The 57,671-nt window shown below is 44.5% G+C and carries 43 protein-coding genes, 1 tRNA gene and 11 pseudogenes (2 of these 55 running past the window's edge); 25 read left to right on the top strand and 30 right to left on the bottom strand.

Annotated features, from left to right (window positions below):
- Positions 1 to 139: pseudogene (locus CCS41_RS06975) on the bottom strand (IS5 family transposase) (it extends 684 nt beyond the left edge of the window).
- A gap of 176 nt (positions 140 to 315) precedes the next feature.
- Positions 316 to 3,303: a Tn3 family transposase gene (locus CCS41_RS06970; protein ID WP_119797433.1), complete on the bottom strand. Its 2,988-nt coding sequence runs from the start codon at positions 3,301 to 3,303 to the stop codon at positions 316 to 318.
- Positions 3,304 to 3,471: 168 nt separating this feature from the next.
- Between CCS41_RS06970 and CCS41_RS06965 the strand changes: the two genes are divergently transcribed.
- On the top strand, positions 3,472 to 4,119 hold the full coding sequence (locus CCS41_RS06965) for a recombinase family protein (RefSeq protein WP_119797432.1): 648 nt from the start codon (positions 3,472 to 3,474) through the stop codon (positions 4,117 to 4,119).
- A 1-nt stretch (position 4,120) separates the two neighbouring features.
- Here the strand turns inward: CCS41_RS06965 and CCS41_RS16600 are convergent.
- The 6 genes and pseudogenes from CCS41_RS16600 to CCS41_RS16590 form a co-directional block, all read right to left on the bottom strand.
- Positions 4,121 to 4,326: pseudogene (locus tag CCS41_RS16600) on the bottom strand (DUF6500 family protein).
- 467 nt (positions 4,327 to 4,793) lie between these two features.
- Complete coding sequence (locus CCS41_RS06955; RefSeq protein WP_162860023.1) at positions 4,794 to 7,349, bottom strand: hypothetical protein; 2,556 nt, start codon at positions 7,347 to 7,349, stop codon at positions 4,794 to 4,796.
- A complete protein-coding gene (locus CCS41_RS06950) occupies positions 7,261 to 10,104 on the bottom strand; it encodes a C80 family cysteine peptidase (RefSeq protein WP_162860022.1) in 2,844 nt (947 codons plus the stop codon). Before CCS41_RS06950 ends, CCS41_RS06955 begins: the two co-directional genes overlap by 89 nt.
- On the bottom strand, positions 10,068 to 10,481 hold the full coding sequence (locus tag CCS41_RS06945) for a hypothetical protein (RefSeq protein WP_119797429.1): 414 nt from the start codon (positions 10,479 to 10,481) through the stop codon (positions 10,068 to 10,070). The genes CCS41_RS06950 and CCS41_RS06945 overlap by 37 nt, the downstream gene beginning before the upstream one ends.
- Before the next feature lie 41 nt (positions 10,482 to 10,522).
- Positions 10,523 to 10,774 (bottom strand): helix-turn-helix domain-containing protein, encoded by a 252-nt coding sequence (locus CCS41_RS16595; protein WP_240313900.1) that lies wholly within the window; start codon positions 10,772 to 10,774, stop codon positions 10,523 to 10,525.
- 24 nt (positions 10,775 to 10,798) lie between these two features.
- Positions 10,799 to 11,145: pseudogene (locus tag CCS41_RS16590) on the bottom strand (recombinase family protein); the annotation flags it as partial.
- Between the two features lie 198 nt (positions 11,146 to 11,343).
- On the opposite strand from CCS41_RS16590, the gene CCS41_RS06935 reads away from it, so the two are divergent.
- Both CCS41_RS06935 and CCS41_RS06930 read left to right on the top strand, forming a co-directional pair.
- Entirely contained in the window at positions 11,344 to 11,598 is a 255-nt protein-coding gene (locus CCS41_RS06935; RefSeq protein ID WP_119797428.1) for a type II toxin-antitoxin system RelB/DinJ family antitoxin, read from the top strand.
- On the top strand, positions 11,588 to 11,878 hold the full coding sequence (locus CCS41_RS06930; RefSeq protein WP_119797427.1) for a type II toxin-antitoxin system RelE family toxin: 291 nt from the start codon (positions 11,588 to 11,590) through the stop codon (positions 11,876 to 11,878). The genes CCS41_RS06935 and CCS41_RS06930 overlap by 11 nt, the downstream gene beginning before the upstream one ends.
- Before the next feature lie 635 nt (positions 11,879 to 12,513).
- Here CCS41_RS06930 and CCS41_RS06925 read toward each other — a convergent pair.
- Positions 12,514 to 13,092, bottom strand: a complete 579-nt coding sequence (locus CCS41_RS06925) for a DUF917 domain-containing protein (RefSeq protein WP_240313874.1) — start codon at positions 13,090 to 13,092, stop codon at positions 12,514 to 12,516.
- 262 nt (positions 13,093 to 13,354) lie between these two features.
- Here CCS41_RS06925 and CCS41_RS06920 point away from each other — a divergent pair, with 262 nt between their 5' ends.
- The 3 genes from CCS41_RS06920 to CCS41_RS17685 are packed head-to-tail and all read left to right on the top strand — an operon-like array spanning position 13,355 to position 15,328.
- The gene (locus CCS41_RS06920; RefSeq protein ID WP_119797426.1) at positions 13,355 to 14,482 is read left to right on the top strand and encodes a recombinase family protein; all 1,128 of its coding nucleotides are present in this window, start codon (positions 13,355 to 13,357) and stop codon (positions 14,480 to 14,482) included.
- On the top strand, positions 14,476 to 14,781 hold the full coding sequence (locus CCS41_RS06915; RefSeq protein ID WP_119797425.1) for a hypothetical protein: 306 nt from the start codon (positions 14,476 to 14,478) through the stop codon (positions 14,779 to 14,781). Before CCS41_RS06920 ends, CCS41_RS06915 begins: the two co-directional genes overlap by 7 nt.
- Entirely contained in the window at positions 14,711 to 15,328 is a 618-nt protein-coding gene (locus tag CCS41_RS17685; protein WP_119797424.1) for a reverse transcriptase domain-containing protein, read from the top strand. The genes CCS41_RS06915 and CCS41_RS17685 overlap by 71 nt, the downstream gene beginning before the upstream one ends.
- Positions 15,329 to 15,705: 377 nt before the next feature.
- On the opposite strand, the gene CCS41_RS06905 is transcribed toward CCS41_RS17685, so the two are convergent.
- The 8 genes and pseudogenes from CCS41_RS06905 to CCS41_RS06870 all read right to left on the bottom strand — a co-directional run bounded on the left by CCS41_RS06905 (position 15,706) and on the right by CCS41_RS06870 (position 21,719).
- Positions 15,706 to 16,529, bottom strand: a protein-coding gene (locus tag CCS41_RS06905; protein ID WP_240313873.1) for an IS5 family transposase whose coding sequence is annotated in 2 segments (ribosomal slippage) — positions 15,706 to 16,142 and positions 16,142 to 16,529 — 825 coding nt in all. Because the reading frame shifts where the segments join, the coding sequence is not laid out codon by codon here.
- 487 nt (positions 16,530 to 17,016) lie between these two features.
- The gene (locus CCS41_RS06900; protein ID WP_119797423.1) at positions 17,017 to 17,892 is read right to left on the bottom strand and encodes a hypothetical protein; all 876 of its coding nucleotides are present in this window, start codon (positions 17,890 to 17,892) and stop codon (positions 17,017 to 17,019) included.
- A 134-nt stretch (positions 17,893 to 18,026) separates the two neighbouring features.
- A complete protein-coding gene (locus CCS41_RS06895) occupies positions 18,027 to 18,218 on the bottom strand; it encodes a hypothetical protein (protein WP_162860021.1) in 192 nt (63 codons plus the stop codon).
- A 570-nt stretch (positions 18,219 to 18,788) separates the two neighbouring features.
- A pseudogene (locus CCS41_RS06890) lies at positions 18,789 to 19,532 on the bottom strand (integrase core domain-containing protein); the annotation flags it as partial.
- A gap of 17 nt (positions 19,533 to 19,549) precedes the next feature.
- Positions 19,550 to 20,509: an IS110 family RNA-guided transposase gene (locus tag CCS41_RS06885; protein WP_162860020.1), complete on the bottom strand. Its 960-nt coding sequence runs from the start codon at positions 20,507 to 20,509 to the stop codon at positions 19,550 to 19,552.
- 234 nt (positions 20,510 to 20,743) lie between these two features.
- Positions 20,744 to 20,869: pseudogene (locus CCS41_RS06880) on the bottom strand (IS481 family transposase); the annotation flags it as partial.
- A gap of 24 nt (positions 20,870 to 20,893) precedes the next feature.
- Positions 20,894 to 21,085, bottom strand: a complete 192-nt coding sequence (locus tag CCS41_RS17675; protein ID WP_240313882.1) for a transposase — start codon at positions 21,083 to 21,085, stop codon at positions 20,894 to 20,896.
- 265 nt (positions 21,086 to 21,350) lie between these two features.
- Positions 21,351 to 21,719, bottom strand: a complete 369-nt coding sequence (locus CCS41_RS06870) for an IS630 transposase-related protein (RefSeq protein WP_072549715.1) — start codon at positions 21,717 to 21,719, stop codon at positions 21,351 to 21,353.
- 91 nt (positions 21,720 to 21,810) lie between these two features.
- Between CCS41_RS06870 and CCS41_RS06865 the strand changes: the two genes are divergently transcribed.
- The gene (locus CCS41_RS06865) at positions 21,811 to 22,377 is read left to right on the top strand and encodes a hypothetical protein (RefSeq protein ID WP_072550817.1); all 567 of its coding nucleotides are present in this window, start codon (positions 21,811 to 21,813) and stop codon (positions 22,375 to 22,377) included.
- A 34-nt stretch (positions 22,378 to 22,411) separates the two neighbouring features.
- Here the strand turns inward: CCS41_RS06865 and recD are convergent, their stop codons facing one another.
- The 3 genes from recD to bolA all read right to left on the bottom strand — a co-directional run bounded on the left by recD (position 22,412) and on the right by bolA (position 28,423).
- Positions 22,412 to 24,439 (bottom strand): exodeoxyribonuclease V subunit alpha, encoded by a 2,028-nt coding sequence (gene recD, locus CCS41_RS06860; protein WP_072550818.1) that lies wholly within the window; start codon positions 24,437 to 24,439, stop codon positions 22,412 to 22,414.
- Positions 24,436 to 27,987 (bottom strand): exodeoxyribonuclease V subunit beta, encoded by a 3,552-nt coding sequence (gene recB, locus CCS41_RS06855; RefSeq protein ID WP_119797419.1) that lies wholly within the window; start codon positions 27,985 to 27,987, stop codon positions 24,436 to 24,438. The genes recD and recB overlap by 4 nt, the downstream gene beginning before the upstream one ends.
- Positions 27,988 to 28,084: 97 nt before the next feature.
- The gene (gene bolA / locus CCS41_RS06850; RefSeq protein ID WP_420836475.1) at positions 28,085 to 28,423 is read right to left on the bottom strand and encodes a transcriptional regulator BolA; all 339 of its coding nucleotides are present in this window, start codon (positions 28,421 to 28,423) and stop codon (positions 28,085 to 28,087) included.
- Between the two features lie 430 nt (positions 28,424 to 28,853).
- Between bolA and CCS41_RS06845 the strand changes: the two genes are divergently transcribed.
- The 6 genes and pseudogenes from CCS41_RS06845 (at position 28,854) to queF (ending at position 36,644) form a co-directional block, all read left to right on the top strand.
- The gene (locus CCS41_RS06845; RefSeq protein WP_072550821.1) at positions 28,854 to 29,441 is read left to right on the top strand and encodes a lipoprotein; all 588 of its coding nucleotides are present in this window, start codon (positions 28,854 to 28,856) and stop codon (positions 29,439 to 29,441) included.
- 20 nt (positions 29,442 to 29,461) lie between these two features.
- Entirely contained in the window at positions 29,462 to 30,253 is a 792-nt protein-coding gene (map, locus tag CCS41_RS06840; protein ID WP_072550822.1) for a type I methionyl aminopeptidase, read from the top strand.
- A 28-nt stretch (positions 30,254 to 30,281) separates the two neighbouring features.
- Positions 30,282 to 32,947, top strand: a pseudogene (gene glnD / locus CCS41_RS06835) (bifunctional uridylyltransferase/uridylyl-removing protein GlnD).
- 71 nt (positions 32,948 to 33,018) lie between these two features.
- A complete protein-coding gene (locus CCS41_RS06830) occupies positions 33,019 to 33,996 on the top strand; it encodes an alpha/beta hydrolase (protein WP_205411505.1) in 978 nt (325 codons plus the stop codon).
- A 235-nt stretch (positions 33,997 to 34,231) separates the two neighbouring features.
- A complete protein-coding gene (gene dapD, locus CCS41_RS06820) occupies positions 34,232 to 35,050 on the top strand; it encodes a 2,3,4,5-tetrahydropyridine-2,6-dicarboxylate N-succinyltransferase (protein ID WP_072550826.1) in 819 nt (272 codons plus the stop codon).
- A gap of 748 nt (positions 35,051 to 35,798) precedes the next feature.
- Positions 35,799 to 36,644, top strand: coding sequence for an NADPH-dependent 7-cyano-7-deazaguanine reductase QueF (queF, locus tag CCS41_RS06815; protein WP_072550827.1), 846 nt, complete (start codon positions 35,799 to 35,801; stop codon positions 36,642 to 36,644).
- Positions 36,645 to 36,734: 90 nt separating this feature from the next.
- On the opposite strand, the gene rlmM is transcribed toward queF, so the two are convergent.
- The 6 genes from rlmM to pepA form a co-directional block, all read right to left on the bottom strand.
- Positions 36,735 to 37,838: a 23S rRNA (cytidine(2498)-2'-O)-methyltransferase RlmM gene (gene rlmM / locus CCS41_RS06810; RefSeq protein ID WP_072550828.1), complete on the bottom strand. Its 1,104-nt coding sequence runs from the start codon at positions 37,836 to 37,838 to the stop codon at positions 36,735 to 36,737.
- Positions 37,839 to 38,034: 196 nt separating this feature from the next.
- Complete coding sequence (locus CCS41_RS06805) at positions 38,035 to 38,664, bottom strand: MBL fold metallo-hydrolase (protein WP_072550829.1); 630 nt, start codon at positions 38,662 to 38,664, stop codon at positions 38,035 to 38,037.
- A gap of 66 nt (positions 38,665 to 38,730) precedes the next feature.
- Positions 38,731 to 39,279 (bottom strand): peptidoglycan L,D-endopeptidase MepK, encoded by a 549-nt coding sequence (gene mepK / locus CCS41_RS06800; RefSeq protein ID WP_072550830.1) that lies wholly within the window; start codon positions 39,277 to 39,279, stop codon positions 38,731 to 38,733.
- Between the two features lie 554 nt (positions 39,280 to 39,833).
- Entirely contained in the window at positions 39,834 to 40,148 is a 315-nt protein-coding gene (locus CCS41_RS06795) for a hypothetical protein (protein ID WP_119797418.1), read from the bottom strand.
- Between the two features lie 194 nt (positions 40,149 to 40,342).
- The gene (gene ldtD / locus CCS41_RS06790) at positions 40,343 to 41,971 is read right to left on the bottom strand and encodes a L,D-transpeptidase (protein WP_477021201.1); all 1,629 of its coding nucleotides are present in this window, start codon (positions 41,969 to 41,971) and stop codon (positions 40,343 to 40,345) included.
- Positions 41,972 to 42,839: 868 nt separating this feature from the next.
- On the bottom strand, positions 42,840 to 44,363 hold the full coding sequence (pepA, locus tag CCS41_RS06785; protein WP_072550839.1) for a leucyl aminopeptidase: 1,524 nt from the start codon (positions 44,361 to 44,363) through the stop codon (positions 42,840 to 42,842).
- Positions 44,364 to 44,732: 369 nt separating this feature from the next.
- On the opposite strand from pepA, the gene lptF reads away from it, so the two are divergent.
- The 6 genes from lptF (at position 44,733) to CCS41_RS06755 (ending at position 49,798) form a co-directional block, all read left to right on the top strand.
- A complete protein-coding gene (gene lptF, locus CCS41_RS06780) occupies positions 44,733 to 45,839 on the top strand; it encodes an LPS export ABC transporter permease LptF (protein ID WP_072550833.1) in 1,107 nt (368 codons plus the stop codon).
- Positions 45,839 to 46,909 carry an LPS export ABC transporter permease LptG gene (lptG, locus tag CCS41_RS06775; protein WP_072550834.1) on the top strand — a complete coding sequence of 357 codons (1,071 nt, stop codon included), beginning with the start codon at positions 45,839 to 45,841 and terminating at the stop codon, positions 46,907 to 46,909. Before lptF ends, lptG begins: the two co-directional genes overlap by 1 nt.
- Before the next feature lie 101 nt (positions 46,910 to 47,010).
- A tRNA-Leu gene (locus CCS41_RS06770) sits at positions 47,011 to 47,096 on the top strand.
- 163 nt (positions 47,097 to 47,259) lie between these two features.
- On the top strand, positions 47,260 to 48,549 hold the full coding sequence (locus tag CCS41_RS06765) for a tyrosine-type recombinase/integrase (protein ID WP_072550835.1): 1,290 nt from the start codon (positions 47,260 to 47,262) through the stop codon (positions 48,547 to 48,549).
- Positions 48,550 to 48,665: 116 nt separating this feature from the next.
- A complete protein-coding gene (locus CCS41_RS06760; RefSeq protein WP_072550836.1) occupies positions 48,666 to 49,373 on the top strand; it encodes a hypothetical protein in 708 nt (235 codons plus the stop codon).
- A 227-nt stretch (positions 49,374 to 49,600) separates the two neighbouring features.
- Entirely contained in the window at positions 49,601 to 49,798 is a 198-nt protein-coding gene (locus CCS41_RS06755) for a helix-turn-helix transcriptional regulator (protein WP_072550837.1), read from the top strand.
- A gap of 31 nt (positions 49,799 to 49,829) precedes the next feature.
- Here CCS41_RS06755 and CCS41_RS06750 read toward each other — a convergent pair whose 3' ends face one another.
- Positions 49,830 to 49,991, bottom strand: a complete 162-nt coding sequence (locus CCS41_RS06750; RefSeq protein ID WP_162860018.1) for a hypothetical protein — start codon at positions 49,989 to 49,991, stop codon at positions 49,830 to 49,832.
- A gap of 160 nt (positions 49,992 to 50,151) precedes the next feature.
- On the opposite strand from CCS41_RS06750, the pseudogene CCS41_RS06745 reads away from it, so the two are divergent.
- Positions 50,152 to 50,250 (top strand): annotated as a pseudogene (locus tag CCS41_RS06745) (IS5/IS1182 family transposase); the annotation flags it as partial.
- Between the two features lie 164 nt (positions 50,251 to 50,414).
- Positions 50,415 to 51,238, top strand: a protein-coding gene (locus tag CCS41_RS06740) for an IS5 family transposase (protein WP_240313793.1) whose coding sequence is annotated in 2 segments (ribosomal slippage) — positions 50,415 to 50,802 and positions 50,802 to 51,238 — 825 coding nt in all. Because the reading frame shifts where the segments join, the coding sequence is not laid out codon by codon here.
- A gap of 22 nt (positions 51,239 to 51,260) precedes the next feature.
- Here CCS41_RS06740 and CCS41_RS16570 read toward each other — a convergent pair.
- Positions 51,261 to 51,371 (bottom strand): annotated as a pseudogene (locus CCS41_RS16570) (recombinase family protein); the annotation flags it as partial.
- A 966-nt stretch (positions 51,372 to 52,337) separates the two neighbouring features.
- Between CCS41_RS16570 and CCS41_RS06730 the strand changes: the two are divergent.
- The 4 genes and pseudogenes from CCS41_RS06730 to CCS41_RS16065 all read left to right on the top strand — a co-directional run.
- Positions 52,338 to 52,832 (top strand): helix-turn-helix transcriptional regulator, encoded by a 495-nt coding sequence (locus CCS41_RS06730; RefSeq protein ID WP_240313871.1) that lies wholly within the window; start codon positions 52,338 to 52,340, stop codon positions 52,830 to 52,832.
- Between the two features lie 91 nt (positions 52,833 to 52,923).
- Positions 52,924 to 53,520 (top strand): annotated as a pseudogene (locus CCS41_RS06725) (cytosine permease); the annotation flags it as partial.
- 336 nt (positions 53,521 to 53,856) lie between these two features.
- Positions 53,857 to 55,545, top strand: a complete 1,689-nt coding sequence (locus CCS41_RS06715; RefSeq protein ID WP_119797416.1) for a recombinase family protein — start codon at positions 53,857 to 53,859, stop codon at positions 55,543 to 55,545.
- A 126-nt stretch (positions 55,546 to 55,671) separates the two neighbouring features.
- Positions 55,672 to 56,113, top strand: a pseudogene (locus tag CCS41_RS16065) (recombinase family protein); the annotation flags it as partial.
- Between the two features lie 35 nt (positions 56,114 to 56,148).
- Here CCS41_RS16065 and CCS41_RS06705 read toward each other — a convergent pair.
- A pseudogene (locus CCS41_RS06705) lies at positions 56,149 to 56,892 on the bottom strand (integrase core domain-containing protein); the annotation flags it as partial.
- 17 nt (positions 56,893 to 56,909) lie between these two features.
- Positions 56,910 to 57,671, bottom strand: the 3' portion of a protein-coding gene (locus CCS41_RS06700; RefSeq protein WP_162859989.1) for an IS110 family RNA-guided transposase. The gene runs 198 nt beyond the window's last position; the window shows 762 of its 960 coding nt (coding positions 199–960); its start codon lies off the right edge, out of view — the gene reads right to left on this strand; the stop codon is at positions 56,910 to 56,912.

Here is a 57,671-nt window from a genome sequence, read left to right as displayed (position 1 = left end):
GTTTCCGACCTCCTTTCTCTTGCTTACATTTATCTGCTTCATTCAATATCTTTATCATCTTTTCAAATGTACTGCGTTTAACTCCGGTTAAGCGCCGAAATTTTTCCTCTTCCAATACCTTTATTTGTTCATATTTCATGGGGGCTCCTTGTTCAGGAGATTTTTAACAACATTCCTACATGAATGCTATAGCAGGCGCCGTATCAGTTGATTATGAAAATTAGAAATAACATATTGATATTAATTAATATTTATTAACAAAAGTGATCACGTTACATGGCGCCTGCTATAGTTTCCGAAGAGGTCTATTGTACGTTAAGATGATTTTTTGTACTGACTGACATCAACTGGCGGCAGAGGTCGATACTTGCCTGCTGCCAGCTTTTTATTGTTTCGCCAGATATAGTCTCCCGTCAGATTAATATGCTCCCAGCCCAGCGGTGACAGGTGTGTCAGCAATTGCTCGTTGAGCTGAACACCTTTTCGTTTCAGCAGATTAATGGCATTTTCTATATATACCGTATTCCACAACGTGATCGCGGCCGTAATCAACGTCAGTCCGCTGGCGCGGTAACTCTGGTTTTCCAGACCACGATCCCTTATTTCGCCAAGACGATGCATGAAGACTGCTCTGGCAAGCGCATTCCTGGCTTCTCCCTTGTTCAGTCCGGACTGAACCCTGCGGTGCAATGCAGGATCGCGGAACCAGTCCAGCATAAACAGTGTCCGCTCAATGCGCCCAATTTCCCTCAAAGCTTTGGCAAGCCCATTCTGCTTAGGATAACTGGCCAGTTTTTTCAACATTAACGAAGCGGTGACCGTTCCTTGTTTTATTGAGGTGGCCAGCCTCAGTATCTCGTGCCAGTGAGTTTTTATCTCTTTAATGTTCAGTGGTGTTGTGGAAATGATTGATTGTAGCGCAGGGTATTTTTCCGCCTTTCCCTGAATGAACAGTCGCTTGTCATGAAGATCCCGGATCCTTGGCGCAAAAGCGAACCTCAGCAGATGCATCAGTGCGAAAACATGCTCCGTGAAACCCGCCGTGTCAGTGTAATGCTCAGTAATTTCGAGATCACTTTCGTGATAGAGCAGGCCATCAAGTACGTGGGTGGAGTCACGCACGCGGCTGATCACTTTGGTGTAAAACGGGCTGTACTGGTCAGAAATATGTGTATAAAACTGTACGCCTGGCTCCTGGCCGTACTTCAGGTTGACCTGTCCCGCGTAGCGGCCATGACTGCCTACCCGAAAATTCTGGCCGTCAGAAGATGAGGTTGAGCCATCCCCCCATAATGCCGCAAGTGGACGTGCTTTCTGGGCATTAACCAGTTCGGCCAGCGCAGCAGAATAGGTTTCATCGCGGATATACCATGCCTGCATATTTTCAAGCGAAGAACGTGTGGTCCCCGGGCAGGATTCGGCCATTTTTGTGAGTCCCAGATTAATGCCGTCCGCCAGGATTGTGGTGAGAAGAAGGCGATTATCTTCCGGGTGGGTAAGAGGGTTCTTCAGATGCGTAAAATGGCGCGTGAAAGCTGTCCATCGCTCAACTTCATCCAGTATTTCTGTAATTTTTGGATGCGGTAACATGCTGTAAATCAGATCGGCAAGCGGTGATATTGTTGCGGGAACACAGTTATCCAGCGGCGTAATCTTTACGCCTTTATCAGAGATCTCAACATCAGGCAGATCGCCCGTAACAGCCATAGCGTTAACCTCCTCTAAGCAAGATGCCAGCAGCAGCATCCTGGACTTGAGATAAGCCCCACAGTCTGTTTCAAAAGGTATGCTTAACGGGTTATGATTTAATAACTTTTCAAAATCGTGAGTCGGAATAAGATAATCATCAAAGTTTTTGTAACGACGGGAGCCTCTGACCCAGATATCACCAGCCCGTAAAGCCCCTTTGAGTTCATTCATCGCACAGATTTCGTAATATTGGCGGTCAATACCAGTGGGGGTGATCACCATCTTTTTCCAGCTCTCAGGGATAAAATCTAGTGGCGCTGATGGGGGAACCTTCCGTAGCTGCTTTCGATACATTTCACGAATAGTATCGAGGGCATCACTGAGTGGTAAGGCTGCCGCAGTGGCTCTCAGTTGCAGGGCGGATAACAACCGGGGAGAATATTTGCGCAACGTACTGAATTTTTCGGTAATGAGATGAAGTGGTTCGAAATTATCTTTCCGGGCAAGGAGCCTGGTCTCCTCCAGGCTGGCGGCAAAATCCTCCCACGGTAATACATGTTCAATTGCAGACAGAGGATCTTCGCCTGCGTCACGTGCATCCAGAATAGCCTGACCGACAGAAACATACTGGCGTAATTTCTGCTGTATCAGTTTCCCAGTTTTCTGAAGGCGTTCGGCCTGTTGCCGTTTTGCTCGACTGAACATACTGCCCAGAATACGTTCATGCAGTTCTATAATTTCATCAATGATTGTTGCTTTGGCCTCCGTCAGCACACAAACCATCGTCGCATATCGACGTAATGAGGAAAAATCAGCTAAATCGCGGCTGCTCATTTTGCGCCCTTCCCGTGCCAGTTTCAGCAGCCGGTTCTGGTGAACATTCCTCTCAACGCCATCCGGTAGCGCCAGAGCGTCAATGGCGTTAAGGCGATCTATATGTTGCAGCACATTCTTACCGTTGATTTTCCCCGGAGGCTGCAGCAACCATGTCAGACGGGAAATTTGTTTTTCGGTGGTAACCAGTAGCGTATCAAGTGCTGATTTTTGCTGTGGGGTAAGCTGCGCATTCAGCGTGGTATAAACGGCTTTATCACCCAGCGTCATCGCTTCTGCACAGGTGCGTTCCACAACATCAATGCCAGGAACAATAATTCGCCGCTGATGCAAATGTCTCAACAGCGCTTCAGCAAGGAGTATGCCCCGATCCGTCATGGTTGCCTGAGGAAGCAGGTGCTGAATGCATTCTTTCTGGATCTGGCCATTAAAGGCGGTCAGTTTCAGATAACGATAAATTTCACTCAGGTGTTCACGCCGGGTGGTGGCGCGACCTGAAATATATTCCTGCCAGAATTCTGCTGAAAGTTTGAGGCGGGAGGTGATTATTTTCAACAGCGCTGCGGATGGTGACGATTTTTTGTCCGGAATAAATCCGATATTCTTCAGATAACAAAGAAGGACGGCGAAGCCAAATTGACTGGCAGGTTTTCGGTGTGCATTAACAAGCGCTAAATCCTGTTCGCTGAAATAAGCCATTCGGTTCAGTGTTAACTCATCTTCAGGCAACGCCAGTAATGATTCTCTTTCGGCCTGCGAAAGAATTTGTCTCCTTGGCATAGCGTTTCCTTTATAAATTATTTTAGCGCGGTTATTTTCATGTAAATGTTTATCGCATAAGGGTACACCCTGACACCATAACCAAAACGTGACGTCACACACTTAATGAAATAACCTCTATGCGATAGAATAAGTGCAATAACCTAAATGCGATAATGCGGTGAAAAAATGTTCATCAGAGCTTATTTGAGAGCATCGACGGAAGAGCAGTATGCCGATCGGGCAAAAGAGATGCTGGAGCAGTTCGTTCAGGAGCGGGGTCATAAAATCGCCAGCTACTATCGGGAGAACGTCAGCGGTACAAAACTCGACAGGCCGGAGCTGGGACGATTACTGATGGACAGTCACCACAATGATATTTTACTGGTCGAGCAGATAGACCGTCTGACTCGCCTGAGCAACAGCGACTGGATGACACTGAAAAAACAGATTGAGCAGCACGAGTTGCGGATTGTCAGCCTGGATGTTCCCACCTCATGGCATGCGCTATCAGATAAGGAATCCTCGCAGAACGACCCCATCACCCGTGCTGTTATTACCGCCATCAATAATATGTTGATCGACCTGATGGCTGCGATGTCACACAAGGACTGGCTGAGCCGTCGGCAGCGTCAGAAGCAAGGAATTGAGCGGGCACATACACTGGGTAAATATCGGGGCAAGCAAGCTGACGGCGAACGACATCAGAAAGTAATGTACTACCGGCAGGTAAAAAAATTGAGCATCCGTGAAACGACAGAAGCTACAGGCTACAGTGCTTCCCAGGTTTGTCGCATCCAGGCACTATACCGGCAGAATAAATCAGAAGTTGATTAAGTCATACAAGAGATATGATTTTTCTGGCTTTTTCAAAGTGATCTAGTTTCATCTCCATGATCCACCAATGGGCTACTTCCATGAGTAATTCCGGATCATCATTTTTGTTGGCAAAAAAAGCATAAAATGACACGCCAACATTATCCCTTTAGCTGCAATCTTGGCTTCGCATACTTTCACTATCTTTTCCCGAATGCTGGCTCTCATTACCTTATCCTGATGATTAACTAGGATTCTCATATTACCACTGCATGAAAAAGGTAAAAATATAGTCTTAACGTACAATATTTTCCGTTGCCCAAACGGAGCCCTATTTGACGATAGGGGTGTTATCCCCTCGGCAATGTCTCAGTCGTCTGCAAGTGGAGTGTCCCAATTTATTTGAAAACACGGATCCTTATATCTTGACGCAAACAGATCGGTCTCACACCCTGGCGGCAACGTGAAGGGCTGTGGGTATAAATGATGTCATTGCGTGAGCGATATTAAATAATTGCTCCATTTATTTTATGTTATCAAGCGGAAAAATATTTTTCATTTTTAATAATTAAATTTTTCAGCAGGTATTATAAATAAAATATAAGTAGAAATAGAGAACAATCATTTTTTATAAGAACAGAGTAAATAACATGACATAAAGTGTCTTTTTTTCGATGCGCGCCATGTCATTAACATCAAAAGTTTGCCAAGGCCACTGATCTGCCGGGGCCGCTGAGGATGCGCGGCGCGGGCAAGTGAGCCTCATTTCTTGCGCCTGGACTCTCTTCTCTTTCTCCTCCCTCGAAAGTGCTCATGGCCTCTCTCATGCCGGCGCTATCGTCCGGTATTTCACCGATCGCCGCGGCAGGTGTCTCTGAACTGACTAACCGCGGGGGTAACTCAAATACCCCCTCTGCCTCGCCGTCGGGATGGTTGCCTATCGACAAGGGAACAGCGGGATCCACTACCCAGGGAAAAACGGCGTTATTTGCGTGATGACGCAAGATACGCAGGATTTCTGCCCTGTTCTCCCCCTCTACTGCCGCGTTATCTTTTGCATATAACGACAGACCCCATCTAAGACACTGTTCATTGGACGGTGGCAAGCTGCTCAGCTTAAAGGTCACACCGGGTAGTTCAGTGCTGTGTAAAAAAAAGGTGCTGCCGGGCAGGGGATTGATGATTTTTGCCTCCACATTCGCAAACACGTTTATCGGGATCGCGGGAAAACCCCATAAATTAATCCTGGTGGTATTATCTTGCAGTAACAGGGTGATAGAAGATAATGCATTCCGGTACTTTACTGCAAAATCAGCGCCAAGGCGGTGAATAGCCCATTCCGTCGGCGACACCGAAGGATTGGCTATCACCATCAGTGTCGAGGGGCTGACACTGTCATGGCGTTCAGCAATAAAGTGATAGTTATCCTGCTCCCACGCTATTTTTTTGAAAAAGGGTTGACGGCCATCCCAGGCATACTCGGCGCCTAATGCTGCTGTGTGAGAATTGACGCGGATAATCGCTTGCGAGGTATGCGGATAGATCGCCCCGATGAGCTGTGTTAAGGGTTGTGTTTCCTGATCCGCGCTTTCATTGAAAGCGATCACCTCTATTTGCTGATAGCGCTGCCCGGCGGGCAAATGCGGGTAATAGCGGTAGGACACACTGGTTTTAAGGTTATCTCTGGGGTGTACGATAGCGGCCACATAGGGTTGTTTCAAGTCCTGATCATACTTGATACGCGCGATACAGCTGATGCCCAGTAATTCGATAGTGTCCACCGCGGTGCCGTTACTGCAATAAAGGTAGGGTTGCTCCACCTGGATCACTTGCCAACGCACGGTGGTTAAATTTAACCATCCTTTTGCCGGCAGCTGATCGGGGGTCAGTGGGAGCGTGACAGACACAGTGTCATCAACCACAAATCGCGTCCGATCGCTGAATTTTTCGCGGATAAACGTCACGGCGGTGGTGAGGTTATCACCCAATAACGCGTCCTTATTTTCCGCTTCCAGTCCGATAGAAAACTTAGGCGTTTCCTCTCCCTGTTTTTGGAGTGTGAAGGTCACTGTTACCCCCGGTAGCGCGGCGAGGCGCATCCGCAACCCCATATCGCCCGGCAGGTCACCGTCAATCCGCACCTTTTTATTATTCGTTAATTGTAGATCCCATCCCCCGTCCCGTTGTTCTAACCTGAGTTGCGCGATATGGCGCTGTTGTAACGTGGTACCCGTCGTCTGATCGCGATCGTTTAATTTTTGGATAAAGGGCGCGGCGACGGCCAATAAATCACTCAGATTTACTGGCGTCTTCGCGTCGCTTAACAGATCAGCTTGTGACTGGATCAATGTATAAACACCAAAACCCAATGGGAGTAGTGCCAATAGCGCCATTTCCTCCGCTGACATCTGTGCTTTACTTCGAATACGATCGACCAATTGATCGTGTATCTTTTTCACCTCCGCCTGATCAATCCCCATATTCAGTAATACCAGGAGAGCATCACCGTAGGCTATCGCGGTCCTTTCACGTAAAGCTAACCAGGCTTTTTCTCTGTTGACCCTCGCGTCAAGGGCATCCGGGGTGATATCGACTATCCAGTGTTCTTTTTTCCGTTGTACCGGGTCTTTATGGGGTTCAATGATGATCTGCCTTTGATCATCAAAAACATCAATCCGGGTCGTGCCCCCGGCGCCTTTAAATCGATAGGTCAAAAGGTGAGCGTGTTGCGCATCTATCATCGGCGTGGGTAATCTGCCACTGTGGAGCCCCTCATGATCATCGCCCTCAATATGAGTAAACTCCTGGGGAGATTGAAAAGCAAAAATACGTTCACCTTGATCCAGTTCTATCACGTATTCCGTGGCGAGCGGGTGGAAGACCACATGGTTGGGGGCATGGTCACCGCTGATCTCAAAAACACCGTTATCCGAGGCGTGATAATACGCGCCGAATCTATTAAAGATCGCCTTGCCTGCTAAGCGCCCGTCAGCCCCGGTATCATGCATAAAAGTGTAATGCCCCTTCAACGCGGCGGGCAAGAGCAAGTACTGTGTCGATTTCAGCTTCTCATGTTGTGGTGTCGGGGAAAGCGTAAAACCCAGCGCCCGATAGGCACTCAGCGACTCAGCGTAGGTTGTCGAATGCGCGCGAGTCGCCGCATTAAAGCGAGGAATGCCGATATCCGCCACCTGTACTGACAGGGTCTCCCCGTTTATCTGGATCGTATATGATCGGAACGTAAGGTTCAAAATAGACACCTTGCTTATCGTCACTCACTTGCGCAATACCCGTGGGCGTGATGTCGGTTTTGTTTTTTGAATGACGAAAAGGCGCCACAATATCATCCAATTCAACCTGGTAATGGGAATTATTAAACGCGATAGCCTCCAGCAACCCGTTGCTCCCCATCATCAGCCCCGCAAACACGACACTCAGCGGGCCCGCGACGCCGATGACACTGGTAATCGCCTGTGCCGTGGCAGGGGCAAGGGTCGCAATGACAGGCAATATCGCCAGCGACCCATCTACCGTCAATTGTGTGCTGGTTAATGCGACGCGCGCAAGCGCAAAATCTTTTTGCGCCCCGAGGGGGATGGCGTTGAGATCGTTAATGGCGTCAACAAAATTGAGGATATCCACGGCGACATTGACCGCACTGCCGGCATGGGTGAAAGGCGCACCACCGAGCAGCCGGGATAACAGGCCTTCGGCTTTGGTGCCGGCGCCCATTAAGGTATTGACTGTGTTAACCAGATGATTCACATCCTGCGCCATTCCATGCAGAATGACGCCTAAATTGGCGAGGTCGACGAACTTTTTCCAGGGTGATTGAGCTTGTTCTCCCTGGCGAGACAACAGGTTGAGCGCCAAAAAGGCCGCATTCATGGTGCTGACGCCCTCCACCTGTTCAATGTCGGGTTCGAGTTGCCGCATTTTATTTTGCATGCTAACGAACACCTCGCTCTCGCTAGAGAAGCGCTTTTCTTCTCCCGTGCGTTCAGCAACAAAAATAAGCTCAGGTTTACCCTCGACTGTTTCTCCAAATCCTTTAAATCGATACTCTATTCCCGCTACGCTTCTTATCTTTCCTATTTCTGAATTCACCTCGCGCTTGAGGCGAACGAGTGCTACTTGCTCCCGCGCCCCGTCCACGCGTTCAATTAACTTTTTATCCGCGGCTTCAACATCGAGATAACGCGTACCAGTTTCATCCAGCTGCAAGCCCACCCGCACCTGGCGCGCCGGTTCACCGGCAACACCCTGAGACACCTGGTGGCGATGGCCCATCCCCGCGTCACTCTCCGCCCCACTGATACCGATTTCAGCGGAATACCCAACCAGTTTACGGGGGCTAATCCTAAGCTTGAGTAATTCTTGCGCCATATCAAATAAAAAGCCGCCGGTTTGATCGTCGTTCACCAACGCACAGCCCGCTAAAATCAGTTTATCGATCGGGCCATGGACAACATGTTGTTCGCTCAGATCTTGATGTATTTGCTGAGTGACTGCCGCCAACTCGCTCGCACTGTAGCCTGCCAGGGTGGTATTATTGTGAGCATTATCGTTACCACCGCGCCCATGCCCCACCAATGACAAAACCAGCTCGCCGCTCAATGTGGCGGCCTCCCCGAAAATCTTACGCAGGGTGCCTTGCCGATCACGCTGATATACCCAGCATTCATTCGGATACTTCGCCGCCAGTGCCATGGCGGAGCGCAAGCTTTCAGCGTCATTTTCCAACACGATGATAATCCGACTTTTTCTCTCTGTGCTCACCACTGTCGTTGTTGCGTCAACAGGAAAAAGGTCAATGGCGGGCAAGCGCCAACGGTGAACATCCTCTCGTCTGACGACATCAAGGGTGCTTAAATGCCGAAAGTAGGTATTCAACGCCGCTGGATCAGGCGGCGTTATTCCATTCTGATAGGGCGCAAGGTGCTCTGTTGTTTTCAGGGTTGCCAGGGCAACACGCATAATCTCAGCGGCCAGAGTGGGATTATTCTCCAGGCTTTTTTCGATTCTCTCGATATCGACGTCTCTTTTAGCCATCAGGCGCGCTAGAGATTTGGTATAGGGGACGCTCATCAGCACCTGATTTTGGGAAAATGTGCGTTGTATGATGGGCAAGCAGTCATAAAAAAAGCGAATGTCTGTCGCTGATTTATAGGCATCGGTGCCCGCTTTAATGCCGCGACTGAAGAAATGCAATACGTCATTGGTGGTACTTCCCACGGGCAAAACCGCGATATCTTGCGGACGTTTTGCGCGCAAGGCATCAAGTGTTGCGCTAGCCACCTGCTCTCTTTGGCGATGACTCAAGGCCAAAAAAACATTTTGTAACCCAGAAAGGCGTTCGAGTACCTGCTGTTTTGTTGCATTTATCTGTTGTCCACGACCAAACAGGCAATGACCCTCAGCATCAAGCGCTGACGACTGCGTTTTCGCGGGCTTTTCTACGCGAACGAGATCCGCTTTATGTTGATTCTCATAGGCTTTAACCTGTTGATAGACTTGCTCATAGCCGTCATCCATCACAAACACGCGATCGCCATCAAAATCGCCACTCAGCCGGGTCTGTGCTTCAATCGGCATGGCGAGGGTTGAGCCGGGCGCATAGACATCAACCGCCACCAAGGCACCTCGGGTGATGAGCGGACGGTCTTGTTGAAATTCCGCCCTTTTTGTTTCTGTCCAGCCGGTGTGAGTTTTAATATCGGCAGCGGAAAGTACCATATCACTTTGTGAGTAGTGGTCTGGCCACGACTCATCGGGAATCACCGTGAACAACCCTTTAGCAAACCAGAGGGCACCGGGACCGCCTGATTCTGGCGGCCTGTTTTGGCCAACAAAACTGTATTGGATCACGCGGGCTTGCTGATCCAAAAAATGGGCGGTGGGGTCGTCAACCTGTATTGCTTCTTTGGCGACAGGGATGAGGTTAGCCTGGTCATAGGGGGCACGGCCGATCACCGTGCCATGCGACGTTCGGCGCCCGTTTTCCAATGTATTCTCCCATCAGAAGAGGGTAACCCCACCGGGCTACTCCCGCTAATCCCCCCACGGGTTAGCAAGTAAAACAGCGTCTCGCCCGGGATCTTTTCCTGGCCATAGCGTGCGATTTTCCGGTTTAATTGTGCGCTGATCTCTCTGTCTACTGCCGCTTGTGACCCTGCTGAGGAGGGGTAATGCTGTAGCGCCTGTGCGGGCAGATAACGTTGCGGTGTCATCGGCTGACCGCTCACCGCCGGGTTTTGCAGATGGCTTTCTGGCCTGACGGCGCTTCTGACACCGGCCATCCTCTCTGCCATACTGGCTTTAATGTGGGACATCTCTAACGCTTTTTCGTAAAGGGCATCGTCAATAGTGACAGTGGTTCTCATAAAAGACCTCCGATTCAAATATGATGACACCATGCATCATCTTAGACGTCTTTGCAAGCCGAATGATCTGAATCTGACAGCGCCGTCTTGACTTCAGGAGGCGTATCTGACTGTTTTACTGAACTTAATGCCCGATAGATGGTAGCCTCCCCAAGACTGAACGCCTTAGCCAGTTGACCGATGGTAGACCCCGCCAACCGCCGTGAGTAAATATCCTTCTTTTTGGCTTCCGTCAATTTGGCGGGTCTGCCGAACTTCACTCCATTCTCTTTAGCTTTCGCTATTCCTTCCATTTGCTGCTCCGTTCGCAGGTCATTCTCAAACTCAGCAATAGAAGCCAGCATATTGAACATCAGACGACCTGTAGAGGTGCGCGTATCAATATTCTGATCCAACACCAACAAATCGATTTTTTCACGCTCAAAACGCTTTGCAAGTTGTGCTAAATGAACCACTGAGCGTGCCAAACGATCAAGCCGGGAATAATCAACGTGTCCTTTTCGCGGAGATAATTCATACAGGCCTGAAATTCAGGGCGGGCTGCGGTGCGACCACTGTGTTTTTCCTGATAAATACGATTACATTTTGCCTGGGTTAATTTTTCTAATTGAATATCCAAACTCTGACCGGTGGAGCTGACGCGGGCGTAGCCAACTATCGACATAAGCTATCAAATCTCTTTAAAGGTTTTGATTAATTATTTATGATAGTATTTTTGATAGGTCTTTTACAAGGCTATCAAATGGTATACTTTATAATAGGTTGAAAATAGCGCATATTGACACAGATCTTGTAAAAACGATTGCTCTACAATTGTAATACTTTATACTGCATTACAAACATAACTACATGAGTTACTCCAATGAGTACCATTCAGATCCGTGTGGATGAAGAGCTGAAAAAAAATGCGTATCAGACATTTGAAAAACTGAATTTGTCACCGTCTGATGCCCTGCGCCTGTTTTTGCGCTATGTCGCAGAGAATGAAAAGCTGCCATTTTCTGAGGTATCCGTGATGGTAAGTGAAGAAGATGAAGACGCTGATATTCTGGAGGTAGTCCGTGAACGCCTGAAAAACCCCGCCAGACGTATCAGGGTAAACCTTGATGATCTTTAATATCGACTTTGACGAACGGGCGTTAAAGGAGTGGCTGAAGCTCGATAAAGCCATTTGTGAGCAGTTTAAAAAAAAGCTGCGGAAGCTACAGGAAAATCCTTACATTGAATCTGCATGTTTACACGGAGATCTGGCAGGTTGTTTTAAAATCAAGCTACGCTCCTCGGAATTTCGTCTAATTTATCAGGTGATTGATGAAGAGATTGTGATTTTGGTTCTTGCCGTTGGCAAGCGGGAAGACGAAAAAGTCTATGATGTAGCCCGTAAGCGGATTCAATAGGGAGAGCATAAAAAGGTTCGGTATAATCCTATTCAGCTGTAGTAGGACTGCGTTTGGGAACCCGAACCTCAGTGCTTGATGATGATTAGATATAACTTTTAGGCTTATTGCCAAAAATTAACGAATCCTTGCTGTCATCCCACCTGGCTGAAAATAGAGTGAGATCAGGCTGTTTAATACAGAAAACAAAATATGCAATGAAGGCCAGGAACCCCCTTTTGGCCTTTTGTTGCCAAATTTTGAGTATGTTATTTGTTTAAAGCGTGACGCGACGAACTTTGCGTTTTGCAGCTAACACCGTTTATAGTCCAAGTAAATGATGCTTGCAACTAGGGATTCTACGCCGGAGTCCCAGATTTTTCCGTTACCCCAGTTTAAGTCCCTCAATCATTGCATCCAGGTCGATTTCTTTCCCTTCACTGTGGAAAGTGTACTGGCCGTTCAACAGTGTATGCTGCCATGCCACCGGTGATACCTATCTAATCAAAGCCAGACCCTGGTTATTACCGTTTGCTTCATACCTTGCCAGCAACCGTGACAAAAGCACTGAGTTATTATCGCATACAAAGGCTTTGATACTGCGAACATTAGAGAGCATTTTTTTATGAGGGGTGAAGCTCTCAGCGCTAGAATCTCTAAAAGGGCGGATGAGAGGCGACCAGCTTTTCAACTGGGATGAAATCAGTATTGTAATTAAAGGCGCGTGGTCCAGCCAATTCTATCCCAGCTGACGTACGCCATTTTTTATTAGCTGGGACACCCAATGTTACGACGCGTGCCCCGTATCTTAACCATTCGGTGAGAATAGGCATCCCAGTCTCTTCATCCAACACAATAATTAGGTCGGGAGTGATACATAAGGGACACTCTTCACTTTGTACTAACAGATATTCGTTTCGAAAGGATATTTCGAATGTTTTTCCTTTGTCTGTTCCAACACCGGTAAAATAGGCAATGCCGCAAGTAAATCCCCCTTCAATGCGTTGATCCACTTTAGTAACTTTGCCATGAAATAACACCACGCCTTTTAACAATGTTACTAGCGCCTGAACAACGTTTACTTTGGCGGCCCGTGCCTGTTCTCGTGTTTCTCCAATTCTTTGCACAAAGCTAAGTGTACCTAAAATAGCTGATGCTACTCCGCAAACAATAGTGCAAACTTTCGCGTAAGCTGGGGCCTGCGTTTTCACCGGCGCTGCCTCAAGTCTGGTCATCCGGATGGGAGCATCACTGAGTTTTCCCTCGTTATTGAGACTGATAACGGCACACGGAGTGACCCTCAGCAATGAAACCGAAGCCATTTTCACAACACGTATGTATCACTTTCGAGCCCAGCCGGTTTTCTGACGACCAGCTGACGGATGTTTATGAACAGCTGACTCCCGTTAACCACCACGTGCTTACCCCTCACGACCAGGCCCAGGCCAAACCTCACCGGGCTCCTGCCCGCTCAACCGCTAGACGGAGCAAAATGTTATGAACAAGGCACTGGTCGCACTCTACGCCCGCGTTTCTTCCGGGCAACAGGTAAAAAATGGCACCATCGGCAGTCAGCTTGCAGCAATCAAGGACCGCATCCGTGAGGACGGCCACGTGTTGCCTGACGCCATGCTCTTTATCGATGATGGTGTCAGCGGTGCTACACTTATCCGCCCGCAACTAGAGCGCCTGAGGGACTACGCGGCGGCAGGCGATATTGAATGCCTGTACATCCTGTCGCCCGACAGGCTAGACCGTAAATACGCCTATCAGGCTCTGCTGATGGAAGAGTTCAGCGCCTACGGCGTGGAGGTTATCTTTATCTGTCACACCCCCGGCGACACGCCGGAAGACATGATGCTTCTGCAGATGCAGGGGATGTTTGCTGAATATGAGCGGGCAAAGATTATGGAGCGCAACCGGCGTGGTAAGCTTCACGGTGCACGCTGTGGTAATGTCGGTGTCCTTTCCGGTGCACCTTACGGTTATCGGTATATCCGCAGGCAGCCGGACGGGACACCCGCACAGTATATTGTCAACCTTCATGAAGCCTCCGTGGTCAGGAAGATATTTAGTTGGGCTGGCATAGAGCGCCTGAGTCTAGGCGGTGTGGTCAGACGTCTGGCTGAGAAAGGCATAGAAAGCGCCACCGGCAAACCCGGCTGGGACCGCAGTACGGTATGGGGCATGTTAAAGAACCCCGCTTACAAAGGACTTGCTGTGTTCGGAAAAACGAAAAACTGCGCCCCCCGTCCCCGGGTGAGAGCAGCGCGCAACAGTGCAGATATCCTCAAGAACGGTTATTCAGTAATACGAAGTAAGCCGGATGACGGCATCGGGATCCCTGTGCCTGCCATCATCAACAGCGCTCTTTTCTTGACGGTCAACGAACAGCTGGAAGAAAACCGCCGACATGCACGACAGGGGCGCCGGGAAGCCGCTTATCTCTTACAGGGGCTGACTGTGTGCGGCCACTGTCGCTATGCGTATTATGGCAAAAAAGTCAGTAAATCTGCGGCAAAAGGGGGGCGCAGTATTCTTATTACCACTGTACTGGGACGGATGCTTACCGCTTTGGGGGCATTCGGGTGTGTGACAATAAACAGGTCAGGACATCCATGCTGAATGAAACGGTCTGGGCACAGGTCATTGCGCTGCTGTCTGAGCCGGAACGGCTGAAAAAAGAATATGAGCAGCGTCTAACGCAGGCGTCAGAGCACAGTGGACAGACCGCAGATGCTGAGCGTCTGAAAAAGCAAGAAAATCAGCTAAACGTGGGGCGGTCCCGATTGATTGATAGTTTTGCCGAAGGGCTGATTGGCAAAACAGACTTTGAAACCACGGATCAGAGTGATGACGCTCAGGCTGGCGGAACTTGCGCGCCAGAGAGTGAAGGTGAAACAGGCCACAGAGAACCAGCATGAGTTGCTGCTACTGGTTAACCGGGTGGAGGATTTTGCTGCTGCGGTCACGGAACGCCTGAGTACGGACGATTTTCTGATGAAGCGAGAAATTCTGCGTGCGCTGGTGAAACGGATAGAAATTTATCGTGATGAAATTGTGGTGGTTTTTCGGGTGAATCCCGGGAATGATACCAGCCTGGAAGCAGGATCAGACAAAACATATGGCAGAAGTTTGCCAGATTGTTTGCGGAGTAATTTCTCCTTGTCTGGCCATGGTGTACTGGACGGTATGGAATCGATGCTGAAATCTATCACGAAACCCGCTGATAAGGTGCATATGATCAGGTACGCCGATGATTTTATTATTACCGGAAGCTCGAAAGAACAACTGGAAAATACCATCAAACCGGCAGTAACGGCATTCTTGTTCGAAAGAGGACTCACTTTATCGAAAGAAAAGACAGCGATCACCTCGATCACTCATGGGTTTGACTTTCTAGGATTTAATGTGCGCAATCACAAAACGGGTACGCAGGTATCCATCACTGCTAAAGATTGCCAGGTCTAATGAATTAGGCTGTATGAGAGCTTGAGCCGGGTGCATCGAAAGATGCATGCACGGATCTGAGGAGAGGGGGCAGCGGAAATGCTGCTCTCTTATCCGACTAACTGCCCATCGCTCATAAATATTCGGATAACCGTTCTGGGTATTCAATCATAAAGCGGTTTAGAGTCTGACGCCAGTTTTGTACTGGCATCGTCCACTTTTCTGATGCACATTCTATCGCCAGGTAAATCACTTTCAATGCTGACCTATCATGTGCAAATATTTTGCGCTTTAATGCTCTATTAAATATCGGGTTATTTGACGGCAATGTTTTTTATGCATGGCTAACTCAGCAGCTTTTGCCAATTTTTCCATTAGACCTCTTCGGAAACTCTGATTTATCTAATTTCCATGTTATAAATTGCTGCAATCAGATTAAATCGTAATCCAAACCGTTTTCGCCTGTTTCGATAACGATCTGATACGATTTTAAATCGTTTAATCATACCAATGACATTTTCGTTTAATACACGCTGGCTTGATAACTCACGATTGTTGCGTTTATCTTCTTGTGTTAAGGGATTTTTCTTTGTCTTTTTCTTAGGCAACGCCGAGTTTGAATGGATCTTGCCAAGCCCTTGGTAACCTGTATCTGTCACTGTTTTGATTTCAGGATGTATTCGCACGCCAGACTCTTTGAACAACCTAAAATCATGACGCCTCCCATGAGTAAAGCTTGTACAGATGACTGCTTTGCTTTTTTTATCGACGATCACTTGGGTTTTTAAGGTGGGTCGTTTCTTTTTTCCTGAGTAAAACTGCTTTTGTTTTTTTTGGGACGTTCAATCGGCGTTTCTGTGGCATCAATAAGAACGAGCTCATACTCCCTATCACTTTTTAATAAAGCTTTGCGTCCAGGGAGTGCAAAATCAGGATGCTTTATTAGCGTATTTTCTATCCATTTAATCGTTTCATAGCAGGTGCTCTCACTCACCCCATCGCTTCGGCTAACATGAAAATAAGTGCGATATTCCCGTAGATACTCAAGGGCCATTAATAAGCGATCTTCTAAACCCAGCTTGGGTTTCCGACCTCCTTTCCCTTGCTTACATTTATCTGCTTCATTCAATATCTTTATCATCTTTTCAAATGTACTGCGTTTAACTCCGGTTAAGCGCCGAAATTTTTCCTCTTCCAATACCTTTATTTGTTCATATTTCATGGGGGCTCCTTGTTCAGGAGATTTTTAACAACATTCCTACATGAATGCTATAGCAAGCGCCGTATCAGTTGATTATGAAAATCAGAAATAACATATTGATATTAATTAATATTTATTAACAAAAGTGATCACGTTACATGGCGCCTGCTATAGTTTCCGAAGAGGTCTATTGATGAGTGATGAGCAGTTACACAGAATCTAGTACAGGCCCGATGGTAAAATTATGATCTAGCCATTTATGCTGATACAGAATTATGAACACTCCTCATCACCATTCAAAACACTGAAAATTATATTATTAATATCCACAGAATATTATGGTTCTTTTAATAAAAACCAGCATTTCGAAATTAAATGAATATGTCGCACAGTATTATTTTCCTCCTCGTAGTGCACTTACTTTACTATATTTTTATCCGCTTTTCCTATCAGCTTGCTTATTGGATTTTTTCGAGTATCGAGAATCACAGTCTACATCATATTAACTTTAAGGATTTTCGGCATTTATCTTTGTTGTAAAAATTTCTTTTACAGTTTCTTCACGAAATATTTGATGTTGCTTTAATATTTCTTTAGCTGCACCCTGCTTACCATATACTTTTTCTTGATCCTCGACTTTATTAAAAAGACAAGCTGCAACGATGTTTATCACCGATGTTTTATTAAATTTATCACTGATATTTTCACTCGCCTGTTGATAACAATAAGCAAGGGTATCTAAGCAAAGCATGAATTCAGTTTTTTCTTGTTGATCCATTGCTTCTATCGACTGACAGAATAGCGTGTTAATTTCTTTGTAATAGTCTGGATCATGAGATTCTTTGAGGCTCAAAACACTATCTTTCATTTTATCAAAAACAGCATCGGTAATAGGAGAACATGATTTCAGTAATCCTTTCACGTATGAAGAATAGTCATGGACACTATAAGCACCAATCGCTAGCTCCTTTTTATCTATATTCAATTCCAATTTTTTTATATTAGTCGAATTCCCAGACTCTCTTATTAATCCTGAAGTTTTATCATTTGCCGCCTGTTTGAGTCTAGTGAATATTGTTGCTAGATTATCCATACGACGATCGATGTGTTCTACACTTGAATCACGAAATGAGGAAGGAAATAGCCTTTTTAAAAAGAATGATGATAATGTTGATGGCTGAAAGACCCTCACTTTCTTTCCTGCCGAGGGCGTCGCTACGTTTTGCTTGCTCACCATTGATGATAATAGACGTTCTGTTTCTGATGGTGTTCTTATCCGTGCAATAAGCCTGTTACCTACAACACTTGTCTCTCTATTGTGCTCAGTAGGGCCTACAATAGAAGGGTCGACGGTACTGAGTTCTGGAACGGTGAGTCGCAGCATTTTCACTACTCCTTAATATCTTTTACAATAATTTAGCTACAGGGAGCTCATTGTAATAATGGTCTCTTTTTCGATAACTCTGGGGAGGATGTCAACAAACTAATCACGGCTTGCTTAACACAAGAAAGGCCTTATCATCCCCAGCTCATCGTCATTTTTCTGATCCCTTGCAAGGTATATTCATTTAAAAAATTATAAATTTTGCTATTGATATTCCAGCACCAGATGGCCGACACGCTGAACCAAACTTCATCAGTACGTATATTTCTTTCTTGTGTAGCCGCTTCCGTTGGAGGTAGCCTTGCGCCTCTTGTGTTATTGAGCATAATATTTATCCCAAATAGGTTGTTGATTTTTCTATAAATCTGTTTCCATACGATGAACATGACAAATAACACTGAACAGATCTTTCTTAAGCAACCGCCAACTAATTTGTAGCATTTTTGTTATAAATAAGTAAACATATTATTTAAATATTATTAATATTTTTAATATAAAATGATCTTTTTTGATACAGTACGAGGAAATATTGAAATTTAGCCGACATATTTTGAAGAACAGAGTTTTCAACTCTTATTCACGTTGTATTTAGCTACTGCCGCGTTGTGCAAAGGGGGTTCTACGCACTTATTTGAAATAACAAAAAAAAGGGGGGGGGTTGTACGATACGCCTCGCAAGACGACGCTTACCCCCATCCATGGAATAATTGGGTGTGGTTACATAGACTACGAGCCTTTTGAATGCTTGATACGGTAAATTACTAACAGGATATGCAAGGTTATGTTAGTCAACAGGTTGGGAAAGTATTGAGGTAGTTATTTTGCACGCCAATGTGTACTGCCAAATACAGTCATTATGTATTGTAGTCGCTCAAACTTAACCTGACAGACACAAGCTAAGCCATCGAATTTGTCAGAGTAGTCTGACTGTGCGATGGTTCAAATAAATTATCGAGTTGTTTTTCTTTTACTAACTCTTTTGATGCAATCCAAGTTTCCCAGGAGGTTTTGCCATAACAATACCAGCCTGAATGAGGTCGCTCTCTGTTGTAGAATGCGAGCCATTTATCGATGTCTTGCTGAATGTCTTCCAATGATGAATAAATTTTACGCCGAAACATCACGTCATAGCCTTCATTTTTCATCGTCTTATGAAACCGCTCACAGATACCATTAGTCTGCGGGCTGTATGCCTTGGTCCGCGTATGCTCGATATCTTCTAGCTCCAGGTAAAGCTGATACGCATGGGTTTCCTTTTTCCCCGAGTATTCTGACCCTCTGTCGGTCAGGATACGTAATAAGGGAACCGCTTGCTCATCATGTAATGGCAGCACCTGATCGTTTAACATATCTGCGGCAACCAAGGCATTTTTCTCTGTATAGACCTTGGCAAAAGCGACTCTGGAATAGGTATCAACAAAGCTCTGCTGATACATTTTACCCACACCTTTAATGTGCCCCACGTAGTAAGTATCCTGAGAGCCGAGATAGCCCGGATGTTGCGTTTCAATTTGTCCATGAGCTTCTCGTTTATCCTGCACTTTTTCTAATGCTTGCAGTTGGGCTTCCGTCAGTAAGTACCCCTCCTGCGCTACTTTGGCTTCCAAGGCAGAAAGGCGTTTCTTGATATTTTCCAGGTCAGATACCGTCTTGCCCATCATGATGCAAGTGCTATTTTTGTATCGAATGGGATGCCTGATTTCAGCACACCATACGCCAGTTGGAGTAATTTGCGCATTGCTGCACAGACGCCCATTTTACCCCCTTTATGGCGTGATACGAGTCGTTGCCACTGTGCTTTCACTATCGGATTACAAGAAAGGGCAGCCAGAGCGGGCATATACAACGCTTTCCTGAGCTCGGTATGACCCCGTTTTGATAGGCAGCTCCGTCCTTTAAATAAACCTGATTCACAAAGTTTTGGGTTAAGCCCGGCATAGGCCACCACTGCCTTACTGTTAGTGAATTTTGACACATTACCCACATACGCCAGCAAACTGGCACTTAGTATTTCACCGATACCAGGAATACTCTCCAGCAACGCTTTATTTTTCTTTAAGTCAGGATCGTTATCGATATGGTTTTTTATTTTTTCTTTGGTGGCCTGGATTTGTTGTTTAAGTGCAGAAATGATTTCAAGCAGTGAGGATTGAACGACATCGTCAGCCACTGATTGCCGATTTTCTTGCATTTGCCTCATTTCCTCTAAACTCTTTAGATGGCGTACTAGCGCGGTTAATTGACGTTCGCTCAAGGGAGGAGGAGTCCAGAGGACAGGTGTATGCAGTGCGCAGTAGCGCACTATCATTTTTGCATCCCCCTGATCCGTCTTGTTCCGACTCAGTTCACTCTCACCAAAGGCATGAATACGTGATGGGTTTTCTAGGCTGACGTCAATGCCATTATCAACTAAGAACATAGCCAGTGGAACACTGTAACTCCCTGTGGCTTCGAGACAAATATGACAATCCCCGTAAGGGATAAGCCATTTCAGTAGTTGGCTAAATCCAGAGGGGGTATTCGGGAATGCTTTTGTTTTATACTTTTTTCTCTCTACCCACACTGCAACATCGAATTTTAATTTGGCAACATCAATACCCACTGAGGTCTTGTCCATGGCTGATTCTCCCATGAAAAACAGATAATTAAATGATCGCCCCGACCTTCCTTATAAATACGTGCTCTTAGCACAAGATACCGTTCGGTCTTACAGGCGACGATAAATATGTCACCGGGGTTTTATCTGACTGCACAAGCTTTAAGCCTAAGGGCGCAAACAAACTCTCCGGTGACATCCCAATGATCAGTTGGGGATCATCAACCTTTGAAAGTTAATAATCAAGATATAAGGGCGCAACCAAACCGAGCGAACACCACTGCCGGAAATCATTATCCCCTGTCGGTTAAGTTCATTCGCCACACGGTGCTGACCATAAGCAGGATAGTCGTAAGCCATATTCACCACCGCTTGTTCTATATGGCTGTAGCCGTATAAATTGATTCAAAACAAAGGGTCAGAAAAGAGAGTGTCGATATCGCATTGTCGTTTCCTACGAAGGGCTTTAGCCTGAGCCCATTTGTGCTCAATTGGGTTGAGGTCAGGAGAATACGTCGGGAGATATTCCAGAATAAAACCGGATTTTTGTCTAGCAGACTGGATATCCTGGCGTTTGTGAAAGCTCACATTATCCATCACGATAACAGCCCCTTGAGGGATTTTTGGCAGTCAGTCTTGGGTTACCCACGCATAACAAATATCGCTATTGATATTATATTCAAAGGCACAAACGGTGGTTAATTTTCCGTTAAGCTGAGCGCCGATGACATTGGTACGCGCTTTAGCGTGCCAATCATGTTGACCGTAACACCGCTTACCTTTAGCTCAATAGCCGTAGAGGCGGGGCATGTCATGAGCAAAACCGCTTTCATCAACGTAAATAATAGGGGTCTCGCTGGCTTCATAGGCCTGGATCTTGATCTGAAAATCTTCTCGGGATTGGGCGTTGGCTTTTGGATGATAAAATGTTTTTTTTATAGCTAAACCCTGCCCGTTTTAACGCATGGCAGATACCTCTAGCGCTCACTCCCATACGTTGGGCTCGCTCGTATTGAGACGCGTCAGGGTAGGTTTCCACATCAAGAATCAACGCCGCTCGAGCTATTTTACTGGCGGGTTTATCACGTGTCAGACAAGGTTCTATTCGTTTAGCCCAGCGCATTAAACTTGCGGTTCCAATACAAAAACGTGTGGCCGTTTGGGCATATGTAAGCTTTTCTTGCTCTTTAATAGCCAATACATGTTGGCGAAATTTTAATGGATAAGTCATCTCGAAATTATACATCAATTTATACAGCCTACGCTATAGGAAAGAATATTGAACAGTCATACAATGAGAACAGATTTTTTTCCTAAAAAAATTGAAAAACCTACGAGAATTAGAAATAGAAATATTATGGGAAGAACAACAAATACGACGAAATCAACAAAATGCAACGGGGCAAAATATTATGTCATTTCCACAGGCTATTCCCTATAGCCTGCTAGGCGATTTAAGCAAGAAGATGCCGGGTATCAGTGATATTACTACCGCTGTGAAGGACTCTATTATTAAGGCAACTGACAAGGCTGTAGAAGAAACTATCAAGATCGGCGGTAAGATAGTAGAAAAGACGGTAGAAGAGGTGACAAAATCCGCAGGTAATATAGCAGAAACCGGTGTAAAATCCGGTATAGCAGCTACCAGTGATGTCGTGAAAACGGGGATAGATACGTTGGGTGATGTAACAAAAACCGGTATAAAAGAAACTGTCAACACCCTTGAGAAAACAACAACAGATCTTGGTAGCGAAGCAATAAAAGCGATGGAAAATCTTACCCTAGGTAAGATCGCCAAGGACATGGCTACCGGGGTATCCATTGCTATAAGGGGAGACAAAAGCGGGGAGATTTCTCAAGGCAATGCCTGCTGTAAGTGTTGTTGTTAATAGGTAACAATTGTGTTTTGAGCGCCTGCCAAACTTACGCCGACACGACGTCGAGGGGTATGGCGCTATTCGGCTTAGCCAACGTAGCAAGGCAGAGCCGATCGACCAAGCCACTGTGTCTGAGAGTTGGCGTGTTAATAGCGCGGCTTAATACACTGTCAGAGGTATACAACGTTAACTGTTGACGAGCACGAGTGATACCGGTATAAAGCAATTCACGGGTTATTATGGGTGAAAAATAATCAGGCAATACCAATGCGGTATGTTCAAATTCTGAACCTTGAGATTTATGTATGGTCATTGCATATGCGGTGCCGTGGCTCGGTAAACGATTCGGCTGTACCGATTTAATAGTGCCATTCGGTAATTGGAAGTGAACCCGTAAATGACCATGAGCATCATATAAGGCGATACCAACGTCACCGTTAGACAATCCCAATGCGCTGTCATTACGTTCGATCATCACTGGACGCCCTGCATACCAGCGACCAGATAACCCCTGTGTGCGTTGTATCAAACCGTTACGCTGCAGCACCTGTTCAATCAGTGGATTTAAGCCCTTCACACCAAATGACCCAGCACGCAATGCACAAAGTAATTGGTAATGATTAAAAGCAGTTAATATTTCAGCCGCATCGGCACCCTGTGCAACCAGTTTAAGATAGGGTTGATAACCGGCAACACTCACCTGTAATAATTGCTGATAATCTATCATATTAGCCAATACAAAGCGTTCAACGTCAGTATAGTTCCCGTTAAGTACCGACAAAGCTTCAAGATATGCGCCGGCATTGACTGCTTGAGCAAGTTGTCCAATACCCGATTTTTTATCAAAACGGTAACTTTTACGTAACAAACACAGGCCATCACTTACCTCGGTTAATCCTGTCGTCAGTGTTTTGCGTTTGCTCATGTCATGAGGATTATTCAACTGCTCTAATGGATAACCCGTTACTCTGGCTAACTGTTCAGCCCGAAAAACACTATAACCTGATTCGACAAAACGGCAAATATCGCCAAAGACCGCTCCCGCTTCTACTGAGGCAAGTTGATCTCTGTCACCAAGAAAAATCACGCGTGCATGAGTAGGCAATGCAGCAATCAATTTCGCCATCATAGGTAAATCAACCATCGAAGCCTCATCTACCACGAGAACATCAAGATTTAATGGATTACCACTGTGGTAACGTAGCCGCTGGCGATTGGGCTGAACCCCCAATAAACTATGTAATGTAAAGGCCTGATTGGGGAATAATTTATGCTCGCTTTCGTTAAGTGCCAATTGCTGCCACGCTTTGCCAAGAGATTCGGTTAAACGTACGGCAGCTTTACCGGTTGGCGCCACCAATTGAATACGTACCCGCTGCTCCCCGTTTAAACGCACTAAAGCAGTCAGTAATTTTGCTACAGTGGTGGTTTTACCCGTTCCTGGCCCACCAGAAATAATCGATATCCTCCGCGTCAACGTCGCGGCCGCCGCTACTTTTTGCCAATCGACTTCATCACCGTTAGTGCCAAAAAGTTGCTCTAAAATATTTTGTAGCAGGATTTCATCAACCCTCTCATTGTTGGCATTACCATTCACAATAAAACGTGCAACATCGCCTTCATTTTGCCACATTCTTTGCAAATAAAGACGGTCATGTTGCAAAACCAGGGGTGTCGGTTGTGAGCCATCGCTGACAGAAAACGAATCTTGTAATGTTTCTCGCCACTGTTGAGTGCTCGGCTCCCCAGCGGCTTTCCACAATGCTTGAGCGAGATCCGATTGACGACCATCAAATAAATGTTGAGGCTGTAAACCTGTTATTGGTAAACAGATATGCCCCGCCCCCGTTTCGGCGCTCAAATAAGCGGCCGTTAGTTGCAGTAAAGCTCGTGCAGCACCAACCCTGTGGTGCTGCTCCTGTGTTACATCTTGCGCTTTAATTTCCATCAACCGCTGACTGTTACGAAACAAGTCGAACAAAGGACAATCATCAGGAGCAATCATACGGGCAAATTGTAGATCCAGTGGGCGTAACAATCGCTCACGGACAGCCCGCTCCAATAATTCCATCATGATGCGATTTTCTCTCTGCTAAACAGACGATCTAAGCCTTCAACTAATTTCAGCTGTGGACGACAGGTAAAAATACCGTTACCTGGATGGTGGTGATCAATACCACGCAAAAAAAGATAGATAACTCCACCAACGTGACGTTGATAATCATAATTTGTTAGACGATGGCGCAAATAACGGTGCAATGCCAAGGTATAGAGCTGATATTGTAAATCATAACGATGTTCAACCATCGCTTGCGCCATCGCACCATGGCTATAAGCCTGACTGTCTTCTCCTAACCAGTTCGATTTATAATCCAGCAGATAAAATTTATCTTGCCAGCAAAATACCAGGTCAATAAAACCTTTCAGCATTCCCTGTACTTGTTGGAAATCCAGGGCAGGACACACGGCTGACAGAGGATCATAGTGTTTTATTAAACTATCCAACTCTCCAGCTTGTAGTATTCTTTTTATCGGCAAATAAAACTGTAACTCTGCCTGTTTATTCATCGGCGCTAACCCCGCCAGTGTTACCCCAGTTTCGTTCAGTGATATATGTACAATATCGCTCAACCACTGATGTAATACCGGCAACCAGACGCTATCAAATCCCTGTTGTAGGGATCGCTCAGCTAACCATTCCATTTCGATTGACTGACTAAAATCAAGCTCCTCCAGTAAAGAATGCAAAAATGTTCCCGGTATTGCACCACGTGGAAAATGGTGAGGAGTTAGGCCTATTGTTGCTGATAAGATTTGTTCACCATTGGTATTACTGTCAAACTTTGGCATTTCCACCCGTGAAGTTGGTGTGAGTTTTGACGCACCCTGTTGTTGCAACCCTGAATAGCTCGTCACTCGCCAATAATCTTGTAACTGACGTGTAAAGTGTTTTGCCGCTAAGGGAGGCATTGTGGTTTTTTGCGGTTGCCATATGTGTTTATCCAACGCACCAACCTGCGATACGATGATATCTTCTCCTTGCAATGCGGCAAGTTTTTCTGCCAGATAACGAGCATCACCGGCTTCCCCACCCTGAACCAAATAGCCTAACGCCGTTTGATGTAGATCGCTATCTCCCTGTTTTTTTCGATTACCTTTTATTAACGGTGCGATCCCGACACTACAATGATAAATTGAACGGGTTAACGCAACATAAAGCAAACGCAAATCTTCCGCCAATCGTTCTTGTTGCGCTAGCTGTTGGCTCTCATCACTGGCGTGTAGATCGAGAATGGCAGTAAAATTTTGCCGATCATGATAGAGATTTGTCGATTGCTGGCGAAAATTACCAATAAAAGGCAACCACACCAAAGAATACTCTAATCCTTTCGATTTATGGACGGTGACGACTTTAACCCGAGGGCGATCACTTTCCAGCCGTAATTGCTGATTTTCAGATTGGCGTTCAGGTTGTGCGATTTGTTGTGCCAGCCAGCGTACCAAAGCATAGTCACTGTCAAGCTGTACTGCTGCTGCCTGTAACAACTCACCTAGATGAAGCAAATCGGTCAAACGACGCTCCCCCCCCGTGCTCACCAATAAATTTTCTGCCAAACGACGTTTGGCGATAATTTCACGCAACATAGGCAAAATACCGCGCCGCCGCCAGTGTTGGCGATAGCCATCGAATTCATCAACCAATGCATCCCAAGCACGTTCATCGTGGTTTAAGTTATCCAATTGTTGCGCATCCAGCCCCAATAGGCTGGTTGCCATCGCACAGCGTAAGGTGCGTTCCTGTTCAGGTGTCAATACCGCCTGTAACAACCAAAAAAGATCTTTGGCTTCCGGTGTGTCAAATACACTGTCCTGGTTAGATAAATAAACCGAGGGGATTGCTAATGCTGTTAACGCGTTTCTAATTAAAGCCGCCTCGGAACGGCTACGTACCAAAATAGTGATATCTGATGCTTGCAATGGACGCATTCCTTGTCTGGTGACCAAATTGGCTCGCCCAAATTGACCGGCGATTAACCAATCACGTATTTGCGTTGCACACCTCTGAGCCATCAGCTGTTGATACTGATATAAGCTTACACCTTCTCCTGGTTGTAACCAGAACTGCAATGCGGGTTGTGCTTCACCATCAATCTGGAAAGCTAATTCGCTGTTTTTCTCCGCCGCAGTTACATTGATAAACGGAATTTGTTCAAATAAAAAGGGCGTTTTGATCTGATTAAATAATCGATTAACGGATTGCACCATGCGATGTGAAGAACGCCAATTGGTCGATAAAGTATAATGCGCGTCTATCGCAGAACGAGCGCGGATATAGGTAAAAATATCCGCACCACGAAAAGCGTAAATGGCTTGCTTGGGATCACCAATCAGCAGTAATCCACAATCTGCCTGAGCCGCATAAATGCGCCGAAAAATCCGATATTGTTGCGGATCAGTATCTTGAAATTCATCGATCATCGCGAGCGGATAACGATGACGAATCGTTTCAGCCAGTAACTCCCCTCCTGTTTGCTGTAACGCGATATCCAAGCGGCTTAATAAGTCATCAAAACCCAGTTCGGCACGCTGTTGTTTTTCCTGCTGTACAGAAGCGCGAATTTCACTGATGGCTTTTGCCATAATGAGGTCCCGCAACGTCAGTGGTTGTTCAAATAAGCGGTCAATGGCCAAAAATAACGTATCCTGTGGTACAGTACCTTTTTGGCATTTTTCACATAAAACCGATTGACGAAATTTAGTCAGCTCTTTCGGTAAGCTGTAGTCGTCAGTTTTCTGCTCTGCCCATTGCGTCACTATGGCTAGCCAGTTAGGCAGATGCTTACTGTTATAACTCCGCTTATCGACAGCAGAATCGCGGATTAATGCTTCCAGTTTATCGGCTTTTTGTCGCCAATGGGTTTTCAACTCATCGATTTGCATCACTATTTGCTGATGACGACAGCCAATGGTTTCATCATGGGGCACCCTAAGAAACTGCGGTACTTCACCTTGTAAATAAGCAGACAGATCGTTAAGCAATTTTTCGGGGTTGCTCCATTCCTTACTGACTGCTCGTGCTTCAGGCAAGGATAATGGATAACAATGACGTCGCCAAAAATCAGTACAAGCTTGCCGACGTAGTGGTAATTCATCATGAATTAAGGTTTGCTCAAATAGCATGCCAGATTCAAATGCATTAGTCGCTAACATGCGCTGACAAAAACCATGAATGGTATAGATAGCCGCTTCGTCCATCTGGCGCTCTGCGGCCAACAATTGTGCTGCTGCGTCAGCCAGATCGGTGATTTCGCTTAACAACGCCTGCTCCATAGGTTCATCACTAAACCCACGTACACAGGCTATCCACAAGCGATGAATATTACCGCGGATCCTGCTTCTCAATTCTTCGGTCGCGGCTTCGGTAAAGGTAACAACAAGGATTTCTTCTACGGTTAAACAACGAGAATAAGCGGCATCCTTACCCAACCCAAGTAATAAACGTAAATACAATATCCCAATGGTGAAAGTTTTACCTGTCCCTGCAGAAGCTTCGATCAAGCGTTCACCAAAAAGTGGGAGCGTTAGCGGTTCAAGTCGCTGGGGTGTCGTGGCTAAAAGCATTATTTTCAATTTTGAGGTAAAAAGTAAGGCGTGGCACTGGCATCATTCTTCTCCATAACCACATAAAATTAACGCTATTTCTCGTTTTGAGTGCTATTTACAGCTCCTTTAGGTCAAAAGGGCGTCCGTCGTTACGACAAGGAGGGGAGGCCGCAACAGTATATTGCAAATCTTTCCATTCTTTCTGGGTATGAGTGTGTAAAACTAACGCACGCAGCCCCTCTTCAAACTCTTGTGCCAACAAACTATAAATTTCACGATGGCGGGTGGTAAAAACCTGATCGGAAAATTTGTCACTGATAATCACGACTTTGAAGTGAGTCTCGGAGCCTGCCGGCACATCATGACGGAAGCTTTCGTCGATAACTTTTAGATGAGTAGGTTTAAACTTCTCTTTTAGCTTTTTTTCAATACGTTCAGCGACAAAGGGCATCATTAATCTCCTTGATGTACTTAGGAAAATATACTACGTGGTGTAATCTTATCCAAGGTTATTCACCCAATATGAGGACCTGTCCAAAATCTCTTGTGCTCACCGTGTTTTGGTCAAGTCATTTGTCAAAAACGCGCTCAAAACGCTCATTGGATCCTTTGCTGTTGTATACAAAGGAGCAAGCTGCGTTTTTTCGCCCATTTTTTCCTCTTCTGGGCACAGCGAAAAAGATTTGGAACAGGCTCTAAGGAATTCTAGCTCAATAAACAGCAAAACGGCCTGTTTTCAGTAGAGTTGAAACCCGTTAATATGATTTAGATCCTAGGTTGTGAGGTGTTCATAATCCCATTCTGGTATATTATTCTGGCATACCTATCCCGTCGTTCAAGGTGGCGAGGACGCTAAAAATTTTATAACCAGTGAGAAAATAAACATGCTAAAGAAACTGACTTCCCCTTTGTTAGCCGTTTGCATACTGACGGGTTGTGCTAGCGGTGATAGTACCTTAAACATTGCACCAAAAGTGGTATTACCACAGAAAGATCCTGCGTTAATGGCGATCACGATTAGCATCAATGGTGCCGATCAGCGCCAGGATGTGGCCTTGGCAAAAGTAAACCGTGATGGAAAATTGGTGGCACTGACTGCTTCGCGTGATGTACGTTTTCTATTGCAAGAGGCATTAGAAAGACAAATGATTAGCCGTGGTTATATGGTTTCCGGTGATGGTTTGGTGGGTTTGCAAATTATTGTCAATTATCTACACGCCGAGGTACAAGAAGGTAATCTGCGTCACAATATCACCACCAAAGCAGACGTTTCGATCATTGCTCAGGGACGAAATGGAAGTCAGCAAACTAAAAATTACCGATCTACCTACAATGTGCAAGGTCCTTTTAGCGCCACTAACGAAAAAATCAGTGATGCCGTTAACGCCGTGTTAAGCGATGTAATCGCCGATATGTCACAAGACACCAGCATCAGCAGCTTTATCAAACAAAATGCCCGTTCACAACTATAACCCCCCTATGGATCCTTTTAATGGCAATTTTAATTAAAACACCTGAAGAGATTGAGAAAATGCGTGTTGCTGGTCGTCTAGCTGCCGAAGTCCTGGAAGTAATAGAACCCCATGTTAAACCGGGTATCAGTACCGGTGAGTTGGATCGTCTTTGCGATCATCACATTACCTATCATCAACAGGCCATACCTGCCTGTTTGGGCTATCATGGTTTCCCTAAATCCGTTTGTATTTCGGTCAATGAAGTGGTTTGCCACGGCATTCCAAGCGACCATAAGATACTGAAAAATGGTGATATTGTTAATATTGATGTCACTGTTATCAAAGATGGCTTCCACGGTGATACTTCCAAGATGTTTTTTGTCGGTAAGCCTAGCATTCTTGGGCAACGCCTGTGTCGCATCACTCAAGAAAGTCTGTATTTGGCGATCAGGCTGGTTAAGCCTGGGATCCGTCTAGGTACTTTGGGTAGAGCAATACAAAAATTTGTAGAAGCAGAGAAATTTTCTGTGGTACGCGAATATTGTGGGCACGGTATTGGCAGAGGTTTCCACGAGCCTCCACAAGTTTTGCATTACGATACTGGCGATAATGGCGTTGTGCTGGAGCCCGGTATGGCTTTTACTATTGAGCCGATGGTGAATGCAGGTGATTGCCGTATCCGTAACATGAGTGATGGCTGGACAGTAAAAACGAAAGATCGCAGTTTGTCCGCACAATATGAGCATACTTTGGTCGTTACAGATAACGGCTGTGAAATAATGACATGGCGTAAAGACGACAGTATCTCAAGTACTATCGAGCATTCCTAATCAGCAGAGCCTTACTATCAACTAAAACATGTCTATCCATCATACTCCGATACAAGCATCACTGCCCGCATCACCCGAGACTTATCTGGATCATGAACTGACTTGCACGGTACTGAAAAAGCGGTTGCATGATTTCCAACTTTGGCTAACGGAGGCCTTCAATACAGGTCTCAGTGCAGAAACATTGATAGCAACACGCAGTCATTATATTGATTGCTTATTGCAACGTTTGTGGATTTTCTATGGTTTTACTACAGTGACTGAAGCCACATTGGTGGCTGTTGGTGGTTATGGTCGTGCTGAACTGCATCCGCAATCAGATATCGATTTGCTACTACTGAGTACAAATCCACTCAGTGCAGAACAGACACAGCATGTGGAGCAATTCATTACCCTACTATGGGATTTGAAACTAGAGGTAGGTCACAGCGTATGCACCTTGGAAGAATGCTTGCTGGAAGGACTGGCTGATTTAACTGTCGCTACCAATTTGATTGAATCACGCTTAATATGCGGCGATATGGCTTTATTGTTACAAATGCAGCAACATATTTTCAGCGATAATTTTTGGCCTTCTCGCCAATTCTTTCATGCAAAAATCGCCGAGCAGCAACAACGCCATCAACGTTATCACGGTACTAGCTATAATTTGGAACCTGATATCAAAAGTAGCCCGGGGGGTTGCGTGATATTCATACCCTGATGTGGGTAGCACGTCGTCATTTTGCGGCAACATCGCTCGATGAAATGGTCGATTTTAATTTTCTGACTCGGGCAGAACGTGATGAACTTCATGAATGCCGTAGCTTTCTTTGGCGTGTTCGCTTTGCGCTTCATCTGGGACTAACCCGCCATGACAACCGCTTGCTATTTGACCGCCAGCTTAGTGTTGCGCAATCATTGCACTACCAAGGAGAGGGAAATCAAGCAGTCGAACGTATGATGAAAGATTTTTACCGGATGACACGACGTGTTAGCGAGCTGAATCAAATGCTGTTGCAATTGTTTGATGAAGCTATCCTTTCACCTGAAAGCGATAAAAAACCACACCCGTTAGACGACGATTTTCAATTACGCGGTAATTTAATCGATCTGCGTGAAAAAACATTATTTATCTGCCAACCTGAAGCGATGATACAGATGTTCTACCTCATGGTGCATCATCCAAAGATAAAGGGCATTTACTCCACCACAGTACGTCAATTACGTCATGCGCGTCGCAACTTAAAACAACCACTGTATATGCTGCCTGAAGCACGAAAGCAGTTTATGGCTATTTTACGTCATCCAGGAGCGGTCAATCACGCATTGTTACCCATGCATCGCTACAGTGTACTCGGGGCTTATATGCCACAATGGAGTAACATCGTTGGGCAAATGCAATTCGATCTATTCCATGCTTATACTGTTGATGAACACATCATTCGGGTATTACAAAAACTGGAGAGTTTTACTGCTGAAAGAACTCGAGCGCACCACCCTCTGTGTGTTGAACTCTATCCAAATTTGCCGCAGCCTGAACTATTATTGCTGGCGGCACTCTTTCACGACATCGCCAAAGGGCGTGGTGGTAATCATTCTCTATTGGGCGCACAGGAAGCACAGGAGTTCGCCGAATTTCATGGTCTAAATGCGCGGGAGACCCAGCTTGTTGTTTGGTTGGTACGCCATCATTTGTTGATGTCAATCACTGCCCAACGTCGTGATATTCAAGATCCAGAAGTGATCCAGCAATTCGCCACTGCCGTACAAAATAAAACCCGACTACGTTATCTGATTAATCTGACTGTGGCCGATATTTACGCCACTAATGAAGTCTTGTGGAACAGTTGGAAGCAAAGCTTACTGTCTGAGCTGTATTTTGCTACTGAAAAACAGTTGGACAGTGGCCTACAAAATAGTCGAGATTTTCGGCAAGCAAATTTGCGTGAAAAAGTACGCGAGCATCGCTTTCAAGCGCTGGCACTATTGCGTATGAATAATATTGATGAGATAGCACTACAACAAATCTGGAGCCGTTGTCATGCTGATTATTTTCTGCGTCATTTACCTAAACAGTTAGCCTGGCATGCGCAATATCTGCTACAGCAGGGGACCAACAAGCCACTGGTGCTGATAAATGATGATACGAATCGTGGAGGGACAGAGATTTTTATCTATGGTCCAGATCGTCCCTGTCTGTTTGCCACCGTGGTAAGCGAACTCGATCGCCGTAACCTCAGTGTGCATGATGCGCAAATTTTTACCAATCGTGATGGAATGGCGATGGATAGCTTTATTGTTCTGCAACCTGACGGCAACCCATTAGCATCAGATCGACACCGGCTGATCCGTCAAAATCTCGAACAAGCCATTATTCAGGTCGATTATCGACCACCTCGGATAAAGTATCCATCGGCGAAATTACAGTATTTTAGTGTCACAACCGAAGTCAACTTCTTGCCAACACACAATGAGCGCCGCAGTTACCTGGAACTGATTGCACTAGATCAACCAGGATTACTCGCTAAAGTGGGGAATGTTTTTGCCGAGCTGAAATTATCATTGCATAGCGCACGTATCACCACCGTCGGCGAACGGATAGAAGATTTATTTGTGCTAGCAGATAAGGATCACCGTGCTTTAAATTGTGAAACGCGCCAGCAATTGACACAACGGCTGATAGATACTTTTTCTACGCAGCAGAAATTGTGATACAAATGTTTTTGGACCACGGCGCCAGGATGAAAATCATGTATAAAAAGATCGGAATAATCATAATGATTATGGTTATACTTGGAATGATATATTTATCGGGACCCAAACCCGCGGTGCCAATCTATGATCCCACGTTGCCGGTGGTACCCAAAGATCCCGTCCAGCTTGTGCAATACATCCAAGAGAAAGAAAAATCATTCCGCATTAAACCGAATAATGAAGCACGTATCCTATGGTTTAACCCAGCTCAACCGAGTAAAACTGCCTGTAGCATGGTGTACCTGCACGGTTTTTCAGCGAGTCAACAAGACGGTGACCCCATTCATTTTAATACTGCGCGTCGTTATGGTTGTAATCTCTATTTATCGCGACTTGATGAACATGGTTTAGTGACCACAGATCCTTTATTAAAAATGACAGTGGCAGGTTTATGGAAAGATGCGAAGGAAGCCTTAAGTATTGGAAACGCATTGGGAAATAAAGTCATCCTGATCAGTACCTCTACCGGTAGTACGCTAGCGCTCAAATTGGCCGCTGAATTTCCCAACGATGTCGCTGCACTGATCAATCTATCACCCAATGTGGCGATCAACGATCCTTTCGTTTTTATGATCAATAATCCTTGGGGCTTACAATTCGCTCGACTGATAAAAAACGGTCGATTTCAAGCGGGGACAATAAAAAATCGAGAAGAAAAAAAATATTGGTATCAGGCGTATCGATTAGAAGCCGTGGTGCAGTTGCAGAATTTGCTGGAAAGTACTATGCACAAGCTGACTTTTGACCAGATCCGACAGCCTGTTTTAAACCTGTATTATTACAAAGATGAGCAACAGCAAGATTCGGTGGTAAAAGTACCCGCTATACTAAAAATGCATCAAGAACTCGCGACAGAGCAACACAATAAGCGCACCATAGCTATCCCCAATGCCAATACACATACACTAGGCTCTGGAATGCATACGGGCGACTTACCAACCGTGGAAAATGCTATTAATAAATTTGTGGAGGAAGTGTTGAAGTTATCACCTGCATTAAATAAATGATAAACATACGGTGTAAGAGCTTGTTCGAAATCTTCTTGAGCGACACTCAGACGAGGAAAAAACGCGAGAAAAAGCGCAATCTACTCTTTGTATACAACAAAAGGGAGTCAATGAGCATATTGAGAGCGTTTTTGACAAATGACTTGACCAAAACACGGCGAGCACAAGAGATTCCGAACAGGTTCTAACACATAGCTCACCATTATTTTTTATTACCTGAAGGAAAAAAAACAACATGCAGCAACTGCAAACCGTTATTGAACGAGCTTTCGAACGCCGCAGTGAGATAACAGCCACAAATGTAGATCCGCTAACCTGTGATGCCATTAATCGTACAATTAACCAATTAGATAACGGAAAACTACGAGTAGCAGAAAAAATTGATGGCCGATGGATCACCCATCAATGGCTAAAAAAAGCGGTGTTACTTTTTTTTCGTATCAATAATAATCAGCTAATTGTAGGTGCTGAAACACACTATTACGACAAAGTACCCATGAAATTTGCTGATTATGATCAGGCACGCTTTCAGTGTACGAATGCGCGCATCGTTCCACCCGCAGCTGTACGTAAAGGGGCTTTTATTGCACGAGATACCGTTTTGATGCCGTCTTATGTTAATATTGGCGCGTTTATTGACCAAGGTACGATGGTCGATACTTGGGCAACTGTCGGATCCTGTGCACAAATAGGTAAAAATGTTCACCTCTCTGGAGGAGTCGGTATCGGCGGGGTGCTGGAACCGCTACAAGCTAATCCGACTATTATTGAAGATAATTGCTTTATCGGCGCTCGTTCAGAAGTGGTTGAAGGCGTTATTGTGGAAGAAAACTCGGTGATTTCTATGGGCGTATATCTTGGCCAAAGTACTGCTATCTATGATCGCCAAACGGGTGAGACTCATTATGGTCGCATCCCCGCAGGTTCGGTTGTAGTATCAGGTAATCTGCCATCCAAAGACGGTAAATACAGTTTGTACTGTGCGGTAATTGTAAAAAAAGTGGACGCGAAAACGCGTGCTAAAGTCAGTATTAACGAACTATTACGTGGTTGATACGAAGAATTAAACTTATCATCAACACAAAAAAAAAGGGGCACCGTTTAATTAGTACCCCTTAATTCGTTTTATAGCAATCCTGCTAAAAAGCTGCTCCCTGCTCATCCTTGAAAACTTGTCCCTGTGGTCATCCTAACCAGACATCCTTGTCGTTGTTTCATACCCCCTTGGTATTAATCCTTAGTTTTTTCTGCGAATAATCCAAGACAACTAACACCATCCTGATTAATCTACATATTTCCTACGCAGGGATTAAAGTCGGGCAGTAACCCACCTCGACAGTGATCAGCGATGACGACATTTACGTCGTACAAACTACGATCCCATCCACCTGATAGCAAGAGAATGCATTAATTCACCAACAGAGACAATATGCTGTAAAGCTTCTTATATATAAATTTTCCGTAAAAAAAAAAAAGTAATCTGTAATACAATGATTTTATTAAAAATAAGTATTAAATACTGAAATCATATTTTATAAAAATAAGTGATATCTCACAGTTAGTGTGAGAAATATCCTACACCCGCGTCCACCGTAGAAAACGAATTACGTTCAAATAATCACCGAAAGCAGTAGTCAGCAATACACTCTTGTTGTAACAAGCTGTTGTAACGCACTACCGCAATGAGCTAATCAATTTATTTTTTTCTACACACCAGTCTAGTCGGTGTTAGACTGACACGCTTAAATATTTCAATTAAATTGCACTTAGTGATAAACAGGCTCTTACGGAGAGAAAACGGCATGTCTTCCTATCACACTTCTCAAGTATTCTCGAAACTGACACTCGGTAAAGTAACAAAGTTCAAAGACCAATATGATGAGACTTTATTACAAACGCTTCCCCGTAGTACAAATCGTGAACAGATTGGCCTATGTCCCGATAACTTGCCATTTCACGGCGCTGATATTTGGACCCTTTACGAATTATCCTGGCTAAATAACAAGGGGGTACCTCAAGTCGCAGTGGGTGAAATTAGCATTAAAGCCGATAGTCCTTATTTGATTGAATCGAAAAGTTTTAAACTTTATCTCAATAGTTTTAACCAAACTCGTTTTTTAAACTGGGAAACGGTAGCTGACAGACTGAAAAACGATTTATCCACTCGTGCCGAAAGTGACGTTAGCGTAACCCTACGGCACCTTGATGAAATAGTGAATCAGTCAATAACAAATTTATCTGGTGAATGTATAGATCAAGAAGATATCAGTATTGATGATTATGCATTTAGCACTAAATACCTACAAACCGCTTGTGGTGAGTCAATCGTCGAAGAAACGCTGGTTAGCCATTTACTTAAATCGAATTGTTTAATTACTAATCAGCCAGATTGGGGGTCGGTACAAATTTATTACCGTGGAAAAAAAATTAACCGCGCAGCGTTGTTGCATTATCTTGTGTCTTTCCGCCACCATAATGAGTTTCATGAACATTGTGTAGAACGGATTTTCAATGATTTAATAAATTTTTGTCGACCGGAACAACTTTCCGTTTACGCCCGTTATACTCGACGCGGTGGGTTAGATATCAATCCTTGGCGCTCTAATACCGACTTCACGCCAGCAACTGGACGCCTGGCTCGGCAATGATTGACGTTGTAGCGCAACTAAGGCCGAAAGCCATTCGAAGTCTTGTTGCGCTTACTAATACTTGATCAAAAATGGTATCAAAATGCTTATTTACTGCCGTTCATCACGGCGACCCGCTACTGCCGACCAGACACGTCGGACATGTACCGTCACTTCTTCTCGATCATGATAAAGCTGTTTTGCCTGAATTTGAGCATTAATGCCCTCGACGGTAAGTTTCTGCTTTAAGGTTGCCAAGTTTTGTAATACTTCCTGGTAACGTTTTTTCATCGGTAATTTAAGGTTGAAAATAGCCTCACGGCACCACCCCTTGATTAACCATTTGCTAATCAAAGCAGTCACACGTACCGGTTGTTCCACCATATCGCAGACTAACCAGTAGATATTGTTGCGTGTTGGCTCATATCTAAAACCATCAGCACGATGGTGAGTCACTTGACCACCATCCATCAAACTTGCAGCCATGGTTCCATTATCCACTGCCTGTACCATCATACCGCGTTGCACTAATTGATGCGTCCAACCGCCAGGGCAAGCGCCAAGATCCACAGCATACATGCCATTGGCTATCCGTTCTCCCCATTCATCAAAAGGGATAAAAAGATGAAACGCTTCTTCCAGTTTTAATGTTGAACGACTGGGTGCATCAGCAGGAAATTTGAGGCGTGGTATACCCATGTAGAAGGGCGAATTATTATTACTGTAAGAGTAGCCGACGTAACAACAACCTGAAGCGATAAAAAATACATGTATCACTGGACGGTAGCGCGTCTCATTCATCAATAACAGTTTTTGTTCACGTAAGCGGTTACGTAAGGGGACAGTTAACTTACGACAAAATTTCAGTAACGCTTTGCTTTCATTGGTGTCAGCGACTTCAACTCTTAACTCGCCTGCGTTTTCAATTACATCGGTTAACATGCCAACAATCGGTGATATCCGATCATTGGGTGGCAAATTACGCAGTAGCTCCCCAACGACTATCATTTGGCGAGCAAAAACAAGATCTTGAAAAGGCAATTGTTTAAGTAAATTATCAGCATCTTCATGTTGCTGACATTCGAACAATACATAGCCACAATTTTCTTTTACCCGAGCAAAACCAAATACACCCTGTTCGGTGGCCTTCGCTGTGATTTCTGCCGCACACTCCTTTTCAAAACCTGCACGGCAATACAACGCTATTTTATTCATGGTGGTTAGCCTTTTTATAACCTATCCAAAGTAGGAATGAGTAATATACCCTTCGCCTTTCAAGTTACGGCAGCGTTGGCTGCTCGCACTCATCCCAGTCATGTACTATTTGTACACTCCTGGGATTCGATTGATTGCCGCCTGGCCGTAACTCGAAATTCATTGGGTATATTCAGAGTAGATCGCGTACAATAAGTTAACGAATAAAAGGATTATTTTTTCTCTCATTACCAAAAGTAGAAATCGCCCCATGACCAGGGATAAAAGTGATGTTGTCGCCAAGCGGTAACAATTTGTTGCGGATGGAGTCAATAAGCTGTTGGTGATCACCACGAGGAAAGTCACTGCGCCCAACACTACCATTAAAGATAACATCCCCCACCAAAGCGAAGCTGGCTTCATGGTTGATAAAAACGATATGACCTGGCGTATGACCGGGACAATGTAAAACAGTGAAACACATATTACCGATACTGATCTGATCATCTTCCTGTAACCAGCGGTCCGGTGTAAACGGCTGACATTCTTCAAAGCCAAACATCCGGCTGTGGGCGGGTAATTCCGATAATAAAAAATTATCTTCTATCGACGGGCCATTAATGGGTACCTGCAGACGTTGTGCCAATTCGGCAGCAGCACCGACGTGATCTAAATGACCATGGGTCAATAAGATTTGACTGACGATCAATTTTTGCTGTTTTATTTCGTCAATCAACTTATCCGCTTCTCCACCCGGATCGACCAACGCCGCTTCACAAGTATTCTCGCACCAAACCAATGAACAATTTTGTTTAAATGCCGTTACCGGAATAATTTTATACTTCATCTCAGGCTGAACCTCGTGCTATGTACAAAAAGAAATAGCAATAATACCCTAATTTCTTCTATACAATTACCAGGCTCTTACTTGCCCAGTGTCTATATGCACAAAATTACTGCGGGGATAATAACCGACACCACCGGCACGTATGTTTAGCGCTGCTTTACGGATAGTATTCAGTGCAACACCTTCAATATGAAAGTCCATCGCTTTCCCTAACGTATGAAGACTGTGTTTAGCGACACCACTGCTACGCTGACGCAAAGCATTATTAGTCTTGGGTGAGCGATAACCGGATACAAGTTGCACAGGCTTATTGGTATCGAGTAAAAGTTGTAGGCGATAAAGCTGATCAAATAAATTAGGATCGATATGTTTTACCTCATTGGCACGAAAATCACGAAAAAAATAGTTCAAACAAGTGAGCTCTTTTTTATTATAACTATGACCATTAAAATACTCGGATTTAATTGATTCACCAGTATGAAGATTATTCAATTTTAATAAGCGCGGTCGTGAAGTAGAAAGAGTAGCCAGCGTTTTATGTGGCAACAGTGAAATACCCAGCGCAGCACCACCCAAAGTTAGCCATTTACGGCGATGATTATCTATTTTTTCCATCTTTTCTATTGTACCTAATAATATTAAAACGATTTGCTTGATTATCTGCTTATACTGTGTATTGATAATGTATGCTCAATAATCAAGCGTTATGTACCTTAACCTTTCACAGAAAAGCAGTCAAGGTACATTAATCATAATACTTTAGGCTATTTACAATAAATAATACAGAAGCCCCCTAATATAGCATTAAATATCTACTAGATTACTGATTGATTTTTCATATTTTTATTGAATAAAATCTTTTTCCTATCATGAAATTTGTCTGTTCAATCACAACGTATTATCCTAATTGTAAATATCTGTATTTAGCTAAAAAAACAGACCTACAACTCTTCATTCAACAATCTGAACGTACTCTGAAGGCTCAAACTATTCGGCAAGAATTTTTGACCGGCGGGCGAAAAATTTGCCGGAGGCGATAGTGGAGAACCACAGTGATATACCCATTATTACGGATAAAATCTTGAGGGTAAGGTAATAAGGAGAAGCCAAACAAATATCTTTTTGTTTGGCTTACATATTATGGTTATTAACAAAATAATACGTTTTTGCTACCACTGCAGGATTTTCGACGCCACAGGAGGAACAGAATTACCCGTTACAGAAATACCAATTTGAGCGAGAATAGCAGATGGAGCACTGAATAAACTGAATTTCGATCCTGATATCAATATGGTTAATTTATCTACTGACGTCAGGTCATTTGTATAATCAGAAACCAGATCTGGCTTGCTTGCTGAAAGAAGCAATTTGTTTTTCGTATTGATAGTTTCAGCCTTGAACCTGACAGGAAAAATTTCCTCACGTCGACCTTGCTTTCTCATCTCTGCAGCCCTAAGTACAGGTGTTGCCATTGGCGTAGACATATTACATCCTTATATATTAAATTGAATTAAATGTGCTTTCGTTATACTTATGGTACTCCCTGAGGAGGGGTACAGATACTAGTGTAAAATTTTGAAAAATACAAATAAACAAAATATGAAATTAATGATGCTTCATAAATATCTTAGTCTATAATGGTTGGATACATAATAAATTATATTTATTTTTAATATATTTATTGCATTAAAACTTCTGCTTGTGATGAAATCTGTGTGCCAGAGCGTGCCATGGTATCGTAACTATAAATATCTTTCCGAAACTGCGGCTGACCATCTTTAGCAATCCATGCCGTCAAATAATAAAGTAACACTGGAATATGTTGACGGATATTAACGTAAGTAGTATTTCCTTGTTGTAGGACACTAGATAAACGGGCGTCATCCCAACCGGCATCCTTTAATAAAATCTTGGCCAATACCGAAGCTTTATTAACCCGTACACAACCTGAACTTAATGCGAGCATATCTTTCTGGAATAAATTATGATTGGGAGTGTCATGCAAATAAATGGCATCTGAACTTGGCATATTAAATTTGTATCTTCCCAACGAGTTATTCGCCCCTGGCGCTTGGCGTAGACGATAAGGAAAATTATTGGCAGAAACTACATTCCAATTTATTTTTGCCGGATTTATCACTTCGGTAGTGTTATTCCAATTAGCTAAAACGGTATAACCGTGGCGTTGAAAGTAACTGGCATCGTATCTTGCTTTTGGCACAATGTCATGTCTCACCATCGAGGTAGGGACGTTCCAAGGCGGATTAACCACCACATTGCTTAATGCACTGCTCATTAAAGGTGTTTTGCGACTGGGTCGTCCTACAATAACCCGCGATGACAATATTTCACGGCCATTTTGATAATAATCCAGTGAGTAATCAGCAATATTTACCATGATACCGCTCTCGATATTACTTGGGAGCAGACGCAAACGCTGAATATTGAGTGCTAATAAATTAGCTCGCATCTGTGGCGAGACATTTAGCCATTCACGAGTACGTGCCCCGATAACACCGTCAGGGGTTAATCCCTTCGATTGTTGGAAACGCTTCACTGCCGCTACTAAAGTTGGGTTATAGCGATTGTCACTTGCAGAGCGCGTGCGAATTGATGCCTGCTCTGAGGGTGCTGTTGTCCCATCGGTCAAGAAATCATTACCATTCAGCATAGCTTCTGATGATTTTGTCGCTGATGTGCTTATCGTCCGCAACATACCAGAACGAGAGAGAATATTATGCAGTGCAGGAATAGCTGCACTTATCTGACCAGGTCGTAAGGCCAAGCCATCAGGCAATTGCGGCCACAATTGTCGATCAGCCAGCAGTTTTTTCAGCGCCTGATGCATTTTTTCATATTGTGGGTGTTGCGGTGCCAGTGAACTGAAGTAAGCTGCTGTATCACCCTGATGTATCGCCTGCTGCCAACGATCTAATAATGAGACGGGAGGCATCCCCATTTTATAGGGAGCGTCATCGTACAACCACAAATTACCGTGCGCCGCTACGCCGGCAACGAAATGAAGGTAACCTAACATTGCATCAGATAATACTATGTCACGTGCCATTCCATTTACCGAGGGATCACTTAACCATTTGACCCATTGAATAAATTGCGGTTGGATGCCCGAAATAGCCAATTCAGTTAATTGCTGCTGAAAACGCTGTATTGCCGTCGGATCTTGCCACATGGGTTGCCAATTATTTGCCGTATAAAGTGCTTCCAGTGCAGAGAAATAATAAGGTGTGATATTTTTAGGCAACGTCTCTGACAGAACCACGTCTACGGGTGCACCCGATACCGTCATCTCCATCACCTTTTCCATAGGTGGGGAAGTAACATCCACAGACAAACCGGAGGTGATTGCCGATGCGGAAAACACCGGGATCAAACTCCAGGCCAAGACACGACGTGGCATTAACGCCCTAAGTGAATGCTTGATTACAATCAACATTCTAGTTTTCCCCAATATACTTACATAAGCATATTATAGTTCGTCATTATCGCTAATTATGTATGTAATTATATAACTTATATTGATCATCAGCCTGTTATTAGACCTGTTGCCTAATAGTGGCTCGGTACTTATTAAGCAACAATGGGTGTCATAGAAGGGCTTCTAAGCGATTTTTTCGCACAAAGCAATGTAAAACGCACTCCTAAAAATGCTTAAAACACGTTCTTTTTTTGTTAGGCAACAAGTTTATTAAAATTTTTCACCGGTTGGAGATAGAACTCTCTCCCTTCTTTCAAGACAATTATTGCATTTATCCCCTCGTCTAATTTCGAACTGAAGGGTATATACCCAATGAATTTCGAGTTACGGCAAGGCGGCAATCAATCAAATCCCAGGAGTGTACAGGTAGTACATGACAGGGATGAGTGCGAGCCGCCAACGCCGCCGTAACTTGAAAGGCGAAGGGTATACAAGGAGTCTACTCGGAACAAATCAACACTGGGTATATCAAATAAGGATTGGTAAAAAATGCTCGGTTGCTGTGGTCCACGGATAATACAAATGAACGTTAACTGAGCGTCGCTCAAGAAGATTTGGAACAGGCTCTAAGAGACGTGCGCGCATTATAGCGCGCAACAGACATAAGGTATTAAAATCTTGCTAGAGAATCACCTCACATTAATGTATCAATAACATAGAATCATCTCTTAACTACAAGTTAACCCTCTCCGTTTGACTCTGCCCGATTTAGCAGGAACTGTGCTAACAATGCTACAGGACGACCAGTGGCACCTTTATTTTTACCCGAACACCAAGCTGTACCCGCAATATCTAAATGCGCCCAGTGATATTTAGTAGCAAAACGTGACAAAAAACAACCGGCGGTGATGGCACCCGCTGGGCGGCCGCCAATATTCGCCATATCAGCGAAGTTGGAGTCAAGTTGCTCACAATACTCGTCACCCAGTGGTAAACGCCATGCACGATCGCCTGCCTGTTCAGAGACGCCGATTAATTCGTCTGCTAATGGCGTATTATTAGACATCAACCCCGTGATGTGATGACCTAAAGCGATCACACAGGCTCCGGTTAAAGTAGCAATATCGATCACTAATTCTGGATCGAAACGTTCTACATACGTCAGAACATCGCAAAGTACCATACGGCCTTCGGCATCAGTATTGAGTACTTCTACTGTCTGACCCGACATAGTGGTTAATATATCACCTGGACGATAGGCGTTCCCATCAGGCATATTTTCGCAGCCTGCCAGAACACCAACAACATTGAGTGGCAATTGCAATTGCGCCAGTGCACACATAACACCATACACAGTTGCAGCCCCACACATGTCATATTTCATCTCGTCCATGCTTTCGCCGGGCTTAAGAGAGATGCCACCTGAATCGAAAGTCAACCCTTTACCTACCAGAACGATGGGTTTTACATTTTGGTCCGGATTGCCATTATATTTGATGATCGACATGAGTGAATCATTTTGTGAACCTTGCCCAACCGCCAGATAAGCGTTCATACCCAGCTCTTTCATTTCCTTTTCGTCAACCACCTCGGTGGTGATGGCACTATAAACCTTCTCCAGTTCACGAACATGTTTAGCCAGATACGCTGCATTACAGATGTTTGGCGGCATATTAGCTAAATCTTTTGCCTTTTTGATACCTGAAGCGACTGCTAGAGCATGAGTAAGGGCACGATCACTACTATCTAATTCGGAGCTCTCGGTGAGGTTAAATATTATTTTTTTCAGTGGGCGACGTGGCCCTATTTTTTTACTTTTAAGTTGGTCGAAGGTATAAAGTGTTTCCTGAATTGCTTCTACTGCTTGACGTACTTTCCAATAAGTATTGCGCCCTTCGACTGGCAACTCAGTCAAGCAACAGAGCGCTTCCGTCGCACCAATCTCGTTAAGGGTGCGAATCGTTTTTTGCATCACCTTCTTATATTGACGTTCATCAAACTCAGATTTTTTACCACAGCCGATTAACAAAATACGCCCAAAAGAAGCTCTAGAAATATCTTGTTGCAATAAATTATGCAGCAATAACGTTTGCCCTACCTTGCCTTCAAGTTCTCCACGACTCAAAAAACCACTGATGTAGCTATCACTCACTTTATCGAGTTTTTCAGCACTTGAAGATAAATGATGAGCTTCGAAAACGCCAACAACAACACAGGCATCGTATTTCTCTTCCAGGTTACATTTCTTTACACTGAAGTCCATGTACTCTCCTAAATCTTTCAAGGGTGGGGAATTAACGCCCAAAATACAGCGTTCCATGATGCTCCTTCCCATCGTGTTAACAACTTGTATCAGTCTCGATGGCATAAATTATTTTTTTGGGGCGACTCTTTACCTTACCCTGGCTACAAGTTACCTTAAGTGACGACAAATTACTTTAACGACTAGCAGTCTGTTTTTTGTAGCACAGCGAAGTGCTAGATGCTGTAATACCACGTACTATAATGCTCTCTGCTGTAATGCTACGTTTGTTGGCGGTCAAAACTGCCATATTATTAAGACAAATAGCAGATTAACGAAGAAATTATCGGCTTTCCTGCAAAAAGACAAGTTCTCACAGGTGTAATCAGCGTGATCATCATCAGATATTTGGTAAAAGAAACAGTTAAAAGCCAAATTGCAATTCTATTTATCCTGCTACTAATTTTCTTTAGCCAGAAATTGGTGGTGGTATTGGGGGCGGCAGTTAACGGTGACATCCCAACAAATCTAGTTTTTTCCCTTTTAGGATTAGGGCTGCCAGAAATGGCACAATTAATCCTACCATTAAGCTTATTTCTTAGCCTGCTAATGACATATGGTAAAATGTACACAGAGAGTGAAATCACTGCAATACATGCCTGTGGTTTGGGTAAAAAATCTCTCATTCTAGCAGCATTAAGCCTGGCACTGATAACTGCTGTGCTAGCGGCAGTCAATACGCTTTGGTTAGGCCCTTGGTCTATGAAATATCAAGAAAAAGTGCTCAGCAATGCACAAGCCAACCCAACCTTAGCTGCTTTACTTGAAGGACAGTTCCAATCATCAAAAGATGGTAATGCGGTGCTCTTTGTCGGCAATGTGAACGGTAAGAAATTCAATCAGGTATTTTTGGCACAATTACGACCAAACGGCAATCAGCGGCCGTCGATTGTGGTAGCTGAGAGTGGTCACATGTCGGAGCACACAGATGGTTCTCAAGTGGTGACTCTAGATAAAGGAACTCGCTATGAGGGAACTGCTCTACTACGCGATTTCCGAATCACGGATTTCGAAGACTATCAAGCGACCATTGGTCGCCAATCGATCACACCAAGTAGCAGCGCATCTGAGCAAATGTCGATAAGCAGTTTATGGCATTCTGATCATCCAGATGCACGTGCCGAGTTTCACTGGCGTCTAACATTAATTATTGCCGTGGTGATTATGGCACTGCTGGTGGTGCCACTGAGTGTGGTTAATCCGCGTCAAGGCAGGGTATTAAGCATGTTGCCGGCTATATTGTTATATTTAATTTTCTTTCTATTTCAGAGTTCACTGCGCTCTAATGCAGGCAAGGGCAGATTAGATCCATTACTTTGGTTATGGATGATTAATGGCGCCTATCTAGCATTAGCAATAATACTCAACATGTGGGATAGCTTGGCAATGCGTAAATTACGTGCTCATTTCCGTAGTAGTTTAAGAGGTGCTGCCTGATGTTTGGTGTATTAGATCGTTATGTCGGTCGAACTATTTTGTATACCATTCTGATGACGCTATTTATGCTCATTTCTTTGTCTGGCATCATCAAATTTGTCGAGCAGTTACGTAAAGTGGGCCAAGGTGAGTACTCAGTGATGAGTGCGGGCATCTACACTTTACTCAGTGTACCGAAAGATATTGAAATATTTTTTCCTATGGCAGCACTGCTTGGTGCTTTATTAGGGCTAGGTACTTTGGCGTCACGCAGTGAGTTAGTGGTCATGCAGGCTTCAGGCTTTACCCGTATACAAATAGCAGCAGCGGTGATGAAGACTGCCCTTCCATTAGTACTGTTGACGATGGCAATAGGTGAATGGATTGCTCCACAAGGTGATCAAATTGCTCGTAGCTATCGCACACAAAGAATGTTCGGGGGCGCTTTACTTACTACCCAATCAAGCTTGTGGGCAAAGGATGGCACAGATTTCGTCTATATCAATCGGGTATCGAATGATAACACATTAAGTGGAGTGAATATTTACCACTTCGACCAGCAGAATCGTTTGTTGTCTGTGCGTTATGCTGCTAGGGCAACATTTCAAGACAACCTTTGGCAGCTTTTCCAGGTTAATGAATCTGATTTAAGGGACGTGAAACAAATTGGCGGATCGCAAACTTTAACCGGACAATGGAAAACAAATCTCACACCAGATAAATTAGGTATTGTGACGATGGATTTAGATTCCCTTTCTATCAGTGGATTATATAACTACATCAAATATTTGAAACAAAGCCAACAAGAATCAAACCGCTATCAATTAAACATGTGGAGCAAAATATTTTCTCCCATTTCGGTTGCAGTCATGATGTTGCTGGCACTTTCGTTTATTTTTGGCCCTTTACGGACTGTACCTATGGGAGTCAGAGTGGTGACAGGGATCTTTGTTGGTTTTATTTTTTATGTACTAAATCAAATTGTTGGGTCACTCAGCCTGGTATATAAGATCTCACCGGTCATAAGTGCGTTGTCCCCAAGTATCCTTTTCCTATTGATTAGCTTGTATTTTTTGTTAAGACGTCATTGATGATTTTTTTTTCGACAGTTAGATAAAAGTAAACGGAATAACAGTTGCATACACAGCAATGGCGGGTATAATCGCCCTCGTTTTCCGAACACGACTTTGATGCCGAAGTGGCGAAATCGGTAGACGCAGTTGACTCAAAATCAACCGCCCTCTGGGCATGCCGGTTCGATTCCGGCCTTCGGCACCATTAACAAGTTTACAGCGGTCTACTCAAGTCTATTTTTCCCCGTAACTCCTTAATATATCGAGCAAAACCAGTCTACCAAGGTCAACCGTCGTCTATTGCATTCTACCCTCAAGTGGGGGCATAATTGGGGGCATCAGCCGATTCGATAAATAATGTGCCCCCAATGAAACTCAATGCCCGACAGATAGAGACAGCAAAACCCCAGGATAAACCCTATAAAATCACTGACGGTGGAGGATTGTATCTAGAGGTCACTCCTCGCGGCTCAAAATATTGGCGCATGAAATACCGCCGTCCTACCGATAAAAAAGAAGATAGATTAGCCTTTGGTGTCTATCCGCTGGTTTCACTTGCTGATGCGCGGGCTAAACGTGATGAAGCGAAAAAACTCATTGCCAACGGTGTCGATCCCAAAGCAGTAAAGAGGGAAACACAAGCAGAAGTAACAGGTGAATTCACTTTTGAAAAAATAGCACGAAGATGGCACGCCAGTAATAAACGATGGGGTGAATATAACAGGGCACTAGTACTGCGTAGTCTTGAACAATATATTCTTCCTCATCTCGGTAAAACGGATATCCGTCAGTTAAAGACTAGCCATCTATTAGCACCTATTCGGGTGGTGGATGAGTCAGGAAAACACGATGTAGCACAACGACTTCAGCAGCGAGTGACGGCTATTATGCGTTATGCTGTACAAAACGACATTATCGACAGCAATCCCGCTACAGATATGGCGGGAGCGTTATCGACAACTAAAGTTAAGCATTACCCCGCATTGCCACCTGGTCGATTTCCTGAATTATTAGCCCGCATAAGCGGTTATCGTGGCAGAAAAATGACACGTTTGGCAGTGGAATTGACTTTATTCACTTTTGTTCGTTCTAGTGAGCTACGTTTTGCATGCTGGTATGAGATTGACTTTGATCGCTCTGTCTGGGAAATCCCCGGTGAGCGGGAGCCAATCAAAGGGGTACGGTATTCTTACCGTGGTATGAAAATGAAAACGGCTCACCTTGTCCCGTTGAGTAGGCAAGCTATGGATGTTTTACAGCAACTCAAAGAACTGAGCGGAGATAATCAACGACTTTTCCCGGGCGACCATGATCCAAGTAGGGTAATGAGTGAGAACACGGTGAATAATGCACTGCGAGTGATGGGCTATAACACACAAACGGAAGTGTGTGGGCATGGATTCAGGACGATGGCTCGGGGTGCTATGGGGGAATCAGGTCTGTGGGCTGAAGATGCTATAGAGCGCCAAATGAGCCATACAGAGCGCAATGGGGTTCGTGCGGCGTACATCCACACATCTGAACACCTAGAAGAAAGACGTTTAATGGTGCAATGGTGGGCAGATTATTTGGATGCGAATAGAGACTGCGCTATCACCCCCTATGAATTTGCACGGACTAAAAATGTGATGCAAAGTCGATTTAGCCAATCAGCTTAGGGCTGGGTCAGTAGACAATGCTAGATAAAATAGGCATTAAAAAACAGGTTATGTTTAGGCTTACCCCCGAAAAACAAACATAATTTTCAAGGACGACACAAGGATGGGGGCAAGGTATGCCTACTTTAGATGATATTCCCGATTTGACACACTGGAAAACGGTACAGGAGTTTTCGATAGAGCAAGCCGCTTTATTATTAGCCGGGATCGATCCGCTCGATTTTTTGGGTGGCATTGAGGAAGCACGGAAATTACCTCATCCCCGCTGGAAAGATGCCTGGGGGTTCGCATCCGGTATGGTGAGCGCGATAAGGCGAGGGGTTTTATCTGTCGTTAAATGTGTCAGCGAAGAAACGATTTGGGAAAACGGAGTATGGGGAGGCGAGTGTGTTGTGGTATACGAAGAAATGAAGCCGACGGACAGAAGCAAAGAAGTCAGTAAAATAAAAACCATCATTACAAGGGATTCTCTCTTCTGTTGGACAGCGCAGGAAAAGGTACATTTTGTTAGCAAACCGAAGCCCATCATTCCTCATCAATCTGTAAAAACAAAGACTATCAACCGCAATCATTTTAATGCTCCTCCCTCACGTGCTTTGCTTGAAACCACACACCGGTCAGAAGGTTTGGAGTTTGTCGACGATGCTATCAACCAATTTTGGTTAACCTATGATGAAAATGATCCCAATACTGCGCCATCAAAATCAGAAATAGTAACGTATCTGGAAAGAAAGGGAGCATCTAATAACATTGCTCAAGCCGTTGATTTAATACTGAGACCCTTTACACTGAGAAATAAAGGGCGGCCTAAAAAAAGGCAGTAACTGAATATAACTCCATGTATTAGATATAAATTAAGAGCTCCTGCCTTTTTTGGCAAGCTTTGCAAAAATGATGATAATCTACGCATCAATGCGTTATTACAACCCGGAAAACCTAGCCACCTTTTAAGGGAAAACGGTTATCCCCCATAGCAACCCTTTCCATCTATTTTCCTTTTCTTCGATCATTAACTATGTCTCCTGTGATCTCAACATAAACAGGAGGCTACATGCCGCAATTATTTATCCGTTTACCCGAAGTCCAGCGCCGTACTGGTTACAGTAAGGCATGGATTTACCGTCTTATCAGTCAACATCGTTTTCCTGTGCCGGTAAAGATTGGCACGCGCGCTATCGCTTTTATCGAAAGTGAAGTGGATGAATGGATTAATCAACGCATTATAGAATCACGTGAGGAGGTGGCGTGATGAGGAGATATGCTGTTGAAAGCACGATGAACTACACAAAGTTGATTTCCAGCTGTGCTTGCGTCAATTCCGTGTTATGCCGAGCAGCAAGGATCTCATCAAGTAAAACGAACCCTCCACATTCAAGGCGCTCGTGTTCTGCACAGACTGCCGGATCAGTGAGCATTTTTGCAATTAATTCATCATGTGTCATTTTGGCTGAAGAGCGTTTAGCTATCGGGAATCAACCTTTTGATTCATCTGGTTTAGTTTTCTCTTTCTGGCGGCGTTTGATCTCGCCTTTCATTAGACTTCTTCGGAAACTAGCATTCATGTAGGAATTTTGTTAAAAATCTCCTGAACAAGGAGCTCCTATGAAATATGAGGGACTCAAGGTACTGGAAGAGGAAAAATTTCGGCGCTTAACCGGAATTAAACACAGTACATTTGAAAAGATGATAAAGATATTAGACCTCTTCGGAAACTATAGCAGGCGCCATGTAACGTGATCACTTTTGTTAATAAATATTAATTAATATCAATATGTTATTTCTGATTTTCATAATCAACTGATACGGCGCCTGCTATAGCATTCATGTAGGAATGTTGGTAAAAATCTCCTGAACAAGGAGCCCCCATGAAATATGAACAAATAAAGGTATTGGAAGAGGAAAAATTTCGGCGCTTAACCGGAGTTAAACGCAGTACATTTGAAAAGATGATAAAGATATTGAATGAAGCAGATAAATGTAAGCAAGGGAAAGGAGGTCGGAAACCCAAGCTGGGTTTAGAAGATCGCTTATTAATGGCCCTTGAGTATCTACGGGAATATCGCACTTATTTTCATGTTAGCCGAAGCGATGGGGTGAGTGAGAGCACCTGCTATGAAACGATTAAATGGATAGAAAATACGCTAATAAAGCATCCTGATTTTGCACTCCCTGGACGCAAAGCTTTATTAAAAAGTGATAGGGAGTATGAGCTCGTTCTTATTGATGCCACAGAAACGCCGATTGAACGTCCCCAAAAAAACAAAAGCAGTTTTACTCAGGAAAAAAGAAACGACCCACCTTAAAAACCCAAGTGATCGTCGATAAAAAAAGCAAAGCAGTCATCTGTACAAGCTTTACTCATGGGAGGCGTCATGATTTTAGGTTGTTCAAAGAGTCTGGCGTGCGAATACATCCTGAAATCAAAACAGTGACAGATACAGGTTACCAAGGGCTTGGCAAGATCCATTCAAACTCGGCGTTGCCTAAGAAAAAGACAAAGAAAAATCCCTTAACAAAAGAAGATAAACGCAACAATCGTGAGTTATCAAGCCAGCGTGTATTAAACGAAAATGTCATTGGTATGATTAAACGATTTAAAATCGTATCAGATCGTTATCGAAACAGGCGAAAACGTTTTGGATTACGATTTAATCTGATTGCAGCAATTTATAACATGGAAATTAGATAAATCAGAGTTTCCGAAGAGGTCTAATAAACCGCTGAGGCTTGATGGCAAACCCGGCGGTCTCGATTTCTCTTTTTTGATTGTCGGTCGTTTGTTCAAGCGTGGAGACCCGGCAGTAGGCAAAAACCCGTGACATGATGATGCTTCCGTACGAAATATATGTACGAATTATATCATAGGTACGAAATTAATTACCCTTACTTTCGTACATTGTTGATCATGGGTATACGAAACCGGACGGTTTCGTATCGATACTCAATGTTTAAGGTTTCCTCATTGCCAGTTTGAGCTGGATATGCGGGAAAACCAAAATAATTCGTAAATACTTGATTTATTTATTTTAATAGCCAATTAAAAACAGTAAAACTGTTTCTGTTTGCACGGGTGTTAATTTAGGAAATACCTTGCACAACGACGTAAATTGGGTAGGATCGAACATAGTCATATAGACCTCCGGAACAGGTTTGTGTGATTAGCTGGCGGCAGCGCTAAAACTCCTGACTGTCAGCGCTAAAACTGTTTTTTCTTCATTTTTATTAAATCATACTCACCAATTTCCCCCCTCAACCTGTCACTTTTGAAAGAGCAAAAAATGATTTAAGTATTTTAGCTTTTACTTTCTCGATAGTTTTTAAAGTAGGTTTCATTAACTCCATAATACGATTAGCCACAATTCATGCATTTCATGAATAACATATTTATATACACAAAGAAAATAAATGAAAAAATGTATTTATGAACATCACCATTTATAACACTTCTTATGCAAAAAAAGAGTAAAAAACACTTAAGGCATCGTGTCACCAAAATATATTATACTCTATACATGAAGTGATATTTTCATTTCTTGAATTTTGGGAAGGTATAAAACGAACGGATCTAATCAAAGACATGGAATTTATACAACCGAACGTTCCGCTATTGGCATTTCCTCCCAGCTTATTTCGATGTGGGAAAACAGTAATGAACCTTGGGGAGCAAAAGATCTGGAATCACGTTATTTGTACGCAAATGCGGCACATTTTGCGTTGTTAAACCTACCACTAAAATTTGATATTGAAGGCATAAAAGATGATGACATACCTCATCAATTGCTGAGTTCGTGTTTAATTTTCAGGAACACGATCGTAACGTCATAGAGAGGCAAGAAAATTTAGCTTCACTTGATATTTATCCCTATGGATCTGAAGAAATAATCCAACCCTACATTTGCGAAAAATTCCCTCTTCGTAGTGAAGATAGAGAAAAAATTGGCATTATTTTTCAGATAAAAAAACCTCTTTTTTTAACCCCCTTAATTTGCTGCTCAAAAAAACAATCCCCTAAATCATTAGTTTCTTATCCCCCCGACGACTCATTTACCAACCGTGAACTTGAGGTGATATTTTTTTCTATACAGCGTAAGAGTTCTAAGGAAATAGGCAAAATATTAAGTCTTTCTTACAGAACAATAGAAAACATGTTACGAGTAATTTATCAAAAAGCCGGTGTTCATTTTCTAGGTCAATTCATCGAATTTTGTGAGGCAACAGGTTTTAATAGATATATCCCACCAAGACTCCTTTGTTCTGGCAGTCAATTATTGAATATTAAATAAGGCGTTTTATGCCCACCTTGTCGACTAGTGTTCAGTAATAAATTAGTTTACAGTATTTAGCTAAAACTCCTTATAAAAAAATGAGATAAAAATGAACAAAAACGATACCGTTGATAGCAATCATGCTTTCAGTCGTGTCCCCCTCGCTATGCGCTCTAGCCTATTCAGTATTACCCTAATTCGCATCGGTGTGACTACTGCCTTATCGCAATTTATGTTGGGAGCGACATTGGGACATTCCATGACATTCGGTCAAGCCATGCTCGCTACTCTCATTGGTAGTTTAATTTTGGAGTTCATTGGTCTTGGGTTAGGGATCGCCGGCGCACGCGAAGGATTGTCAACCAGTCTATTGTCACGTTGGTGCGGTTTTGGGCGGTTCGGTTCAGTACTGATAGGACTCATGATTGCTATCAGTTTGCTAGGTTGGTTCGGTGTACAAAATGCTGTTTTTGCTAAGAGCTTAAATCATGCTTTTGGTAGTCAACTTGGCTTTATCTGGTCTGCGATTCTGACTGGCATAGCAATTACTACGTTGGTAGTGTTTGGATTTCGAGCTTTAAGCTGGACAGCAATAATATCCGTTCCTCTATTTTTTTTGGTGATCGGTTGGATTGTTGTGATCTTGCTACAAGGACATAATGTTATTGACTTAATTACTTCCATCCCTAATGGTGTACCCATTACTCCGCAAACAATAGTGCAAACTTTCGCGTAAGCTGGGGCCTGCGTTTTCACCGGCGCTGCCTCAAGTCTGGTCATCCGGATGGGAGCATCACTGAGTTTTCCCTCGTTATTGAGACTGATAACGGCACACGGAGTGACCCTCAGCAATGAAACCGAAGCCATTTTCACAACACGTACGTATCACTTTCGAGCCCAGCCGGTTTTCTGACGACCAGCTGACGGATGTTTATGAACAGCTGACTCCCGTTAACCACCACGTGCTTACCCCTCACGACCAGGCCCGGGCCAAACCTCACCGGGCTCCTGCCCGCTCAACCGCTAGACGGAGCAAAATGTTATGAACAAGGCACTGGTCGCACTCTACGCCCGCGTTTCTTCCGGGCAACAGGTAAAAAATGGCACCATCGGCAGTCAGCTTGCAGCAATCAAGGACCGCATCCGTGAGGACGGCCACGTGTTGCCTGACGCCATGCTCTTTATCGATGATGGTGTCAGCGGTGCTACACTTATCCGCCCGCAACTAGAGCGCCTGAGGGACTACGCGGCGGCAGGCGATATTGAATGCCTGTACATCCTGTCGCCCGACAGGCTAGACCGTAAATACGCCTATCAGGCTCTGCTGATGGAAGAGTTCAGCGCCTGCGGCGTGGAGGTTATCTTTATCTGTCACACCCCCGGCGACACGCCGGAAGACATGATGCTTCTGCAGATGCAGGGGATGTTTGCTGAATATGAGCGGGCAAAGATTATGGAGCGCAACCGGCGTGGTAAGCTTCACGGTGCACGCTGTGGTAATGTCGGTGTCCTTTCCGGTGCACCTTACGGTTATCGGTATATCCGCAGGCAGCCGGACGGGACACCCGCACAGTATATTGTCAACCTTCATGAAGCCTCCGTGGTCAGGAAGATATTTAGTTGGGCTGGCATAGAGCGCCTGAGTCTAGGCGGTGTGGTCAGACGTCTGGCTGAGAAAGGCATAGAAAGCGCCACCGGCAAACCCGGCTGGGACCGCAGTACGGTATGGGGCATGTTAAAGAACCCCGCTTACAAAGGACTTGCTGTGTTCGGAAAAACGAAAAACTGCGCCCCCCGTCCCCGGGTGAGAGCAGCGCGCAACAGTGCAGATATCCTCAAGAACGGTTATTCAGTAATACGAAGTAAGCCGGATGACGGCATCGGGATCCCTGTGCCTGCCATCATCAACAGCGCTCTTTTCTTGACGGTCAACGAACAGCTGGAAGAAAACCGCCGACATGCACGACAGGGGCGCCGGGGAGCCGCTTATCTCTTACAGGGGCTGACTGTGTGCGGCCACTGTCGCTATGCGTATTATGGCAAAAAAGTCAGTAAATCTGCGGCAAAAGGGGGGGCGCAGTATTCTTATTACCACTGTACTGGGACGGATGCTTACCGCTTTGGGGGCATTCGGGTGTGTGACAATAAACAGGTCAGGACATCCATGCTGGATGAAACGGTCTGGGCACAGGTCATTGCGCTGCTGTCTGAGCCGGAACGGCTGAAAAAAGAATATGAGCAGCGTCTAACGCAGGCGTCAGAGCACAGTGGACAGACCGCAGATGCTGAGCGTCTGAAAAAGCAAGAAAATCAGCTAAACGTGGGGCGGTCCCGATTGATTGATAGTTTTGCCGAAGGGCTGATTGGCAAAACAGACTTTGAACCACGGATCAGAGTGATGACGCTCAGGCTGGCGGAACTTGCGCGCCAGAGAGTGAAGGTGAAACAGGCCACAGAGAACCAGCATGAGTTGCTGCTACTGGTTAACCGGGTGGAGGATTTTGCTGCTGCGGTCACGGAACGCCTGAGTACGGACGATTTTCTGATGAAGCGAGAAATTCTGCGTGCGCTGGTGAAACGGATAGAAATTTATCGTGATGAAATTGTGGTGGTTTTTCGGGTGAATCCCGGGAATGATACCAGCCTGGAAGCAGGATCAGACAAAACATATGGCAGAAGTTTGCCAGATTGTTTGCGGAGTACTAATTCCTCCCTGTGGTGTTCCTGCTGAGGTAAAGAACAGTCGCCATTTTTCTATAAACCCTGCCTTCAACCACTGCACTAATATCTTGCGTTCGATGCACAACAGATTAAGTTTAATCAATGAAATGGTACGATCGTCTTCTGAAAATGACACCTGAGTAACAGTGACTGGATGACTCTGAAAAAGCAGATTGAGCAGCACGAGTCGCGGATTGTCAGCTTGGATGTTACGACTTCATGGCAGGTGTTGTCAGATAAGGACCCCTCTCAGGCAGATCCTGTCACTCGTTCTATCATTACTGCCATCAACAATATGTTGATAGACTTGATGGCTGCGATGTCGCACAAAGACTGGCTGAGCGGCCGCCAGCGTCAGAAACAGGGGGATCGAGCGGGCACATTCACTGGGCAAATATCGGGGTAAACAGGCTGACCATGAACGCCACCAGAAAGTACTGTACTACCGGAATGTGCAAAAACTGAGTATTCGTGAAACCACGGAAGCTACCAAGTGTAGTGTCTCTCAGGTATGCCGTATCCAAGCAATTTACAGAGTTAGCCGTAATACAGATAAAGACAGTCTTAATGTGTATTAGTTGTAGTAGCTCAAACTTAACCTGACAGACACAAGCTAAGCCATCGAATTTGTCAGAGTAGTCTGACTGTGCGATGGTTCAAATAAATTATCGAGTTGTTTTTCTTTTACTAACTCTTTTGATGCAATCCAAGTTTCCCAGGGGGTTTTGCCATAACAATACCAGCCTGAATGAGGTCGCTCTCTGTTGTAGAATGCGAGCCATTTATCGATGTCTTGCTGAATGTCTTCCAATGATGAATAAATTTTACGCCGAAACATCACGTCATAGCCTTCATTTTTCATCGTCTTATGAAACCGCTCACAGATACCATTAGTCTGCGGGCTGTATGCCTTGGTCCGCGTATGCTCGATATCTTCTAGCTCCAGGTAAAGCTGATACGCATGGGTTTCCTTTTTCCCCGAGTATTCTGACCCTCTGTCGGTCAGGATACGCAATAAGGGAACCGCTTGCTCATCATGTAATGGCAGCACCTGATCGTTTAACATATCTGCGGCAACCAAGGCATTTTTCTCTGTATAGACCTTGGCAAAAGCGACTCTGGAATAGGTATCAACAAAGCTCTGCTGATACATTTTACCCACACCTTTAATGTGCCCCACGTAGTAAGTATCCTGAGAGCCGAGATAGCCCGGATGTTGCGTTTCAATTTGTCCATGAGCTTCTCGTTTATCCTGCACTTTTTCTAATGCTTGCAGTTGGGCTTCCGTCAGTAAGTACCCCTCCTGCGCTACTTTGGCTTCCAAGGCAGAAAGGCGTTTCTTGATATTTTCCAGGTCAGATACCGTCTTGCCCATCATGATGCAAGTGCTATTTTTGTATCGAATGGGATGCCTGATTTCAGCACACCATACGCCAGTTGGAGTAATTTGCGCATTGCTGCACAGACGCCCATTTTACCCCCTTTATGGCGTGATACGAGTCGTTGCCACTGTGCTTTCACTATCGGATTACAAGAAAGGGCAGCCAGAGCGGGCATATACAACGCTTTCCTGAGCTCGGTATGACCCCGTTTTGATAGGCGGCTCCGTCCTTTAAATAAACCTGATTCACAAAGTTTTGGGTTAAGCCCGGCATAGGCCACCACTGCCTTACTGTTAGTGAATTTTGACACATTACCCACATACGCCAGCAAACTGGCACTTAGTATTTCACCGATACCAGGAATACTCTCCAGCAACGCTTTATTTTTCTTTAAGTCAGGATCGTTATCGATATGGTTTTTTATTTTTTCTTTGGTGGCCTGGATTTGTTGTTTAAGTGCAGAAATGATTTCAAGCAGTGAGGATTGAACGACATCGTCAGCCACTGATTGCCGATTTTCTTGCATTTGCCTCATTTCCTCTAAACTCTTTAGATGGCGTACTAGCGCGGTTAATTGACGTTCGCTCAAGGGAGGAGGAGTCCAGAGGACAGGTGTATGCAGTGCGCAGTAGCGCACTATCATTTTTGCATCCCCCTGATCCGTCTTGTTCCGACTCAGTTCACTCTCACCAAAGGCATGAATACGTGATGGGTTTTCTAGGCTGACGTCAATGCCATTATCAACTAAGAACAT

It is taken from the genome of Candidatus Fukatsuia symbiotica, assembly GCF_003122425.1.
Lineage (GTDB): Bacteria > Pseudomonadota > Gammaproteobacteria > Enterobacterales > Enterobacteriaceae > Fukatsuia > Fukatsuia symbiotica.
This window is presented reverse-complemented; position numbering and strand designations above follow the sequence as displayed.

Bases quoted from the DNA above. Each gene is read 5' to 3' on its own strand.
- CCS41_RS06970 (WP_119797433.1), bottom strand. From the start codon at position 3,303: ATGCCAAGGAGACAAATTCTTTCGCAGGCCGAAAGAGAATCATTACTG.
- CCS41_RS06965 (WP_119797432.1), top strand. From the start codon at position 3,472: ATGTTCATCAGAGCTTATTTGAGAGCATCGACGGAAGAGCAGTATGCC.
- CCS41_RS06945 (WP_119797429.1), bottom strand. From the start codon at position 10,481: ATGAGAACCACTGTCACTATTGACGATGCCCTTTACGAAAAAGCGTTA.
- CCS41_RS16595 (WP_240313900.1), bottom strand. From the start codon at position 10,774: ATGGAAGGAATAGCGAAAGCTAAAGAGAATGGAGTGAAGTTCGGCAGA.
- CCS41_RS06935 (WP_119797428.1), top strand. From the start codon at position 11,344: ATGAGTACCATTCAGATCCGTGTGGATGAAGAGCTGAAAAAAAATGCG.
- CCS41_RS06930 (WP_119797427.1), top strand. From the start codon at position 11,588: ATGATCTTTAATATCGACTTTGACGAACGGGCGTTAAAGGAGTGGCTG.
- CCS41_RS06925 (WP_240313874.1), bottom strand. From the start codon at position 13,092: ATGACCAGACTTGAGGCAGCGCCGGTGAAAACGCAGGCCCCAGCTTAC.
- CCS41_RS06920 (WP_119797426.1), top strand. From the start codon at position 13,355: ATGAACAAGGCACTGGTCGCACTCTACGCCCGCGTTTCTTCCGGGCAA.
- CCS41_RS06915 (WP_119797425.1), top strand. From the start codon at position 14,476: ATGCTGAATGAAACGGTCTGGGCACAGGTCATTGCGCTGCTGTCTGAG.
- CCS41_RS17685 (WP_119797424.1), top strand. From the start codon at position 14,711: ATGACGCTCAGGCTGGCGGAACTTGCGCGCCAGAGAGTGAAGGTGAAA.
- CCS41_RS06900 (WP_119797423.1), bottom strand. From the start codon at position 17,892: ATGCTGCGACTCACCGTTCCAGAACTCAGTACCGTCGACCCTTCTATT.
- CCS41_RS06895 (WP_162860021.1), bottom strand. From the start codon at position 18,218: ATGCTCAATAACACAAGAGGCGCAAGGCTACCTCCAACGGAAGCGGCT.
- CCS41_RS06885 (WP_162860020.1), bottom strand. From the start codon at position 20,509: ATGGACAAGACCTCAGTGGGTATTGATGTTGCCAAATTAAAATTCGAT.
- CCS41_RS17675 (WP_240313882.1), bottom strand. From the start codon at position 21,085: ATGGATAATGTGAGCTTTCACAAACGCCAGGATATCCAGTCTGCTAGA.
- CCS41_RS06870 (WP_072549715.1), bottom strand. From the start codon at position 21,719: ATGACTTATCCATTAAAATTTCGCCAACATGTATTGGCTATTAAAGAG.
- recD (WP_072550818.1), bottom strand. From the start codon at position 24,439: ATGATGGAATTATTGGAGCGGGCTGTCCGTGAGCGATTGTTACGCCCA.
- recB (WP_119797419.1), bottom strand. From the start codon at position 27,987: ATGCTTTTAGCCACGACACCCCAGCGACTTGAACCGCTAACGCTCCCA.
- bolA (WP_420836475.1), bottom strand. From the start codon at position 28,423: ATGATGCCCTTTGTCGCTGAACGTATTGAAAAAAAGCTAAAAGAGAAG.
- CCS41_RS06845 (WP_072550821.1), top strand. From the start codon at position 28,854: ATGCTAAAGAAACTGACTTCCCCTTTGTTAGCCGTTTGCATACTGACG.
- map (WP_072550822.1), top strand. From the start codon at position 29,462: ATGGCAATTTTAATTAAAACACCTGAAGAGATTGAGAAAATGCGTGTT.
- CCS41_RS06830 (WP_205411505.1), top strand. From the start codon at position 33,019: ATGGTTATACTTGGAATGATATATTTATCGGGACCCAAACCCGCGGTG.
- dapD (WP_072550826.1), top strand. From the start codon at position 34,232: ATGCAGCAACTGCAAACCGTTATTGAACGAGCTTTCGAACGCCGCAGT.
- queF (WP_072550827.1), top strand. From the start codon at position 35,799: ATGTCTTCCTATCACACTTCTCAAGTATTCTCGAAACTGACACTCGGT.
- rlmM (WP_072550828.1), bottom strand. From the start codon at position 37,838: ATGAATAAAATAGCGTTGTATTGCCGTGCAGGTTTTGAAAAGGAGTGT.
- CCS41_RS06805 (WP_072550829.1), bottom strand. From the start codon at position 38,664: ATGAAGTATAAAATTATTCCGGTAACGGCATTTAAACAAAATTGTTCA.
- mepK (WP_072550830.1), bottom strand. From the start codon at position 39,279: ATGGAAAAAATAGATAATCATCGCCGTAAATGGCTAACTTTGGGTGGT.
- CCS41_RS06795 (WP_119797418.1), bottom strand. From the start codon at position 40,148: ATGTCTACGCCAATGGCAACACCTGTACTTAGGGCTGCAGAGATGAGA.
- ldtD (WP_477021201.1), bottom strand. From the start codon at position 41,971: ATGACGGTATCGGGTGCACCCGTAGACGTGGTTCTGTCAGAGACGTTG.
- pepA (WP_072550839.1), bottom strand. From the start codon at position 44,363: ATGGACTTCAGTGTAAAGAAATGTAACCTGGAAGAGAAATACGATGCC.
- lptG (WP_072550834.1), top strand. From the start codon at position 45,839: ATGTTTGGTGTATTAGATCGTTATGTCGGTCGAACTATTTTGTATACC.
- CCS41_RS06765 (WP_072550835.1), top strand. From the start codon at position 47,260: ATGAAACTCAATGCCCGACAGATAGAGACAGCAAAACCCCAGGATAAA.
- CCS41_RS06760 (WP_072550836.1), top strand. From the start codon at position 48,666: ATGCCTACTTTAGATGATATTCCCGATTTGACACACTGGAAAACGGTA.
- CCS41_RS06755 (WP_072550837.1), top strand. From the start codon at position 49,601: ATGCCGCAATTATTTATCCGTTTACCCGAAGTCCAGCGCCGTACTGGT.
- CCS41_RS06750 (WP_162860018.1), bottom strand. From the start codon at position 49,991: ATGACACATGATGAATTAATTGCAAAAATGCTCACTGATCCGGCAGTC.
- CCS41_RS06715 (WP_119797416.1), top strand. From the start codon at position 53,857: ATGAACAAGGCACTGGTCGCACTCTACGCCCGCGTTTCTTCCGGGCAA.